Below are 54,630 nucleotides of genomic sequence, written 5' to 3'. Positions count from 1 at the left end.
GTGCTCTGGATACTTTCGTCTGTCGGCAGTGTAGGCATCGTGCCAACAATCACCGAACCGAGGATAGGGCTACCGGAGAGTAGGCCCGAAGAGTGAGCAATGCGACTCTCGGACCCGTCTTTTTAGAACCTGTTCTACCAGACTCTCCCGAGACCTTCTCCTGTGAATCTCCCGGGAGGGGACCGGGCGTTACGAACTTGCCACGACCACCGGCACCACGCCCGGTTCCGCGCCGATCACGATGGGTGCGCCGACGGCGTTCGCCCACTCGGTCCAGGAACCGTCGTAGTTGCGCACACCGTGCACACCCAGCAGATACGTCAGCACGAACCAGGTCAGCGCGGAACGCTCGCCCACCCGCGAGTAGACCAGCGGCGCGACGCCGGTGATCACCGCGCCATAGATGACATCGAGCTCGGCGCGCGGGCGGAAACGGGCGTCCGCGCCTACCGAGGAGGTCCACGGAATATTGACCGCGGTGGGAATGTGACCCGCGCGCAGCGCCTGCTCCTCGGGGCGATCGAGAACGACCAGCTCCCCGGTGTACTCGTCGAACGCGCGCGCGTCGATGAGCGGCCCGCCGAAGTGCGCGAGCACGTCCTGCCGGAACGCACGGGCCGACTTGTCGTCGCGATCGGCCACCGGATACTCGCCCAGCCCGGCCGCCGGCACCTCGAAGGTGGTGTCGCGGGCCTCGGAGATCCAGGCGTCGCGGCCACCGTCCAGCAGGCGCACGTCCTCGTGACCGAAAAGGGAGAACACCCACAGGGTGGCGGCCGCGGTGCCATTGGATTTGTCGCCGTAGATGACGACGGTGTCGTCGCGTTCGATGCCCTTGACCCGCATGAGGTTCGCGAAGGCCACCCCGTCGACGACATCGCGGGTGAGGGGATCGATCAGCTCGCTCCGCCAGTCGATCTTGATGGCCCCCGGGACATGCCCGATGTCGTATAGCAATATGTCTTCGTTGGACTCGATGATCTTGAGTCCCGGCGTGCCGATGTTTGCCGACAGCCACTCTGTGGTTACTAGTCGGTGAGGATGTGCGTAGGAGCCGAATGAGTGGTGCGGATCCGGAACGACGGGCACGTTGTGGTCCTTCACGCGTGGTGGGTTAGGCATTGGCGGTTCGAATCTCGACACCGATCGTAGGCATGTGGCGGTTACGTAACTCGTTTCAGATCACGAATCGGATGATTGAGCGAATTAAGCGCAGCTTCATCCGATAAAGTCTCTCGAGAGGAGGGGTGAGCTATGTCCGATTCTTGGCCGCGACGGCGACTGCTTGCGATCCTACGTGGCGCCAGCGAGCCTCTCGACGCCCAGGAACTGGCACGTGTCACCGGACAGCATGTGACTACGGTGCGTTTCCATTTGGACGTCCTCACCCGGGAATCGCTGGTTCGCCAATTTCAGCAACCCCCGCGCGGCCGCGGTCGCCCGCGCATCGGCTATACCGCCGTACAGCGATCTGTCGGTTATCAGGAATTGGCGCAGGTGCTGGCCGATCAGCTGGGCAGCGATCCGCGCCGCCGCTCCGATGCCGCCATCTCGGCCGGCCGCGCCTGGGGCGCGAAACTCGAATCCGTGGACCAGCCCGTCGAAACGCTCGACGACGCCAAGGACCTCACCGTCACCCTGATGTCGGAGCTCGGCTTCGCCCCCGAACGCGACCCGGCCGGCGACACCGAGGAATCGGCCCTGATCCACATGACCGCCTGTCCGCTGCGCGAACTGGCCCGCACCCACTCCGAGGTGGTGTGCGGCGTGCACCTGGGACTCATGCGAGAAGTCCTGGACCGCAACGGCGGTCGCGAGAGCGTGAACGTGCGCCTGCACCCGTTCGTGGAACCCGAACTGTGCGTGGCGCGTCTGGAACTGCTACAGGCCCGCGGCGAGGCCGGGTCCGAGCCGGATCGGGCCGAATCCGGCGAGCCGCGCCTGGCGCCGTCGACCAGCCGTGTCGCACCGCAATTGCGGACCACCACGGAACCTCAGCTGCGCACCACGAACGAGCAGCAGCTACGCGGGGCTACCGACCCACAGCTGCGCGATACCGACGCCTACTTCGGCCAGTAGCCGGCGCACGAGCGGCAGTCCGATACCGATCACACTCGACGGATCGCCGTCGATCTTGTCCACGAACCAGCCGCCCAGGCCGTCCAGGGTGAAAGATCCGGCCACCTGCAGCGGCTCACCGGTCGCGATATACGCGTCGAGCTCATCGGGTTCCGGCTTGGCGAAATGCACGGTGGTGGAGCTGCAGTCGGCGGCCTCGCCGGAGATCTCACCGGCGATCAGGCGCAGCACGCAGTGCCCGGTGAGCAGATCGGCGCTCCGCCCGGCCATCTCGGCCCAGCGCGCGCGAGCGAGCTCGGCAGTCAGTGGTTTGCCCTGCAGTACGCCGTCCACGAGCAGCATCGAATCGCAGCCCACCACAACAGAATCGGCGAAAGCGGGGTCGGCCGCCAGCTGACCGGCGATCTCACGCGCCTTGGCGCGGGCCAGTTCGATGACGACACGATCGGGTGCGGTATCCGCGGGCAGTGCCGCGGCCACCACATCCTCGTCCACGTGGGACACCCGGACGACCGGTTCGACGCCCGCGTTGCGCAGGACGCCGAGCCGAGCCGGAGATTGAGACGCTAGTACGAAGACGGTCACAGGCCGTCAGTCGCGCTGGTGCGACAGCGCCGGAAATGCGTAGGGCGAGAAGGGCGAGGAACCACGGTGCAGCAGGGTCGGAACACCCCACATGTCGGCGGGCCCATTGTCGGCCGGTGCGGCGGCGGCGCTCGCGGACGCGGCGGCGAACACGCTGAGCAGGGCGGCCAGCTCGAAGTCGGTCGGGTTCCCCTTCAGGACCCGGATGACCGGTTCGGTGTTCGAAGATGCGACGTCGGCGACGGCCGTATCGATCGCGTCCGCCAGTTCGTCGACGCCTGCTAGATCCAGTTCGGCGGCGCGCAGCACTTCTTCATCGGCCATGGTCGTCACAGCGCCAGTCCTCCTGTCCGTTCGCCGCAGGGTGTGCGGCGCGTTCGTGGCCGGTGAATGTCCGGGCCGCAAACGGTATTCGATACAACCCTCGACGGCGAGGGTCATTCCTGAACATCTTCACTCGGATGGGGCGATCGTGCGCGGTACGAGTCCTTTGTCCTATTCGACAGTGTGCGCCCCATACCGCGCATATCGCATCATCAGAGCGGAATGTTGCCGTGCTTCTTCGGCGGCAGGGACACCATCTTGCGCTCCAGCAGCCGCAGCGCCGAGACGATCTGGCCGCGGGTGTGCGAGGGCGGGATGACGGCGTCGACATAGCCGCGCTCGGCCGCCACATACGGGTTCACGAGGGTGTCCTCGTACTCGTTCTGCAGCTCGAGGCGCAGAGCGTCGACGTCGTTGCCCTCGGCGGCCGCGTTCTGCAGCTGCTTGCGGTAGACGAAACCGACCGCTCCGGAAGCACCCATGACCGCGATCTGAGCGGTCGGCCACGCCAGGTTCACGTCGGCGCCCATGTGCTTGGAACCCATGACGTCGTAGGCGCCGCCGTAGGCCTTGCGAGTGATGATTGTGATCTTGCCCACAGTGGCCTCACCGTAGGCGTAGAGCAGCTTGGCGCCGCGCCGGATGATGCCGTTGTACTCCTGGCCGGTGCCGGGCAGGAAGCCGGGCACGTCCACCAGGGTGATGATCGGGACGTTGAAGGCGTCGCAGGTGCGCACGAAGCGCGCGGCCTTCTCGGAGGCGTCGATGTCGAGGCAGCCGGCGAACTGCGAGGGCTGGTTGGCGACGAAACCGACGCTGCGACCGTCGATCCGGGCGAAGCCGACGATCACGTTCATCGCGCGCTCGGCCTGGACCTCGAGGAACTCCTCGTCGTCCACCAGACGCTTGATGACCTCGTGCATGTCGTAGGGCTGGTTCGGGGAGTCCGGGACGATGGTGTCCAGCTCGAGGTCGGCCTCGGTGAGGTTCTCCTCGATGGCGCCCGCGGCGGCGGTGGCCGGGAAGCGGGGGGCCTCGGCGCGGTTGTTGCTGGGCAGGTAGCCCAGCAGGTCGCGGACGTAGTCCAGGGCGTCCTGCTCGCCGGAGGCGACATAGTGCGCGACACCGGACTTCACCATGTGGGTGTGGGCGCCGCCCAACTCCTCCATGGTGACCTCTTCGCCGGTGACGGTCTTGATGACGTCCGGACCGGTGACGAACATCTGCGAGGTCTGGTCGACCATGACCACGAAGTCGGTCAGCGCGGGCGAGTAGACGTGACCACCGGCGGCCGGGCCCATGATCAGCGAGATCTGCGGGATGACGCCCGAGGCCTGGATGTTGCGGTGGAAGATCTCGCCGTAGAGGCCCAGGGAGACGACGCCCTCCTGGATCCGCGCGCCGGCGCCCTCGTTGATGCCGATCAGCGGGCGGCCGGTCTTGAGCGCCAGGTCCATGACCTTGACGATCTTCTCGCCGTAGACCTCGCCGAGGGAGCCACCGAAGACGGTGACGTCCTGGGAGAAGATGCAGACGTCGCGGCCGTCGATGGTGCCGTAGCCGGTGACCACGCCGTCGCCCAGCGGACGCTGGTTCTCCAGGCCGAAGTTCACGCTGCGGTGGCGGGCCAGGGCATCGAGTTCGACGAACGAGCCTTCGTCCAGCAGGGCGAGGATGCGCTCACGCGCGGTCATCTTGCCCTTGGCGTGGACCTTGTCGACCGCGGCCTCACCCATGGGGTGCTTGGCCTCTTCCAGCCGATTGCGCAGGTCAGCCAACTTGCCGGCGGTGGTGTGGATATCGGGGGCACCCGCCGGACCCGGCGAAGGCTGATGCTGGACACTCGTCATGACGGGGAGTGTAACCAGTACCAGACCCCCTTCGTAATCCAGACGGGGCTACTCGCGAGTACGGTTATTGACTACCCGCCAGTAGAAATCCGCAGGTAGAGCCCCCGATTCGGTCGCGGGACCAGGGCAACTCGAACGCTGTTCAATAGCGGATTCCCCCAGTCATCCCGGCCGGGTTTTGGCCGGGTCCACACACCGCGTTCGGGCGATTTTCGAGCCCTCGGAATCCTCGGAATGCGGAGGCGCTCAACGCATGACGCCGGTGTGGCCGGTCGAGTATCTGCCCGGTTGCGGCCAGATGGTGAGACCGTGCGCGCCGCGGCCGACGGGGATGCGGGCGAGCAGCTTCCACTCGACGATGTCGATGGCGTAGACCTCGCTGTGGTTGCGGCCGGACACCCAGAAGACACGCCCGTCGGCGGAGATATTTCCCATATCCGGACTGCCGCCGCCGGGGATCTCCCACTTGCTCGCCAGCTGCCCGGTCGCGAAGTCCAGCACCGAGATGCTGCCTTCGCCGCGGTTGGTGATGAGCATCCGCTGGGAGTCACGGGTGACGTAGAGACCGTGGGTGCCGGCGCCGGTCGCGAGGAAGCCGGTGTTGTCGAAGGTCTTCGCGTCGAAGACATGGATGCCGCCGGCCATCATGTCGGCCACGTAGAAGGTGCGGCCGTCGGGTGCGAGCTTGACGTCCTGCGGCATGCCGGAGCGGCCGCCGGGCAGGTCGATCATGCGCTCCAGGCGCAGGCCCGCGATGTCGACGACGGCCATCCGCCCGCTGAACTCGCAGCTGACCAGGGCGGTGCGGCCGTCGGCGGTGAAGTCCATGTGGTTGACGCCCGGGCAGCCGGGAACCGCGATGTCGTGCAGCTTCGTCCAGTTGTGCGGGTCGTAGAAGTCGAGGGAGCGGTCGGCCTCGGCGACCACGAGGGCGTACTTCCCATCCGGGGTGAAGTACATGTTGTACGGATCGCGGACCGGGATCGGGTCGCCGGCCTTGCCGGTGCGGGGGTCGATGGGGAGCAGGCTGCCGCTGCCGATCGGCAGGTCGTTGTTGGCGTAGAGGGTCTGCATGTCGTAGGCGGGGACGACGTGCTGGGGTTCGCGGCCGCCGGCCGGGAAGGTGTCGATGATCTGGAAGCTGTCCGGGTCGATGACGGTGATGGTGTCGGATTCGCTGTTGGGGACGTAGACGCGGGTGGGCTGGCCGGCCACGGCGGGACTGAGTTCGCGGGTGGCCGCGTAGACGTCAGCGGGCGAGAGCGGCGGCGGCATGCCGGGTAACAGGTACGGGGCCGGAGCCGCCGCGACGGCCGGGGCCGCCGGGGGTGTGGTGGAGTGCGGCACGGTGCCGGCTTCACCACTCGAGCAACCGGACAGCACCACGATGGAGAGCAGCAGACCCAGACGTGCACCGCGCGCGATCACAGGGCGCACCGTGCCATGCCGGCAGTGCGGTGAGCTGACATGTCGCCGAATAATAGGCGGCGACATGGTGGTTCGCGGCGGGATTGCCGAGTATCGCGTCACGCCACGCGCTTCGGACAAAGGCGACTATCGAGAAAACACGGACAACCCGGACCGTTGCCGGTCCGGGTTGCGGCTCAATCCAATACGCGTGCGAGCGCGTCCACGGCCTCGTCCAGCTCCGCCCTGGTTACCGTCAGCGGCGGCCGGAAGCGGATGCCGCGTTCACCGGTGCCGAGGATCAGGACGCGCTCCTCTTCCCGCAGCCGGTTCACCACGTCGTCACGGAGCTCCGGGGTCGCGAGGGTGATGGCGCACATCAGCCCGCGGCCGCGCGGATCGGTGACTTCCGCATGGGCGGTGGACAATTCGGTCAGCCGGGTGAGCAGGTACGGGCCCAGTTCGCGGGCGCGGCCCACCAGATCCTCGTGCTCGATCACCTCGAAGACGCGGCGGGCCCGGACCATGTCGGCCAGGTTGCCGCCCCAGGTGGAGTTCAGGCGCGAGCCGACGTGGAAGACGTTGTCGGGCACCTCGTCCACCCGGCCACCCGCCATGATGCCGCAGACCTGGGTCTTCTTACCGAAGGCGACCACGTCGGGCGCGAGACCGAGCTGCTGGTAGGCCCATGTGCTGCCGGTCATGCCGACGCCGGTCTGCACCTCGTCGAGGATGAACAGCGCGTCGTGTTCGTGGCAGAGGTCCTGGATCGCGCGCAGGAACTCCGGGCGCAGATGCCGGTCGCCGCCCTCGCCCTGGATGGGTTCGGCAATGAAACACGCTATGTCGTAGGGGTTTTCGGCGAAGGCGCGGCGGGCCTGGTCGAGGGCGTGCCGTTCGGCGGCCTCGATGTCGGGGTGATCGGGTCCGGTGTACGGGGTGTCGATGCGCGGCCAGTCGAACGTGGGGAAGCGCGCGGTCTTGACCGGGTCGGTGTTGGTGAGCGAGAGCGTGTAGCCGGTGCGGCCGTGGAAGGCGCCGGTCAGGTGGAGCACCTTGGTGCCGAGTTCGGCTGGGCGCCCGTGCATTTCGTTGTGGCGGGACTTCCAGTCGAAGGCGGCCTTGAGGGCGTTCTCGACGGCGAGGGCGCCGCCGTCGATGAAGAACAGGTGCGGTAGCCGCGGGTCGCCGAGCACGCGCACGAAAGTGTCTACGAAGCGCGCCATTTCGACGGTGTAGATGTCGGAGTTGCTGGGCTTGTTGAGCGCGGCGGTGGTGAGGCCGGCCAGAAAGTGCTTGTCGCCCAGCAGGGCCGGGTGGTTCATGCCCAGCGTGGAGGATGCGAAGAAGCCGAACATGTCCAGGTACGCGGTGCCGTCGCGGGCGTCCACGAGCCGGCGGCCACGGGATTCACTCAGGTCCAGTACCAGGTCGAAGCCATCGGCGAGAATGCTCGCCGACAGGATCTCATGCACCCGGGCGGGGGTGACAAGGGTGGTTTCGGCAGCCGCCCCGAGCCGATCGAGTTCGAGGGTCACACCACCCAGCGTAAATGAACTTTTACGGCAAGGCCCACAAGTTCCGGAATAATTACGTCCGTGACTGGGTCGACACGCGAATGTGTGCGGCCGTGGCGCGGCTACTTGTCATAGAATGTCTGCAGAATGATGGTGCTACGCGTCCTGACATTGGCCGTCGCGCGGATCTCCTGCAGCAACTGCTCCAGGTGCCTGGGCGAGGCCACCCGCACCATCAGCATGTAGCTCTCATCGCCGGCGACCGAATGACAGGCTTCGATACCCGGAATGTGCTGCAGCAGTGCGGGTGCGTCATCGGGTTGCGAGGGGTCGAGAGGAGTGATCGCGACGAAAGCCGACAGCATCTGGCCCAGCGCCTCGGGGTCGACATTCGCGGTGTAGCCGCGGATCACGCCCCGCGCCTCGAGCCGCCGCACCCGAGACTGCACCGCGGACACCGAAAGGTTGGCCTTCTCGGCCAGATTGGACAGGGTGGCGCGGCCATCGGCGATCAGCTCACGGATCAGCAGTCGATCGATGTCGTCGAGTACAAGTTTCGCCGGTGTATCCGCCATCAGCGAAGGCTAACGCAGCGAACCGAACTCGGTGACGGAACCCAACCTGGAGCATGTAATGAGTCACGCACTGACCGACGGGGCGACCCGTGAGCTTCGTGAGCGCACGGAGAAGCTGCTGCAACGGCTCGGGGTAGACACGCCCGAACCGGGTGAACTCTCGGCGCGCACCCCGATCACCGGCGGTGAGCTGATCACGCTGCGCGCGAGCGATTCCGCCGCGGTGGACGCCGCCATCGCGCGCGCCGAGACCGCCTTCCGAAGCTGGCGCACGGTGCCGGCGCCGCAGCGGGCCGCGGTGGTGCGGCGGCTGGCCGCGCTGCTCTCCGCGCACCAGGACGAGCTGGGCGAACTGGTCACCCTGGAGGCGGGCAAGATCGGCGCGGAGGCGCGCGGCGAGGTCCAGGAGATGATCGACATCTGCGAGTTCGCGATCGGGCTGTCGCGGCAGCTCTACGGGCGGACCATGCCGTCGGAGCGGCCCGGGCACCGGCTCATGGAGACCTGGCATCCGCTCGGGGTGGTCGGGGTGATCTCGGCGTTCAACTTCCCAGTGGCGGTGTGGGCGTGGAATACCGCGGTCGCCCTGGTGTGCGGGGACACTGTGGTCTGGAAGCCGTCGGAGGCGACGCCACTGACCGCGCTCGCGTGCCACGCGCTGCTGCGCCGGGCGGCGCGGGAGGTGGGCGCGGATCCCGAAGTGCACCAGCTGATTCAGGGTCCGGCGGCGATCGGCGAACAGCTGGTGGACGATGCGCGCGTGGCGCTGGTGAGCGCGACCGGTTCGGTGCGGATGGGACGGCAGGTCGCGCCACGGGTGGCGGCGCGGTTCGGGCGCTGCCTGCTGGAACTGGGCGGCAACAACGCGGCGATCGTGACCCCGTCGGCGGATCTCGAACTGGCCACGCGGGGAATCGTTTTCGCGGCCGCTGGGACCGCGGGTCAGCGCTGCACGACGCTGCGTCGGCTGATCGCGCACGTGGATGTGGCTGCGCCGCTGCTGGATCGGATCTCGACGGCTTACCGCCAACTGCGCGTGGGCAATCCGCTGGAGGAGGGCGTTCTCGTCGGGCCGCTCATCAACGAGCGGGCCTACGACGGTATGCGGGCGGCGCTGGAGCGGGCGCTGGCCGACGGCGGTGAACTGGTCTGCGGTGGCGAGCGAGTCGAGGGGCCGGGCGAGAACGCCTTCTATGTTCGGCCCGCCGTGGTGCGCATGCCCGCGCAGACCGCGGTGGTGCGGGAGGAGACCTTCGCGCCGATCCTCTACGTGCTCGGCTATCGCGATCTGGATACCGCCATCGAGCTGCACAACGCTGTGCCGCAGGGACTTTCGTCGTCGATCTTCACCCGGGACCAGCGAGAGGCGGAGCGTTTCCTGGCCGCGGACGGCTCGGACTGCGGCATCGCCAATGTCAATATCGGCACCTCGGGGGCCGAGATCGGCGGCGCGTTCGGCGGTGAGAAGCAGACGGGCGGCGGCCGGGAATCCGGGTCGGATTCCTGGAAGGCGTACATGCGCCGGGCCACCAACACCGTCAACTACTCCACCGAACTGCCACTGGCGCAGGGCATTCGGTTCGAGTGACCGGGCCGGCTACTCGTCGGCGCCGATGGCGCGCACCTGCTCCTCGTAGCGAGAGCGCAGCTGCTCGTCGGCCGGGTGCAGTGCCCGGTCGCCGTTGAAGAGCCTGCGCACCAGGCGAACCGCGGGCTCGGGCGCTGCGGCCAGGGCGACATCGATGGGGCCAAGGAAGTTCGGGACGGCGACCTCGGCGCGGCGGGTACGCACCGTGCCGAGCACTGCTACGGCCACGTCCTCCGGGTCGACGGTGGGCATGCCGCCGCCCAGGGCCAGGCCCGAGGACAGGCGGGTGCGCACGGCCGACGGCATGACGCAGCTGACGCTGACGCCACGCGGCGCGAACTCCAGACGCGTCGCGGCCGAGAGGCCCACGGCCGCGAACTTGCTGGCGTTGTAGACGGCCAGGCCCGGGATCGGGATCTTCCCGGCCAGCGAGGCCACGTTCACCACGTGCCCGCGGCCGCGCTCGATCATGCCGGGGACGACGGCGCGCATGCCGTGGATGAGACCCCAGACATTGACGTCCATGGTGGTGTGGCCCACCGTGTCCGGTTCGTCGAGGAAGGCGCCGGCGGGCATGACGCCCGCATTGTTGACCAGGATGTCGACAGGGCCGAAGTCGGCCACGACCTTGTCCCACCGGGTGCGGTCGCGCACGTCGAGCTCGAAAGCCCTGGCGTCCAGGGCAGCCGCGGCGGCCCGGGCGGCGGCGGTGTCCACGTCGGCGATGGCGACCCGGGCGCCCCTTCTCGCGAACAGCTCGGCGGTGCACTGCCCGATTCCGCGGCCCGCGCCGGTGATCAGGACCCGGGCGCCGCGCAATTCGATGGCGGGGTAGTCGTTTCCGAAGATGCTCATCTGAACTCTCCCTGCTCGACCTGGCGGCGGGTGCTGCCCAGGCTGTGTTCGAAGGTGTCGAGGCGGCGGCGGCCGTCCATGAAGTTCGGGCCCATGACCGCGAGATCCTCGGCTGTGGCGTCGACGCGCAGCACCCGCACGCCGCCGGCGCGCAGCAGGGCGATCTCGGCATCGAGCTTCTCGCTCATACGGTTTCGCAGCTGGCGCTCGAGGAAGTGGCCGGGGCCGGTGACGGGCAGGCGGCCGGTGGAGGCCATGGGGGCGAGCACCACGACCTCGTCGAGCCCGGCCGGGATGAGCAGGTCGGCCGAGGCGGTGGAGGCCGCGCCGCCGTCGATGAAGTGCCGGCCCGCGATCGGGACGGCCGGGAACCAGCCGGGAACCGCCCACGAAGCCCGCAGCGCCGCACCGAGATTCGCGTCCGGCGCCGACGGGGAGCCGAAGGCCACTCGCTCACCGCTGGCATTGTCCATGGCCACCAGCCAGGTCGCCGGGTGCTGGACCCAGTCCCGGCCAGGGTTCAGGCGTTCGGCCAGTCGCTGGAGCCAGGCCGGGTCGCCGGCCCCCTGGGGCAGCAACCCGCTGCCCGCGGTGAGCAGGGCATGACCATTTCCGGGACGGGCCAGCAGTTCCCGGACCGCACGACCGGGCGCGCCCAGGCCGGGACGCGGCAGCGGCGGGAATCGCCCCGGCTCCGAACGCATGTGGGCGGTGAGGATCGGATCGGCGGAGGTGCCGCGCTGCATGGCGACCAGCTCGTCCACGCCGATGCCGCTGCCCAGCATGGTCAGCGCCTCCGCGCCCGCCGAGGTGCCGATCATGACGTCGGCCGTGCGCGGATCCCAGTCGAGCACGTTCTGTACCGCGGCGAGGGCGGCGACGATCCAGGCCATACCGACGGTGCCGCCGCAGCCGATGGCGAGGCCACGTCGCGGTGATCCGTTCCCGTTACTCATGGTTTCGCACACTAGCAGTATTCACATACCGTCGGTATCCCAAATCCTGGAGTACATAGAATCGTCGCCATGGCACGACTGACCAGGACCGAGAGCCAGGCGCGCACCCGCGCCGACCTGCTCGCCACCGCGCGCGAGATGTTCCTGACGGACGGGTACGCCAAGACCAGCCTGGAACGGGTCGCCGAGGAGGCCGGGTACTCCAAGGGCGCGGTCTACTCGAACTTCCGGACCAAATCAGCGCTCTGCCTCGAGGTGCTGGCGCTCATTCACGAGACCAAGTTCGGGGAGGTCAGCGAGCTGCTCGCGGGCGAGGACACGCTCGAGGCCCGGCTCGACCGGTTCCAGGACTGGGCCGAGCGCACCCTCGGCGACGTCGGCTGGACCATGCTGGAATTCGAGTTCGCCATCGTGGCCCGTGACGATCCGGCGCTGCAGGCCGCGCTGGTGTCGAGCCTGAGCCTGGTGAGGGGCACGGTCGCCGCCCAGCTGCAATCGCTGGCCGATTCCATGGGCATGCGCCTGCCGATGCCGGCCGGCGACGCGGCCACCGCGGTGCTGGGTCTCGGTCTGGGACTTGGCATTCAGCGTGCCATCGACCCGAGCCTGCCGGCCCGGCTGATCACCGACGCCGTGCGCGCCATGCTCATCGCGAGTGGCAGCGCGAGCTGATCACGAACTGAAGTGCAGGGTCCATTCACCGCGATAGTGCAGCCGGGTGACGCTCACGGGCGGAACATCGATGCGCCAGAACGACTTCGCGGGCGCGTCGAGGGTGACCAGAAGGGCGGCGCGAACCACCGCCGGGTGGGTGACGGCGATGGTGGGTTCGCCGTCGAGGGCGATATCGGCGAGCCATTCCCCGGTGCGCTCGATGACGTCGACCACCGCCTCGCCGCCGTGACCGCGGAAGCCGGGGTCGGTGAGCCAGAGGTAGAGGTCTTCCTTCGGCACGGACATGAGTTCGCCGCCGCGCCAGGCCCCCGCGTCGAGATCGCGTAGTCGGTCGTCCTCGTCGCCCGTGAGTCCCATGAGGGTGGCGGTTTCGATGGTGCGGCGCTCGGGGGCGGTGACGACCCGGGCGGCGCTCAGGCGGCCGCAGGCGGAGACGGCGCGGCGGCCCGCTTCCGTCAGGGGTTCGTCGACCGGGAATCGTGCTTTGCGCATCGCCTCGGTCATACCGTGACTGACCAGGTCGAGTCGGAGCACCTTCTGCACGGTCCGAAGCCTACGCGCGGCGCTGGAGGGCGTATCACGATTGCCCGCCCTTCGCTCCCGCACCGGCCACGGGTGCCGCGACCTCGGCCGGAAGCGGCCCGGGCAGGCGGAGTCTTGTCGGTGTGCGGGTGCAGACTGGGGGTCATGGATCGGTTCTCACCCGCCACCCGAGAGTGGTTCGACGGTGCGTTCCCCGCGCCGACGGCCGCGCAACTCGGGGCGTGGGAGTCGATCGCGGCCGGGCAGCACACGCTGGTCATCGCGCCCACCGGGTCGGGCAAAACGCTGTCGGCGTTCCTGTGGGCCATCAACCGGCTGGCCACCCGGGAACCGGCCGAGGGGCCGCGCAAGACATCGGTGCTCTACATCTCGCCGCTCAAGGCGCTGGCCGTGGACGTGGAGCGGAACCTGCGGGCGCCGCTGGTGGGGATCACACAGACGGCCAAGCGGCTGGGCGTGGCCGCGCCGGAGATCCGGGTGGGGGTGCGCTCGGGTGACACCAGCGCCTCGGATCGGCGCAGCATGCAGCGCACGCCGCCGGACATTCTGATCACTACGCCGGAATCGCTGTTCCTCATGCTGACCTCGGCGGCACGGGAGACGTTGAGCGCGGTGCACACGGTGATCGTGGACGAGGTGCACGCCATCGCGGGCTCGAAACGCGGTGCGCACCTGGCGCTTTCATTGGCGCGACTGGACCGCCTGTGCTCCGCCTCCCCGCGCTTCGAACGGCCCGCCCAGCGGATCGGGCTGTCGGCGACGGTGCGGCCGCCGGAGGAGGTGGGGCGGTTCCTGGTCGGGAGCGCGCCCATCAGCATTGTCGCGCCACCCGCGCCCAAGACCTTCGATCTGTCGGTGCGGGTGCCGGTGGCCGACATGACCGAACCCGATGCGGGCGCGGAGGATTCGGATCAGCCGGGCTCGATCTGGCCGCACGTGGACGAGGCCATCGTGGATCTGGTGCTCGAGCATCGCTCGTCCATCGTGTTCGCGAATTCGCGGCGCCTGTCCGAGCGGCTCACGGCGCGGCTCAACGAGGCGTATGCCGCGCGCATCGGGGAGACGGTAGAGACCGAGCACGCCCCGCCCGCGCAGCTGGGCGCGTCCACGGAGGTGATCCACGGTGCCACCACACTGCTCGCGCGCGCCCACCACGGGTCGGTGAGCAAGGAGCAGCGCGCGCTCATCGAGGACGACCTGAAGAGCGGGCGGCTGCGCTGCGTGGTGGCGACCAGCAGCCTCGAGCTCGGCATCGACATGGGCGCGGTGGATCTGGTGGTGCAGGTGGAGGCGCCGCCGTCGGTGGCCTCCGGATTGCAGCGGGTGGGACGGGCCGGCCATCAGGTGGGCGAGATCTCGCGGGGCGTGATCTTTCCGAAGCACCGGACCGATGTCATCCACTGCGCGGTGGCATCGCAGCGCATGACGGCCGGGCAGATCGAGCGACTGCGGGTGCCCGCGCATCCGCTGGACATTCTCGCCCAGCAGACGGTGGCGGCCTGCGCGCTGGAACCCCTCGACGCCGACGACTGGTTCGAGACCGTGCGCGGCACGGGAAGCTATGCGGGGCTGCCGCGTTCGGCCTATGAGTCGGTCTTGGATCTGCTGGCGGGCCGCTACCCCTCCGACGAATTCGCCGAACTGCGGCCGCGCATCGTGTGGGATCGCGACGCGGGGACGCTGACCGGCCGGCCGGGCGCGCAACGGCTGGCGGTGACCTCGGGCGGCGCGATTCCCGATCGCGGCCTGTTCCCGGTGTTCATGGTGGGCGAGAAGGCCTCCCGGGTCGGGGAACTCGACGAGGAGATGGTCTACGAGTCCCGGGTCGGGGACGTCTTCGCCCTGGGCGCGACCAGCTGGCGGATCGAGGAGATCACCTTCGACCGGGTGCTGGTGACGCCGGCCTTCGGCCTGCCGGGCCGGCTTCCCTTCTGGCACGGCGATTCGCTCGGACGCCCGGCCGAATTGGGTGCGGCCCTGGGCGAATTCGTGCGGCACGCCGGGCAGGAGGTCGAGAAGACCGCGCGCTCGAAGAAGTCCGCACCGGACTCGGAGGTCGAAACCGTCGCCCTGCAGGGCGGATTGGACGAGAACGCGACGGCGAACCTGGTGGCGCTGCTCGCCGAGCAGCGGGAGGCCACCGGGCAGCTGCCGACCGACAAGACCCTGGTGGTGGAGCGGTTCCGGGACGAACTGGGCGACTGGCGGGTGGTGCTGCACTCGCCCTACGGGCTTCCGGTGCACGCGCCGTGGGCGCTGGCGGTCGCGGCCCGGCTGCGCGAGCGGTTCGGGGTGGACGCCGCGCCCACGCCGTCGGACGACGGGATCGTGGTGCGTCTGCCGGACACCACCGACGATCCGCCGGGGGCCGAGCTGTTCGTATTCGAGACCGATGAGATCGACGATCTGGTGACCGAACAGGTCGGCGGCTCCGCGCTTTTCGCGTCGCGGTTCCGGGAGTGCGCGGCGCGGGCGCTGCTGCTGCCGCGGCGGGATCCGGGCAAGCGCGCGCCGCTGTGGCAGCAGCGGCAGCGGGCGGCACAGCTGCTGGACGTGGCGCGCAAGTTCCCCGAGTTCCCGATCCTGCTGGAGACCGTGCGGGAGTGCCTGCAGGACGTCTACGACCTGCCGTCGCTGCGGGACCTGCTGGGCCGGGTGGCGCGCCGGCAGATCCGGCTGGTCGAGGTGGAGACGGCCGCGCCCTCGCCGTTCGCGAATTCGCTGCTCTTCGACTACATCGGGCAGTTCATGTACGAGGGCGACAGCCCGCTCGCCGAACGCCGGGCGGCCGCGCTGTCCCTGGATTCCAGCCTGCTGGCCGAACTGCTGGGCCGGGTCGAGCTGCGGGAGCTGCTCGATGCCGGGGTGCTGGAGCAGACCGAGCGGGAACTGCAGCGGCTCACACCCGAACGGCAGGCGCGGGATATGGAGGGGCTGGCCGATCTGCTGCGGCTGCTGGGTCCGCTGACGGCGGAGGAGGCCGCCGAGCGGTGCGTGGCCGAACCGCGGGAGTGGTTCGCCGAACTGGTGAAATCGCGCCGGGCACTGGAGGTTTCCTTCGCGGGGGCGCAGTGGTGGGTGGCCATCGAGGACGCGTCGCGGCTGCGGGACGCCCTCGGCGTGCCGCTGCCCATCGGGGTTCCGGCGGCCTTCATCGAACCGGTCGCCGATCCGCTGGGCGATCTGGTCGGCCGCTACGCGCGCACGCACGGGCCGTTCACCCTCACCCAGGCGGCGCATCGCTTCGGGCTCGGCCCGGCGGTGGCGGCCACCGCGCTGCACCGGCTCGCGCTCGAGAAGCGCGTGGTGGAGGGCGAATTCACGCCCGGGGCGGCGGGCGCGGAGTGGTGCGACAGTGAGGTGCTGCGCCGCCTGCGCCGACGCTCGCTGGCCGCCGCCCGCAAGGAGGTGGAACCGGTCGCGACCGCCGCGCTGGGCCGCTTCCTGCCGTCCTGGCAGCATGTGGGCAGCGGGGAGCTGCGCGGCGTGGACGGTGTCGCCGCTGTGGTGGAACAGCTTGCGGGCGTGCCGATCCCGGCTTCGGCCTGGGAGTCGCTGATCCTGCCGCTGCGGGTGCGCGACTACGCCCCCGCCATGCTGGACGAGCTCATGGCGACCGGCGAGGTGATCTGGTCCGGGCACGGGTCGATCACCGCCAAGGACGGCTGGATCGCCCTGCATCCCGCGGAGCAGGCCGGGCTGACGCTGCCGCCGCCCGACGACATCGATCTGACGGAGCGGCACATCGGAGTGCTGACGACGTTGGGGGCCACCGTGATCGGCGGCACCGTCGGCACGGGCCCGGGCTCCGGAGGAACCGCCGGCTCCACGAACACCGGAACCACCGTGGGCCTCGGCAACTTCGACGGCGGGGGCTCGGGGCCGCTCGGCATCGCGCTGCCGAAAGGCGAGTATCAGGTCGTGCCGGGCAATACCGGCGGCGCGTACTTCTTCCGGCAGCTGCTCGACAGCGCCGGCTCCGAGGACGAGGCCGCCGTGACCGCCGCGCTGTGGGATCTGGTGTGGGCCGGGCACATCGGCGGCGACACCTTCGCTCCCGTACGCGCCCTGCTGGCCGGCACCGCCCGCACCACCACCGCGCACCGGACGCCGCGCCGCACCCCGCGCGGGCGCATGTACCTGCCGCGCACCGGCATGCCCGCCCGCACCGCGTCACCACAGGTGTCGGGCCGCTGGTCGCTGCTGCCGGAACGGGTGGCCGACACCACGATTCGCGCCCACGCCACCGCCGACGTACTGCTGGAGCGGTACGGGGTGCTGACTCGCGGCTCGGTGCAGAGCGAGGGCGTGCCGGGCGGTTTCGCGCTCATGTACCGGGTGCTGACCGAGTTCGAGGATCGCGGCCGCTGCCGGCGCGGGTACTTCGTGGATTCCCTGGGCGGCGCGCAGTTCTCGACCACCGATGTGGTGGACCGCCTGCGTTCCTTCGACACCGATCGCACGCGCGCGGCGGGCGACGGCTTCTCGCACGAGCCGGTCGGCGCCGCGGTCGCGCTGGCGGCCTGTGATCCGGCGAACCCGTACGGCGCGGCGCTGCCCTGGCCCAAGGCGGCCGCCGAGGGTGCGGGACACCGCCCGGGTCGCAAGGCGGGTGCGCTGGTGGTCCTGGTCGGCGGTGAACTCACGCTGTATCTGGAGCGGGGCGGCAAGACCCTGCTCACCTTCACCGAGGACCCGGCGGTGCGGACCGCGGCGGCCACCGCCCTGGCCGGGCTGGTCCACGACCGCCGGGTGGACTCGCTGGTCATCGACCGGGTGAACGGGGAGTCGGTGCACGGCAACACCTTCGCGGGTTTCCTCACCGAGGCCGGGTTCGCGGCGACGCCGAAGGGCTTCCGGCTACGGAGCCGCCCGTGAGCCGCGGGGGTCGTCCGTGAACCCGCAGCAGCCGCCCGTGAGCCCGCATGCCTGAGGGCGATGCCGTCTTCCTCACCGCCAACCGCCTCCGAAAGGCGTTGGCGGGCAAGGTGCTGACCCGCAGCGACTTCCGGGTGCCGCGCTACGCGACGCTCGATCTGGCGGGCCGGGAGGTCGAGAGCGTCGGCACCTACGGCAAGCACCTGTTCGTCCGCACCGCGGACCTGAGCATCCACACGCACCTGAGGATGGAGGGCGAGTGGCGGGTCTACGCGCCCGGACAGCGCTGGACCAGGCCGGGTTTCACCGCCCGGCTGGTGCTGGCCACCGCCGACGCGGAGGCGGTCGGCTTCTCGCTGGGCCTGGTCGAGGTGCTCCGGCGGGCCGAGGAGCGCACCGCGACCGATCATCTCGGTCCCGACCTGCTCGGCCCGGACTGGGATCCCGCCGAGGCGGTCCGCCGCCTGTCCGCCGACCCCGACCGGCCGATCGGCCTGGCGCTGCTCGACCAGACCAACTTGGCCGGCATCGGCAATATCTACCGCAGTGAGATCTGCTTCCTGCGCCGGGTCCACCCCGCCGCCCCGGTCGGCGCGATCGAGGACCTGCCCGCCCTGGTCGACGAGGCGCACCGCGTGCTGGTCAAGGCCGCGCACGAGCCGCCCTGGCGCGCACTGGCTTACGGCCGCCAGCGCCGCCCCTGCCCCCGGTGCGGCACCAGCCTGGTCGTCCATCTGCTCGGTGACGACGCGCACGCCGGCCGGGCCGAACGCGGCATCTACTTCTGTCCCCGCTGTCAGCCGCCCCACCGCTGACGGCCCCCGTGGCCCGATTTTTCACGTGCGCGGCACGATTCGTCGCTGCCGAAATGCGTTCGCGTGCCCGGTTTCCGGGCCTAGGGTTGCGGGCATGAGAATCGCAATCCTGGGCACCGGGGCGGTCGGGCGGACATTGTCGGCGCGGTTGGTGGAACTGGGACATGACGTGGTGATCGGGACACGGGATGTCGAGGCCACGATGGGGCGGTCGGAGGAGCCGTTCCCGGCGCCGCTGGCCGCCGCGGCCGCGGCGGCCGCCGGGGCGGAGTTGATCATCAATGCGACGGCGGGGCAGGCCAGCGTGGCCGCGCTGTCCGGGGCGGGGGCGGTGCATCTGGCGGGCAAGGTGGTGGTGGACCTCTCGAATCCGCTGGACTTCTCCCAGGGCCTCCCGCCGTTCCTCACGATCTGCAATACGGATTCGGTCGGCGAGCAGGTGCAGCGGGCGTTCCCCGAGGCGCGGGTGGTGAAGACGCTCAATACGGTGACCGCCGAGCTGATGGCGCACCCGGACCGGGTGGCGGGCGGCGAGCACACCATCTTCGTCTCCGGTAACGACGCCGAGGCCAAGGAGACGGTGAGCGGCCTGCTGCGCGAGTTCGGCTGGCACGACATCATCGACCTCGGCGACATCAGCACCGCCCGCGGCACCGAGATGATGTTGCCGTTGTGGGTGCGGCTGATGGGCGCTCTGGGCACCACCGAGTTCAACTACAGGCTGGTGCGCTGACCCGGGTCCCGCACCTGCCGCCGGGCCTCCGGGGCCTCCAGGCGCAGGGCGTCGGCGGAGGCGTCGTCGGGCTGGGTCTGGGATTCGATCTCGGCCCGGACCCGGGCGGTGTAGACCTCCACCTCGCGCAGGATGTCGGCCTCGGACCAGCCCAGCACCGGGGCCACCAGCCGCGCCACCTCGTCGGCGGAATCGACGCCGCGGTGGGCGTATTCGATGGAGATGCGGGTGCGGCGGGCCAGGATGTCGTCCAGGTGCAGGGCGGCCTCGGCGGCGGCCGCGTAGACGGCCTCCACCCGAAGGTAGCCCGGTGAGTCCGTGATCGCCTGCAGCAGTTCGGGTTTGCCGTCGGCCAGGCCGAGCACCTCGTCGATGAGCGAGCCGTAGCGGTTGAGCAGATGCTGGATCCGGTACGGGTGGACGCCGTATTTCTCGGCCAGGTGCGGGGTCTGGTTCATCAGCGCGTGGTAGCCGTCCGCGCCGAGGAGGGGCACCTTCTCGGTGATGGTGGGCGGCACGCGCCGCGGAATATCCTGTGCCGCTTCGTCGACCGCGTCGTAGGCCATGACCCGGTAGGTGGTGTACTTGCCGCCGGCGATGGCGACCAGGCCGGGGGCGATGCGGGCCACCGCGTGTTCCCGGGAGAGCTTGGAGGTCTCGTCGCTCTCCCCCGCGAGCAGCGGCCGCAGGCCCGCGTAGACGCCGGTGATGTCGCCGGTGGTGAGCGGGGTGACCAGCACCTTGTTGACGTGTTCGAGCAAGTAGTCGATATCGCATTTGGTGGCGGCCGGGTGCGCGAGGTCGAGGTTCCAGTCGGTGTCGGTGGTGCCGATGATCCAGTGGTCGGTGCTCCAGGCAATGACGAAGAGCACGGACTTCTCGGTGCGCAGGATGAGCGAGGTGTCGCTGGCGATGCGGTCGCGCGGGACCACGATGTGCACACCCTTTGACGCGCGCACATGGAATCGGCCGCGTTGCTGTGCGAGCGACTGGATTTCGTCGGTCCACACGCCGGTGGCGTTGATGACGACACTGCCGCGTACCTCGCAGGTGCGGCCGTCCTCGGTGTCGCGCACCTTGATTCCGACCACCCGGTCCGCCTCCCTGAGGAAGCCGGTCACCCGGGTCGAAGTACGGATGACCGCGCCGTAGTGGGCGGCGGTGCGGGCCACGGTCATGGTGTGGCGGGCGTCGTCGACCACGGTGTCGTAGTAGTTCACGCCGCCGGTGAGAGCGTCCCGCTTGAGGCCGGGCGCCTGGCGCAGCGCTGCCGAGCGGGTCAGATGATGCTGTCCGGGAACCGATTTCGCGCCGCCCATGGTGTCGTAGAGCACCAGCCCGGCGGTCACATAGGGGCGTTCCCAGCCGAGGCGGGTGAGCGGGTAGAGGAATTTCAGCGGCTTCACCAGGTGCGGCGCCAGCGTGGACAGGGCCAGCTCGCGTTCCCGGAGAGCCTCACGGACCAGTCCGAATTCCATCATCTCCAGGTAGCGCAGGCCACCGTGGAACATCTTGGATGACCGGCTGGACGTGCCCGCGGCCAGATCCCGCGCCTCGACCAGGGCGACCTCCAGACCGCGGGTCGCGGCATCGAGGGCGATGCCCGCGCCGACCACGCCGCCACCGATCACGATGACGTCGAAGGTGTCCTTGCCGAGCCGTCCCCAGGCAGCCTCGCGCTGCTCGGGGCCGAGGAACTGCGATCGCGGTTGATTCGTCATGCGAGACTCCTCCGGGCTAATTTTCGGCTACCCAGCGCTACCGTAGCCCACAGCCATAGGTCCGGTCGGTTAGCCTCGATCAATGCGTCGCTATGTGGCCGCCATCGATCAGGGCACGACGTCGAGTCGCTGCATCATCTTCGATCATCAGGGCCGAATCGCCGGAGTCGCTCAGCGGGAACACGAACAGATCTTCCCGCGGCCCGGATGGGTGGAGCACGATCCCGAATCCATTTGGCGCAATACCGAATCGGTGATCGCCGACGCCTTGCGGAGCTGCGACATCGGCGCCGCGGAGGTGGCCGCCGCCGGTATCACCAATCAGCGGGAGACCACCGTGGTCTGGGAGCGCGCGACGGGCAAGCCCATTCACCACGCCCTCGTCTGGCAGGACACCCGCACCGCCGATCTGACCGTGCAGCTCGCCGGCGACCAGGGCCCGAACCGCTACGCCGCCCGCACCGGCCTGCCGCTGTCCACCTACTTCGCCGGGCCGAAGCTGCGCTGGATCCTCGATACCGTGCCCGGTGCGCGGCAGCGGGCCGAGGCCGGGGAACTGTGTTTCGGAACCATGGACAGCTGGATCCTGTGGAACCTGACCGGACTGCACATCACCGACGTCACCAATGCCTCGCGCACCATGCTGATGGATCTGCGCACGCTGCAATGGGATCCGGCGATCTGCGCCGAATTCGGCGTGCCCATGGCCATGCTGCCCGAAATCCGCAGCAGCTCGGAGGTTTACGCGCCCATCACCACGGGCGCGCTCGCGGGGGTACCCGTGGCGGGCATTCTCGGCGACCAGCAGGCCGCCACCTTCGGTCAGGCCTGCCTGTCCCCCGGAGACACCAAGAACACCTACGGCACCGGCAATTTCATGCTCATGAACACCGGCACCACCCCGGTCTTCAGTGCGCACGGGCTGCTCACCACCGTCTGCTACCGCCTCGGCGAGCAGCCGGCGGTCTACGCGCTGGAGGGTTCCATCGCGGTGACCGGCTCGCTGGTGCAGTGGCTGCGCGACAATCTGGGCATCATCTCCACCGCCGAGGAGATCGAACCGCTGGCCCGCACTGTCGCCGACAATGGCGGCGCGTACGTGGTCCCGGCGTTCTCCGGTCTGTTCGCCCCGCGCTGGCGGCCCGACGCGCGCGGTGTCGTGGCGGGCCTGACCCGCTTCGTCACCAAGGGCCATCTGGCCCGCGCCGTGCTGGAGGCCACCGCCTTTCAGACCCGCGAGGTCATCGACGCCATGCGCGCCGACGCCGACGCCCAGCGCCTGGACGTCGAGAAGGTGACCCTCAAGGTCGACGGCGGCATGGTGGTCAACGAACTGCTCATGCAGTTCCAGTCCGACATCCTCGACGCCACCGTGGTCCGGCCGGTCGTCACCGAGACCACGGCCCTGGGCGCGGCCTACGCGGCGGGTCTCGCGGTGGACTACTGGTCCTCCACCGAGGACATCCGCGCCAACTGGGCCGAGGACAAACGCTGGACCCCGGCCATGCCGGCCGCCGACCGCGACCGCCTGCTGAGCGAGTGGAACAAGGCGGTGGCGCGCACCTACGACTGGGCGTGAGCCTCGGCCAGCCGATCGACGGCTTCGGTCAGCGTCGCCTCGTCGGAGGTGGTGAAGCACAGCCGCATCGAGTGGGTGTAATCCGTGGAGACGGCGAAGGCGTTGCCCGGAACGTAGGCGACGCCCGCGTCGAGGGCACGCGGCAGCAGGGCGGAGGTGTCGGTGCCGTCGGTGAAGTCGACCCACACGAACATGCCGCCGGCGGCGTCGGTGCTGGACACCCGGTCGCCGAAGCGGGCGCGCATGGCGCCGACGAGAGCCTTGGCCCGGGTGCCGTAGACCTGACGGACCGAATCCACATGGGCGGCAAGCCACTCGGTGTCGGCGAGCAGGTCGGCGGTGATCTGCTGGGTGAGCGCCGAACCGCACAGGTCCGCGCCCTGCTTGAGCAGTTCCACCGCGCGGCAGACCTGCGTGGGCGCGATCATCCAGCCGGCGCGCAGGGTCGGCGCCAGGATCTTGGAGGCGCTGGAGAGGCGGATCGCGTTGGGCGAGTAGTTCGCCACCGGCGCGGGTGAGGGCTGGTCGAACCAGAGTTCGCCGTACGGGTCGTCCTCGATGATCCAGAAGCCGTACTGCTCGGCCAGCTTCGCGAGTTCACCGCGGCGCTCGGGACTCAGGGTGACCCCGCCCGGATTGTGGAAGTTGCTGACCGTGTGGACCACCGCGGGCCGCTCCCCCGCCGCCAGCAGCTCACGCAGGGCGTCCAGGCACATGCCCTCGGCGTCCAGGGGCACCGCCACGATGCGGGCACCGGCGGCCCGGAAGACCTGCAGCGCACCGACATACGCGGGATCTTCCACGACGACCAGCGCGCCCGGATCGAGCAGCACCTCCGACAGCAGCGACAGCGCCTGCTGCGAGCCGTGGGTCACGAAGATCTGCTCGACCGGGACCGCGCGGCCCAGCCGGCCGGACTCACGGGCGGCCAGCACCTCGCGCAGCGGACCCCAGCCCGGGGACTCGGTGTACTGGAGTCGGGAGCGGTCGGACAGCGCCGCGTCGGCGGCTACCGCGATGCGATCGCGGGGCATGAGTTCGGCGTCCGGCAAACCTCCGGCCAAGCTGATGATGTCCGCGCGCGAGGTGAGCTTGAGCAGGTCACGGATCGCCGAGCTCTGCAGGCCGTCGAGACGCCGTGCGAGGGGCGGGAAGGTCGCGGACATGAAACACCTCCGAAGGCGAGGCCGGGGTATGCGAAATTCCACCATGTCACACGGCTACCAGGATATGAAATCCCATTCCCAAATCATGGGACGAAATGTCCACTTCACCGCCGGTGGACCGGCCACCCGGACCCGAGAGGCCCAGGTCCGCTACTCGATCGACAGGATCAGGTGTTTACCGTCACGCACCGTGGTGGCGATGTGCTCGCCGTAGACGTCGGTGGTGCCGTCCGCGTGATGTTCGGTGATGTCCACGGTGTAGGACTCGGGCGCGATCTCCACGATCTTCAGGCAGTAGGTGGTGCCGGGCTTCAGCAGATCGATGCCCTTGTGCTGGATGACATCGGCGGGCTGCACCGTCGTCGCCTCGGGCACCACGAACGTGCGCGCCTTGGCGCCGTTGCGGTCCACGTAGAAGGCGTGCTCGAAGCCGAGAATCGCGTCCACGCCGCTGCCGTTGCCCCCCGCGCCGTTGCCGATGGTGAGCTTGCCGTCCTGCTTGGCCGGACAGCTCAGCGCGGCGTCGGTGGGCAGGGACGCGCCGACGGTGGTGGCGCCGGCGACCGAGGAATCGCTCTTGCCGCGGGTGATGGCGAAGACCGCACCGCCGGCCACCGCCAGCACGACGACCACCGCGCCCGCGATCAGCCCGATCCGGCGCCACGGCGGGCCCTCGGATTCCGGCTTGCTCTGCGGCACCGGGGTTTTCGGCGCCAGCGCCTTGGCGATCGGATCGTCGGCCCAGGACAGCGACTCCTCCTGGGCAGCAGCCGATTCCGACGGCGGCACGGGCGGGAAGCCGCTGGGCGCGGAGCGCCACCAGGAATCCGCGGGCCGGTCCGGCTCGGCGGTCTCGTCGTCGCCCGCCGAATTCCGTTCGACGGCCGCCGGATCGGCGCCGGCGGATCCGGCCGGCTCGGGGCCGCGCGGCGGGGTCGGCGCGTCCACGCCGGCCGCGTGCGACCCGCCAGGCGGGATTCTCACGGTCTGTTCGACATCCGCGGTACTCGCGGGCTCTCCGGTGGCGGCCACGGCCGGATACTGGCCCGTGGACATGCCGTTGACGGGCGGGTACTGACCGGTGACCGGCTGCCACGCGTCCGGCGCGCGGAACTGCGGCGGCGCGCCCGCGGGACGCCAGGCCAGATCGGGACTCTGCGGGCCGGGCGCGGGCATCCAGCCCGGGGCGTCGGCGGCGGGCGCGGGACCGAAGTCGTTCAGCGACGGGCCGAAATCATTGAGGGACGGCCCGAAATCGTTGAGCGAGGGCCCGAATCCGGAATCCGGCTGCCCGGTCGATTCCGGTCGCCCGCCCTCGGATACCTGACGGTCGGCGGATTCGTCCTTGCCCGAAACCATCACCCGTCCTTTCGCCACAGACACGTGGGGGCGGTCGCTCCCGACCGCCCCACGCGACAACGCTGCCCCTGCCGGGACCGCGTCGGTCCCCGAAGGACCTGTCAGTACTGAACCGAGCCGCCCACCTGAGCGGTCACCCCGGCGACGTCGACCGTCTGCGACGGCCGGTCACCCTCGGGGAGCTTACCAATCTGGGCCGCGGCCTCCAGGACAGTAGCGCCGCCCGGCATCAGCCGGATGAAGTTCTCGGCATCGGCCTTGGCCTTGTTGGCCGCGGCCGTGTCCAGCACGAACTCCATCTTCTGGTCGTTGTCCGGGCCGTTGCCGGCGAACGCGGTCACCTTGATCTGGTTGACCGTGGTGAAGTCCAGCGACATACCGGCCTCACCGATGCCGCTCGGGGTGGTGTAGCCGATGGTGCCGACGTACCCGTCCAGATTGCTGAAGTGGTGGGTGTTGGCGGCCCAGCCCGGCAGCACCGCGCCGCCGTCGAGGTTGACGCCGAGCTCGGTGTGCGGACCGGTCATCTCGACCACCGGCGCGGCCGGGGCGGCGTCCACCGCGGGCGACTGCCAGTGCGGCTGCTGCTGCGGGGTGACGGTCGGCTGGCCGGTCATGGTGTCCACGCCCGGGTCCTGGTTCGGGGTGGTGACGGCCGGCTGCGCGTTCTGGTCGTTCGGCTTCACCGGCTGGGTGCCCTGCTGACCCGAGGGGGTCTGGCCCGGCTGGGTCTGCTGCCCCGGCTGGTTCGGCTGCGGGGTGGTCACCGCGGGCTGGGCCTGGGTCGACTGACCCGGCACCGGCAGCGGCGCCACGCGCGGCACGGTCACACCCGGCTGCGAGGGCCGCACCGACTTGGGCTGCTGCGGGTCGGTGCCCGCCGGCTGCACGTTCTGATCGCTCTTGGGCGCGTTGGCATCCGGCTTGGGGGTGGTGCCGTCCTGAGTCGCGCCCTGCGGCTGACCCGTGTCCGGCTTGGCCGCCCCGTTGTCCGGCGCCGGGGTGTTCGGCGTGGTCGGGGTGGTGACGCCCGGCTGGCTCTGCTGCGGCTTGGTGGTGCCCGGCTGCACGTTCTCCGGCTTGGGCGCGGGCACGACCTGCGCCTTGGCGTCAGGGGCCGGCGTCTCGGTGGTCGGCTGGGTGCCGTCGGGCTGCTGCTGATCCGCCGGGACCGCGCCCGGGTCGGCGGGGGCGGCGTTGGCGGGCGCGGACAGCAGCGACACCACCGCGGCCGCACCGGCCAGCGTCAGGGAGGTGCTCGCCTTGATCCGACTCGGCTTGCGGTGCTTCACGTTTCGCTCAATTCCTTCGTCCCTCGGCGGCACGATCGCTCCGGGGCATCGAAGAGCCTCACATCGGAGGAGAATTGAGAACCCCCCGTTACGTAACGCTCGCGACCGCCCTGCCGATCGCTTCCGCCGCGAACTTAATCACAAGGGAGACAAGGCAGCAAGACGGGCCGGTGACAAAGGGGTCCGAAACACGTTGGGCTAGTCCAGATCGTCGTGCCGCATGAGCTGACGCGCGGCCTCGGTGACCGATCCGGTGAGCGACGGATACACCGAGAAGGTCTGCGCCAGATCGTTCACCGTGAGGTTGTTCTGCACCGCCAGCGCGATCGGCAGGATCAGCTCGGAGGCGATCGGGGCCACCACCACGCCGCCGATCACCACGCCGGTGGCGGGGCGGCAGAAGATCTTCACGAAACCGCGGCGCAGGCCCGACATCTTGGCCCGCGGGTTGGTGTTCAGCGGCAGCATGACGGTGCGGGCCGGGACCTCGCCATTGTCGATGGCGGTCTGCGAGACGCCGACGGTCGCGATCTCCGGGCGCGTGAACACCGCGGACGCAACGGTCTTCAGGCGAATCGGCTGCACGCCCTCACCCAGCGCGTGGTACATCGCGATGCGGCCCTGCATGGCGGCCACCGAGGCCAGCGGCAGCAGGCCGGTGCAGTCGCCGGCCGCGTAGACGCCCGGCGCGGTGGTGCGCGAAACCCGGTCCACCCGCAGGTATCCACCCTTGTCCAGCTCGATCCCGAGCCGTTCCAGGCCCAGCCCGTTGGTATTCGGGATGGAACCGACGGTCATGAGCGCGTGGGTGCCGGTGATGTTACGGCCGTCGGACAGCTTCACCACGATGCCCTCGGCGGTGCGCTCCACCGCGTCGGCGCGGGCGTGCTTGACCAGCTCCACACCGCGCTCGGCGAGCGCCTCCTCCAGCACCAGGGCGGCGTCGGCGTCCTCGCCGGGGAGCACGCGGTCGCGGCTGGACACGAGTTTCACCTGCACGCCCATCTCGGTGTAGGCGGAGACGAATTCGGCGCCGGTCACACCCGAGCCGACCACCACCAGGGTCTCGGGCAGCTCCTTGAGGTCGTAGAGCTGGCGCCAGTTCAGGATTCGCTCTCCGTCGGGTTCCGCGCCGGCCAGCACGCGCGGGCTGGCGCCGGTGGCGATGAGCACCACCTCGGCCTCGATGACCCGCTCCTGACCGTCGGCGAGGGTGGCCTTCACCAGGTGGGTGGCCAGGCCGGGGGCCTGGTCGATGAGTTCGCCGTAGCCGGACAGCACGGTTACCCCGGCGGTCTGCAGCTTGGCGCGAATGTCCGAGGACTGCGCCTGCGCGAGCGCCTTCACACGGGAGTTCACCTCGGCCAGGCGGACCTGCGCCTGCGAGGGATGCACGGTGATGCCCAGGTCGCGGGCGCGGCGCAGATCGGTGCGCACGCCGGTGGAGGCGATGAAGGTCTTGGACGGCACGCAATCCCACAGCACGCACGCGCCGCCGATGCCGTCACTGTCGATCAGCGTGACCGGCGCGCCGTGCTGTGCCGCCACCAGCGCCGCTTCATAGCCGGCGGGGCCGCCACCGATGATCGCAATGCGGGTCATTGTTCCTCCGCTTTCAGGGTCGGCGCCCGGGATCTCCGGTGCCGGATTACCACGTTATCCCCGCAGCTACTCTCGGCTTTAACCGAGTCTCCGGACAATTTTCGCACTGTGGCGCATCCCATTCGGGGAGGCGGCGTGTCATGACGGGTTGCGCGCGAACTCCCCGTCACCGCAGGAAGAACGGGCATCGAGCGGGGCGGAAGAGCTTTCCGGCGATCCGGCGGCTACCGATCCGGCCCACACGAACCGCCTTGTGATCGGGATCGGGGATGGTCTTCCGGGTTTGTTCGATAGGCTTTCCTGGTGCCGATTTACGCCGCCTATGGATCCAACATGGATCCCGAGCAGATGCTCAAGCGCTGTCCGCACTCCCCTGTGTACGGAACCGGCTGGCTGGAAGGGTGGCGACTCACCTTCGCCGGGGACGACATCGGCTGGGAGGGACCGCTGGCGACGGTGGTCGAAGAGGCCGGACAACGGGTCTTCGTGGTGCTCTACGACGTTCCGGGTGAGGACGAACTGAGCCTCGACCGCTGGGAGGGGTCTGACTTCGGTATCCACAAGAAGATCCGCCTGCGCGTCACCCCGAACGCGGGCACCGGCAGCGAGCCGGTGCTGGCGTGGCTCTACGTCCTGGACGCCTACGAGGGCGGACTACCCTCCGCGCGCTACCTGGGCGTCATCGCCGACGCCGCCGAGAAGGCAGGCGCGCCAAGCGATTACACGCACGCGCTACGCACCCGCAACAGCAAGAACGTCGGCCCGGGCACCTTCGGGCCGTAGGGAAGCGCCGCCGCACCGCTCCGGAGCGGTGCGGCACGGCCGGAAGATTCGGTGCGGCACCGCTGTTGCGGGACAGGAACGATCTGTCGAACCGTCCGAGAGGAACACGATGCCCACCACGCCCGTGCCCGCGCCCATCGCCGAGTTTCTGGCCCGCCCCAACCCCGCGGTCTTCGCCTCGAACCGCCCCGATGGCCAGCCGGTTTCGGTCGCCACCTGGTACCTGTACGAGAACGGCCGAATCCTGGTGAACCTGGCCGACTTCCGCAAGCGCCTGGACTACCTGCGCAAGGATCCGCGCGTCAGCCTGACCATCACCGACGGCGACAACTGGTACAGCCACGTCAGCGTGCAGGGCCGCGTCGTGTCCCTCGAGAACGACCCGGACTCCGCGGTCATCGACCGCATCGCCGAGCACTACACGGGCGGGCCCTACGGCGTCCGCGACCAGAAGCGCGTCTCGGCCTGGATCGAGATCGACCGCTGGCACGCCTGGGGCGACATCGCCAAGAAGGCGAAGTAGTTACCCGAAACATGAAGCCGGGCCGCACTTTCCAGCGCGGCCCGGCTGCTCTGCTGTGCGGGGTCAGCCGTTCAACACGATGTTGGTGAAGACCCGGACACCGGCGGCGAGGGCGCGCTCGTCGATGTCGAAGGTGGGCTGGTGCAGATCGAGCTGCTCGCCCTGACCGGACCAGACGCCCAGGCGGGCCATGGCCCCGGGGACCTCCTCCAGGTACCAGGAGAAGTCCTCGCCGCCGCCGGACTGCGGGGTGTCGGCGAGGGCGTCGGGGCCGAGACCGCGGATGGCGTCCTCGAACATGCGCACGGCCTGCTCGTCGTTGACGACCGGCGGCACGCCGCGCTTGTAGTTGAGCTGGTAGCGCACGCCGGTCGGCGCCAGCAGGCCCTCGACGATCTCGCGGACCATGGGCTCGAGCAGCGACCAGGTGGCGTGATCGCCGGTGCGGACGGTGCCGGTGAGCATGCCGGTCTGCGGAATCGCGTTGGGCGCCTTGCCCGCCGACACCGCGCCCCACACCATGACTGTGCTGGTGCGCGGGTCGATGCGGCGCGAGAGCAGGCCGGGCAGGCCGGTGATGACCGTGCCGATGGCGTAGACCAGGTCGCTGGTCAGGTGCGGGCGGGAGGTGTGGCCGCCGGGCGAGTCCAGCACCAGCTCCACGGTGTCGGCGGCCGAGGTGATCGGGCCGACCCGGATGCCGACCCGGCCCACCTCCAGCCGCGGGTCGCAGTGCAGTGCGAACATGCGCGAGACGTCTTCCATGGCGCCCGCGGCGACCATGTCGACAGCGCCGCCGGGCATGACCTCCTCGGCGTGCTGGAACACCAGCCGCACGCCGACCGGAAGCTCGTCCATCTCGGCCAGCGCCAGCGCGGTGCCGAGCAGAATCGTGGTGTGCGCGTCGTGCCCGCAGGCGTGCGAGACGCCCGGCACGGTGGAGGCGAACGGCAGCCCGGTGTACTCCTGGAGCGGCAGCGCGTCCATGTCGGCGCGCAGGCCGATGCGCGGGCCCTCGGGGCCGAGATCGACGATCAGGCCGGTGCCGCTGGGTAGCTTGCGCGGCTCGAGCCCGGCCTTGATCAGCCACGACTCCACGAATTCGGTGGTGCCGAACTCGGTTCGGGAAAGCTCCGGGTTGGCGTGGATGTGCCGGCGCCACGCCATGAGGTCGTCCGTGTGCTCCGCGAGCCAGGACTCCACCGCCTCGTGCCCGGTCGCCGGTTCCATCGCGGCGCCGGCCGGCGTCTGCGTGCTCACGCACGACGCCGCCAGTGGTCCGTTGACGCGCGCCGCGGACCGGCCGGTTGTGCTCACCGAATGTCCTCCTGTCGCTGAAACTGCCGTTGAATGACTCGTTCCGACAACCTGTCCCTGTGCAATTTGTCGCCTGCGATCTGTATCGCTGTGCGAGCCAATGCCGTTGCCCCGTCCAGGACGGCGCGATCGGCGGACGCGTTCACGGCGGCGGCCGCGAACGCGGGCTGGTGGGTCACCGCGCCCCCGGCATCGATGCCGATGACCGGATGAATACCGGCGATGACGTTGGTGATATTGCCCATATCGGTGCTGCCCAGCGGCCGTGCCGCCTCGAATTCCGGGGCGATGGGCTCGCGTCCGAGTGCGACTATCTGCTCGCGATAGGCACACAGTAATCCGCTATCGGGAGTGAGCTCGGTATATGTCGGCGCGAGCTTCCGGATTTCGTGTGTGCATCCGGTCGCCAGGGCACCAGCCTCGAAACAAGCCGACGCTCGTTGCATCAGATCATCGAGGGTCGCGGAGTCGACCGCACGTAGGTAATACAGCAGTTCCGCGTGACCGGGCACGATATTAGGGGCTACGCCGCCCGATCCGACTATACCGTGCAGCTGCTGTCCGGGCAGCAGATGTTGACGTAGCAAACCCAAAGCAACTTGCGCGACGGTCACCGCGTCGAGGGCATTCCGCCCGTATTGCGGGGCGGCGCTGGCATGCGATTCACGGCCGTGGAAAAGCACCGACACATCGGCGAGGGCCAGGGAATGCGCACCGGCGATATCTTCCGGGCCCGGATGCACCATCATGGCCATGGCGACATCGTCGAAGACGCCGCGGTCGAGCATGAGCACCTTGCCGCCGCCGGACTCCTCGGCGGGCGTGCCGAGCACCTTCACCGTGATGCCGCAGGCGTCGGCGACCGCGGCCAGGCCGAGGGCCGCGCCGACACCGGCGGCGGCGATGATGTTGTGGCCGCAGGCGTGGCCGATTTCGGGGAGCGCGTCGTATTCCGCGCAAATACCGACTACCAGGTCTCCGCTGCCGTATTCGGCGGTGAATGCGGTCGGCAGCTCGGCCACGCCGGATTCGATCCGGAATCCACGTTCCCGCAGCGGCTCGATTGTCTTTGCGACGCTGCGGAATTCCTCGAAGGCCAGTTCGGGTTCGGCGTGAATGTCATGGGAGAGGGCGATCAATTGGTCGCGGTATCCGGCGATGGCCGCGTCGGCCGCGGCGAGCAGGGCCGGATCCGGCGAGGCCACGGCAGCGCTCGACGACGACACGGACGAGTCGTGCCGACCGATCGGTACGCAGGATCTCCGGTCATCGCCGTTGCGCGATGGTGACATCCCAACAGTCTCGCACTGCCGCGCAACTCTGTCGCAGCAGGTCCGCGAACCGGAAGGAACCGACCCTACGGGTTGAAGGCCAGGTTTTCCGGGGTGGTCTCCACGGCCAGCCCGGCCAGGGCCTGCTGGTGCAGGGCGCGCTTGATGACCGGCAGGTTCGGCTTGCGGTTGCCCTTGAGCAGGTCGGCGCGCGCGATCGCGGTGGCGAGCAACACGTCAGCATCCGCCTTGGCATCCACGATGCCGGCGACGATGGCGTCATCGGCGGCGTAGCGGCGGCCGGTGGTCATGGCCTCCACCGCGACCTGATTGACCAGCCGGTTGGTCAGCAGCGCGTTCATGGCGACGGTGAACGGCATACCCAGGTGCACCTCGGGCAGGCACCAGAAACCGCGGTCGGCGCGCATGACCCGGAAGTCACAGGAGGTGGCGAGCATGGCGCCGGCGCCGAAAGCGTGCCCGTTCACCGCGGCGACCGTGGGCAGACCGAAAGCCAGCAGGCGGCTGTAGAGCGAGTGCACGCGGTCCAGATACCAGCAGTTCTGGTCGAAATTGCCGAACAGCCAGTCGGTGTCGAGGCCGTTGGAGAAGAACTTGCCGTCAGCGGTGACCACCAGAGCTGCCGGGCCCTCGGACGCCTCGACCTCGTCGAGCAGCGCGTGGACCTCGGTGATCCAGTCGGGATGGAAGCGGTTCTCGCTGTCGATGGTCTGGCCCTCGGTCCCGAGGAACAGCACGAACACGTCCCCGTCACGCTTCAAATACGGCATGGGCAGAGGGTAGCGCTCTCAACAGGTGTTTCTACTCGCGGGTAGCAAGCCGGCGAACCCGCCGTAGCGAAGCAGAGGCAATCAAACACGGCTAGGGTGGGCGACATGCTAGCCGAGAAGGCCATGGGCGGGGTTTCCGAACTAGCCGCCGAAGCCATTGCGCAACGAACGGGAGTGCAGCAGCACCGGATTGCCGTGGTGCTGGGGTCCGGCTGGCAGGAGGCTGCCGCCGAGATCGGTGAGCCGGCGACGTCGATTCCCATGGCCGAGGTGCCGGGATTCGGGTCGCCCACCGCACAGGGGCATCAGGGCACCATTCACTCCGTCACGGTCGGTGACGCGCCGGTGCTGCTGCTCATGGGCCGTCAGCATCTCTACGAGGGCCATGCGCCGAGCCAGGTCGTCCACAACGTGCGTACCGCGCTGGCCGCGGGCGCGCAGACCGTGCTGCTGACCAATGCCGCGGGCGGCATTCGCGACGGACTGTCGGTCGGCGAGGCGGTGCTCATCAACGACCACATCAATCTGACCGGTCGTACTCCCATCGAGGGCGCGCACTTCGTCGACCTCGTCGACGCCTGGGATCCCGAATTGCGGGCGCTGGCAAAGGAACTCGACCCCAGCCTGACCGAGGGCGTGTACGCGGGCCTGACCGGGCCGCAGTACGAGACCCCCGCCGAGATCCGCATGCTGCGCACCATGGGCGCGGACCTGGTCGGCATGTCCACCGTGCTCGAGGCCATCGCCTGCCGCGAGGGCGGAGCCAAGGTGCTCGGCATCTCGCTGGTCACCAACCTGGCCGCCGGGGTCACCGGCGCGCACCTGTCGCACGCCGAAGTGCTGGCCGAAGGCCACGCCGCCGCACCGCGATTGGGCAAACTGCTGCGCAGCGTGCTGGAACGCCTCTAGGCGCGCCGGGATGCTGCGCTTCGGAACCGCCGGGCTGCGCGGTCCGCTCCAGGACGGCCCGGACGGCATGAACGTGGACACCGTGTCGCGGGCGTCCGCCGGTATCGCCGCCTGGCTGCGCGACCGCTGCCTGGGTGGCGGACTGGTGATCGTGGGCCGTGACGCCCGCCATGGCTCCGCCGAATTCGCCGCCGCGACGGCGGAAGTCTTCGCGGCGGCCGGGTTCTCGGTGCTCACGCTCCCCCGCCCCCTGCCCACGCCGGTGGTGGCCTTCGCGGTCCGTGAGCTGAAAGCTGTTGCGGGAGTGCAGATCACCGCCTCCCACAATCCCGCGAGCGACAACGGCTACAAGGTCTATCTCGACGGCGGCTCCCAGCTCGTCCCGCCCGCGGACGCCGAGATCGAGCGGTGTATCGACGCTGTCACCGGGCGGATTCCCCGCACCGACCCCGGCCCGACCGCCCCGGATCCGAGCATGCTGGGACTGCCCGCGGGCACGCCCGAGGAGGAGCTGGGCGAGGAGATCGTCCGCCGCTATCTGGCCCGGGTCGCTTTGCTGCCCAGCCTGATCGGCGGCGCGGCTCGGCAACGCAGTGACATCCGGATCGCGCTGACCGCCATGCACGGTGTCGGCGGGGAACTGGCGGTGGCCGCGCTCCGGGCCGCCGGCTTCAGTGAAGTGCTGGTGGTCACCGAGCAATTCGCGCCGGATCCCGATTTTCCGACGGTGGCGTTCCCGAATCCCGAGGAGCCGGGGGCGTCGGATCTGCTGCTCGCCCTGGCCGACCGCCTGGACGCGGATATCGCCATCGCGCTCGATCCGGACGCCGATCGCTGCGCCCTCGGAGTACGGGGGCCCGCCGGGTGGCGGATGCTGCGCGGCGACGAAACCGGGGTGCTGCTGGGCGATTTCGTGTTGCGGACGGCCGCACCCGATTCGCTGGTGGCCACGACCATCGTGTCGTCACGGCTGTTGAGCAAGCTGGCTCCCGCCCGTGGGGCGCGGTACGCGGAGACGCTGACCGGATTCAAGTGGCTGGCCCGGGCGGGTGCGGGGCTGGTGTACGCGTACGAGGAGGCGATCGGGCACTGCGTGGACCCGGCCGCGGTGCGCGACAAGGACGGGATCTCCGCCGCGGTCGTCGCGGCCGATCTGATGGCGCAGACGAAGGCGGAGGGCCGGACGCTGCTCGATGCCCTCGACGACTACGCGGTCGAATTCGGTGTGCACGCCGGTGATCAGGTGTCGCTGCGGCTGCCGGATGCCGGTGCAGCAGCGGCCGCGGTGGCGCGGCTGCGGGAGCTGCCGCCGGCGGAGATCGCCGGGGAGGCGGTGAGCTGCACCGATATGGGTCAGCTGCGCGGGCAGATGCGTACCGACGCACTGGTTTTCGAGGGTCCGACGCTGCGGTTGGTGATCCGGCCGTCCGGGACCGAGCCGAAGCTCAAGTGTTATCTGGAAACCTTCGTGCCGGTGACGGATCGCTCGACGCTCTCGACCGCGAAGATCGCTGCGGCGCAACGACTCTCCGAGATGCGGCAGTTCTGCGAGAAGCTCTGAACGGACCGCATCGGTGGCCTGCCCCCAGTTTTGGGGGCCGCTACCGCCGCTAACGATCTCTGGGGATCATCCGACGAATGAACCATGAGTTCGATTCCGGACCCCCAGGCAGGAGATCGATACACCATGACGCGAATTCGCAAGTCTCCCATGATGAAAGGCGTCTTCGCGGGCGCGGCGGCACTCGGTGTCGCCGTGAGCGTGACCGCCCTGGCCGCACCGGCCTCGGCGACCGTCACCAGCATCGCGATCGCGCCCGCGACCACCCTCGGCGCCCACCGGTACGGAACGACCTGCTCGTACACCGTGACCGTGACGGTGGACGACGACAGCCAGACGGTCTACTTCTTCGAGGAAGGCCAGGGGCCCAGCGGATTCGCCGAGGCGAAGCCCTCCGGCGGCGTCGCGAAGGCCACCTGGACGCCATCCTCGACGAAGCCCACCTACATCTACGCCGTCCAGCCGAACGCGACCGCTCAGATCCGGCAGCCCGTCGACATCGGCACCGGCATCAACCTCGGATCGGCCTGCGTCGCCCTCTGATTCGCTTCGGCCCCCGGTGATTTCGCTTCGGCCTCGCGTCGAGTGATTCAGCGGGGGCCGAATTGGCGATCACCCGCGTCACCGAGACCGGGGACGATGTAGGCGTCGGAGTTGAGGCCGAGGTCCACCGAGGCGGTGACCAGAAGCCTGGCGTGGCCCGACTTCTCCAGAGCGGCAATGCCTTCCGGCGCGGCGACCACGCACAGCACCGTGACGTCGCGGGCATTGCGGGCGGCCAGCAGGTCCAGGGTGTAGACCATGGAACCGCCGGTGGCGAGCATGGGGTCGAGCACCATGACCGGGGTGTCGGACAGGTCGTCGGGTAGCGACTCCATGTAGGGCGTCGGCTGATGCGTCTCCTCGTCACGGGCCAGCCCCACGAATCCGATCCGCACATCGGGAATCAGGTTCTCGGCGGTCTCCACCATGCCGAGTCCCGCGCGCAGCACCGGCACCAGCAGGGGCGGCGCATTCAGCCGGGTCCCCTCCGCGGCGGCCACCGGCGTGGCGATCGGGAAGCGCTCCACCGGGGCATCCCGCATGGCCTCGTACACCAGGATCCCGGTCAGGTCCCGGAGCGCGGCCCGGAATGTCGGATTGGTCGTCCGGGCATCTCGCATCGTGGTCAGCAATGCGGCAGCGAGCGGGTGGTCCACGACGAGTGTGCGCATACGAAAACCATAGGTCAGCACGGCCATCCACGATCCCCGCCCGGCTGATTTCCTCCACCCCGGGAACCACCCGCCCCCGCCCCGCGTCCAAGCCCGTGGACCACATCCGATCCACGACCGGCATGAAGGGGGCATTCATGCACCGCCTCTCGATCCATCCCGACGGTCTCACCGCCTACGCGACGACCACCACCGTCCTCGCGGCGGAGCTCACCGCCGCCACCACACACGCCGCCACCGCCGCCCCCGGCCTACTCGCCCCCGCCTTCGGCCTCATCGGCGCCGACTTCCTCACCGCCTACGCCGAGGCCCACGCCACCCACGTCACCGACCTCGGCGAGGTCGCGGCCGCCCTGGTCGCCATGAGCGCCGCGACCGGCACCGCGACGACCGCCTACACCGCCCACGACGGCGCGTACGCCGCCACGCTCGCGGCCCCGGAGTTGAGCGCATGACAGCCGCAGCGGACATCCCCTGGGCGGCAGAACAACTCGCCGGCGGGCGTCCACCGCCGGCCATCGACCGCCCGGCGCCAGGCTCGGCGGGCTCGGGGCGCGCGCCGGGGCGGTGCGGCGGGGTGGATCGAAAGAGGCGGGAGCGCAGGGGGACTCGGACGGGGGCGGGCGGATGAGCGGGGAGCCGGATGTGGGGGCGTTGGCGGAGCCGATCGTCGATCTGCTGCGGAGTTTCGGGGCCGGGGGCGGGTCGGGGGCGGCCGGGGTGTTGCGGGCGGTATCCGCCGCCGTGGATCAGGTGCAGGCCGAGAACCGGGCGGGGATCGATCGGATGTACGACGCGTGGCGGGGGCGGGCCGGGGATGCGGCCTTGGATGAGGCGCTGCGGGTGCGGACTTCGGGCGCAACGGTTTCGGAGCGGGGGCGGGGCATGGCGGCGATCGTGGAGCGGGCGGACGCGGAGGCGGCGGCCGGGCGGCGGGAGGTGGAGGAGATTCTGCGGTCGTTCACGGCCGAGGCGGAGGCGCTCGGGGCGAACGCGGTGACCGCGGGCGGCGTCGCGGCCCTCGTGGAGTCGGCGATCGATCACGTTGGGCGGGCCATGCGGGTGGTCGAGCGGGTACGGGCCGAACTGGATTCGGAGGCGGCGGCGCTGCGGGAGCTGGCCCGGCCGGTCCCGGCGTCCGGTCGGGTGACGCCCGCCGCCGACGGGTCGGGCGAGGCGGTGGTCGTGCCGGCGGCGAGCCTGCCGATGGATGGCGCGCCGTGGGCTGAGCCGAGCATCGCGGCGGCCGGGGGCACGGTCGCCGCCGCCGGGGACACGATCGCGGCGGCCGGGGACGCGCTGCTCGGGTCCGGTTCCTCGCCGGGCGGACCGCACACCGATCCGGCGTCGGTGACGACGCCGAAGACCTCTGATCGCAGCCATGATTCGACGATCACGCGGGCGCAAGGGGGCGGGGTACAGGTGACGCTGCCGGACGGGAGCACCGTCGAGGCGCCGAATCAGCGCGCGGCGGATGCGGTTCGGAATGCGTTGAGCGCGGTGGGGACCCCGTACGCGTGGGGCGGGGAGACGCCCGGGGTGGGGATGGACTGCAGTGGCCTGACCCAGTGGGCCTACGCGCAGGCGGGCGTTTCACTGCCGCGGCTGGCGCAGGAGCAGGGGTACGGACACGCGCGAATCGGTCCAGGGGACTTGATGCCCGGAGATCTGGCGGTGTGGGACGGCCATGTCGCCATGGTGATCGGGAACGGGCAACTGATCGAGGCAGGTGATCCGGTTCAGGTCGGGCCGATCCGGACCGAGAACATCGGGATGCGATTCCTCGGCTTCTACCGGCCCACGGCCTAGGTTCGATCGGCCCCACGGCCCGGACATTCTTTCACGAGCAGGCGTTTCGAAGGGAGACGGGATGACGTCACCACAGGTTCCGGCGGTGACCGTCGCCGCGGCCGCCAATCGATCCGGCACGGTGACGGTGCGCGCCACCGATCGGGGCCTGCCGGTGGAGATCCGGTTCGAGCGTGGTGAATACCGCTACGGCGCATCAGCTCTCGCGGCCGAGATCCTGCGGCTGACCCAGCGCTCGGCCCTCGCGGCCCGCGCGCGCCGGCGTGAGCAGCTGGCCGAGGCGGGTGTCCCGGAGGCGTTGCTGGACCGGCTGGGCCTGCCCACCCGGCAGGCCGCGGCGGACGAGCTGGATCGGCTCGACGACGCCGATACCGGACCGTCCGGTTGGTGGCGGAACCGGTGAGCGCCGAGCTGGACGCCCTGGTCGGAGGCATCAACGACAAGCTGGAAACGCTCGAGGCCACGCTGCACGCCCTGTCCCGGATTCGCGGCCGCTGCAGCTCCGAGGACGGTTCGGTCACCGCGGAAGTCGACGGTGACGGCGCGCTCACCGGGCTGTGGCTGGCCGATTCGGTGACCTCCCACGCCCCCGCCGAGGTGTCGCGGCTGATCCTGTGGGCGTGTCGGCGGGCGGCCGCGGAGGCGACCGCGCAGCGCTCCCGAATCGTTGCCCGATTGAACGACTCGCTGGCTCCCGCGGAGACAATTCGAGAGGTTGGGGGGCGGCCCGGATAGTGCCTGACGCGACGACTGGATAGGCTTCCCGTCATGGCTTCTGGAGACATCGTCCCGATCGCGCTCGGCCTGACCAAAGGCGATCTTGTCACCCTCTGGGCACCCCGCTGGCGAGACGGTGACGATGAGTGGCAGGCGTTCCTCGGTCACGAGGAAGACCTGTACGGTTTCGACTCCGTCGCGGAGCTGGCCGCGTTCATCCGCACCAACTCCGACAACGATCTGGTGGATCATCCGGCCTGGAAGATCATCGCCGGATTGTCGGCGGCCGAACTGGAGCCGGAGGAGCAGTACGTCTTCGATCTGGTCGGCGTGCCCGAGCTGGCCGCCGACGACCCGGACCCGGAGGTGGTCTCCGAGCTCGAGGAGACCCTCGAGATGGTCCGCAATATCGGCGACGTGTGTGAACTCGACACCGTCACCAAGTTCTTCGGCTCGCACCCGGTGCTGGGCGCGCTGCCCAGCGGCGTGAGCGCCTTCCTGGGCCGCGAGGGCGAGGAGCTGTGGGACCAGATCGGCGCGGCCATCGCCAAGGATTGGGAAGCGGTCATCGACGCCATCGACTCGGTGGTGACGGTTCCGGAGGTGGACGCCGACGCGGTCGCGGTCGCCGAGGCGGAACTGCTTGCCGCGCAGGAGAACATCGTGGACGCCGAGGACGCGGCCGAGAGCGATGACGACGAGATCGAGACCGTCGACCTGGACGAGGACGACGAAGACGAGGAGCTCTCGTTCTGGCACGAGGTCGGCATCGACCCGGTCAAGATCGTCACCTCCGACGGCACCTTCTTCACCCTGCGCTGCTACGTCGACGACGAGCCCATCTTCCTGGGCAAGAACGGCAGCATCACGGTCTTCGGTTCCGAGCGCGCCCTGGCCCGCTACCTGGCCGACGATCACGACCACGATCTGTCCCGGGTGAGCACCTACGGCGAGGTCCAGACCGCCGCCGTGGACGGCTCCCTCGATGTCGAGGTCGACGAGGAGAACGTCTACGTCCTGCCCGGCCTGTCCGAGGACCTGGCCACCGGCCCCAAGGCCGTGGACACCGACCAGCTCGATCTGGCGGTCGAATTGTTCACCGACGCAGCCGATTACGCCGAGGACGACTCGGTCGAATCGGCGCTGGCCGTGTCCACGCCGCTGGGCTGGTACGTCTCCTACCTGCTCAACCCGGACCCGACCCGGATGGCCCCCAACCCGCCGTTCGCGGCGGAGTCGGATGCCTGGAAGGTCCTGGAGTCGGCGTTCGAAGGCCGTCTGCAGAAGGCCTGATCTACCACACGATTCGGGCCGCACCTCCGGGTGTGGCCCGAATTTCGTTCCGGGGCAAGCTATCCCAGCAACACCGCATAGCCGGGCTTGATCACCTCGTCGATCAGGCGCAGGCGGTCCGGGAACGGGATGAACGCCGACTTCATGGCATTGATGGTGAAGCGTTCCAGGTCGGTCCAGCCGTAGCCGAAGGTCTCCGACAGCTTGAGCATCTCCTTGCTCATGGTGGTGTCGCTCATCAACCGGTTGTCGGTGTTCACCGTGACCCGGAAGCGCAGGCGGGCCAGCAGGTCGAAGGGGTGCTTGTCGAGCGAGGGCACCGCGCCGGTCTGCACGTTCGAGGACGGGCACAGTTCGAGCGGGATTCGCATGTCCCGCACATAGTTCGCGACCACGCCGAGCCGCGGCCCGTCGGCGGAATCGGTGATGTCGTCGGTGATGCGCACGCCGTGACCCAGGCGATCACAGCCGCAGAACGCGACGGCCTCTTGAATGGACGGCAGCCCGAAGGCCTCGCCCGCGTGAATCGTGAAGTGCGCCAGGTTGGCCCGCATGTAGTCGAAGGCGTCGAGGTGGCGGCTGGGCGGGAAGCCGGCCTCCGCGCCCGCGATGTCGAAACCGCCGACCCCGCGGTCGCGCCAGCGCACGGTGAGTTCGGCGATCTCCCGGGAGCGGGCCGCGTGCCGCATGGCGGTGAGCAGGCAGACCATCCGGATCGGGGTGCCGGCGGCGGCCGCCAGGGCCTCGCCCTCCCGGAATCCGGCGATGGTGTGCTCGACCACCTCGTCGAGGGTGAGCCCGTTCTCGAGGTGCTGTTCGGGCGCGAACCGCACCTCGGCGTACACGACACCGTCGGCGGCGAGGTCCTCGGCGCATTCGCGGGCGACCCGGCGCAGGCCCTCGGGGGTCTGCATGACGGCGACGGTGTGCGCGAAGGTCTCGAGGTAGCGCTCGAGCGAGCCGCTGTCGGCCGCGTCCCGGAACCAGTCCGCCAAAGAGTCGGCATCGCCTGCCGGTAGCTGGTCGTATCCGCATTCGCGGGCGAGCTCCAGCACGGTCGCGGGGCGCAGCCCGCCGTCCAGATGATCGTGCAGGACCGCCTTCGGAGCCTGGCGGATCGAAGCGAGAGTGAGGGGCGTCGGTCCAGTCATGTAGCAACGTTAGCCGCATTCTCGTTCGGTAGCAGGGCGGTTGACCGGACTCACCCCACAGTTCGGCATGTCGTTGCCCCCACGTTGCTGACCAGTACGGATCCTTCACCTGGTGGGCACCCGCGATCGGCTAGCGGGAGCAGGCGACGCCGGTCCCCTCCGGGTCGAGCAGCACCGAGTACCCGGGCTGGCCCACGTAGATCGGGCCCCCGCCGTGCGCCCACACCTGTTCACAATTGGTGTAGACGGGTGCGGGCTTGGCCTTCTCCGTCGACGGCGGGGTGGCGTCGCCGCGCGAGAGCGAGTTCGGCTGGCGGTCCCCAGAGGGATCGGACGGAATGTTCTCCACGGGCGAAGCCTGCGCGCTAGGCGCCGGCGACCACGCGGCGGGCAGCACCGCACCCAGCGGCACGACGATGCCTAACACGCCCAACGCGGCCGCCACCGCGGCCCGGCCCCGGAAATCGGTTCTGTGCTTCACAATCCCAGGCTAGGCCGGTGCGGAGGCCCCGGTCAGGCGGTGATGCGGCCCAGGATCAGCGGCTGGGGCTCCATCGGCCCGGTCTCGGCGATGGTGAAAGCACCCTCCAGAATCTCCAGCGCGACCGGGAACGCCTCGGGGGTATCGGTGTGCAGGGTCAGCAGCGGCTGCCCTGAATCGATGGAATCGCCTGGCTTGGCATGCATTTCGATACCGGCCCCGGCCTGCACCGGATCGCCCTGCCGGGCCCGGCCCGCACCCAGCCGCCACGCGGCCAGCCCGACATCGAGGGCATCGAGCCGGGTGAGCGTGCCCGCGGCGGGGGCACGCAGGGTTTCGGTGTGGCGCGCCTGCGGCAGCGGCGCGTCCGGGTCACCGCCCTGGGCGCGCACGATGGCCCGCCACTGATCCATGGCACGGCCGTCGGCGAGGACGTCGGCCGGGTCGATATCGGTGATCCCGGCCTGCGCCAGCATCTCCCGCGCCAGCGCGAGGGTGAGGTCGACGACGTCGGCGGGGCCGCCGCCCGCCAGCACGTCCAAGGATTCGCAGACCTCCAGGGCGTTGCCGGCGGTGTGGCCGAGCGGGGTGTCCATGGCGGTGAGCAGCGCCACCGTCCGCACGCCCGCGTCGGTGCCGAGTTCGACCATGGCGGTGGCCAGTTCGCGCGCCTGGTCGAGCTCCTTCAGGAAGGCGCCGCGCCCGACCTTCACGTCCAGCACCAGCGCCCCGGTGCCCTCGGCGATCTTCTTGCTCATGATGGAGCTGGCGATCAGGGGGATGGATTCCACGGTCCCGGTCACGTCACGCAGCGCGTACAGCCGCCGGTCGGCGGGCGCGAGGTCGGCGCCGGCGGCGCACACCACGGCCCCGACTGCGGGGTCCGACAGCAGTTTCCGCATGCGGTCGATCGGAATGTCGGCCTGCCAGCCGGGAATGGCCTCCAGCTTGTCGAGAGTGCCGCCGGTGTGCCCCAACCCGCGCCCGGACAGCTGGGGCACGGCGGCCCCGCAGGCCGCGACCAGCGGCGCCAGCGGCAGCGTGATCTTGTCCCCTACCCCGCCGGTGGAATGCTTGTCGACGGTCGGGCGGCCCAGGTCGGTGAAGTCCAAACGCTTCCCGGAGTCGATCATGGCCCTGGTCCAGCGCGCGGTCTCGCGCCGGGTCATGCCGCGCCACACGATGGCCATGGCCAGCGCCGACATCTGCTCGTCGGCCACCTCGCCGCGGGTGAACGCGTCCACCACCCAATCGATCTGCGCGTCGCTGAGTTCTCCGCCGTCACGCTTGGCCCGAATCACGTCCACCGCCGAGTGCACACTCACACCCTCCACCCTGGCATGCGTCCGGCCCACTACGCACGAATTCCCGCGCGCGCCACGGCGATCAGCTGTTATAGCCATCGGGCACCGATGGATGTGATTGCCCAACCGCGAGATCAAGGATTGCAGCTCGACTCAGAGCTGCCCGGCGGCGAGGTCGCCGGGCCCGAACGAGTCCGGCAGCAGGGTGTTCAGCGTGACGGGGCCGCCGTGGTGATCGACGAGCAACTCACCGCCGCCGTGTTCGAGCAGGATCTGCCGGCAGCGCCCACAGGGCATGAGCACGGCACCCCGCGAGTCGCAGACGGAGACCGCCCGGAGACGCCCGCCTCCGGTCGAAATCAAGTTACCCACCAGTACACATTCGGCACAGAGGCCCAAACCGTATGAGATATTTTCCACATTGCAGCCGCTCACCACGCGATCGTCGGAGGTGAGAGCCGCGGCCCCGACAGGGAATCGGGAGTAAGGGGCATAAGCCTCTTGCATGACTTCAAAAGCCTTGCCACGCAGGGATTTCCAATCAATATCCGACATTTCGGACCATCCTCCCATGGACGTGACGATGCCCATGCGCCAGGCGTTCTGCCTGGTCGCTAAAATCAGGAAAGGCAAACCTAACTCACAACAATTTGGGCCAACGAGCGGCACGCCGAATTAGTTCCCCTTCACAGCGGGGTTTAGAGTTCACAACAGATCGGTTCAGGTACCCGACAGCGGGCCTGCAGCACTGCCACCGGACGTTTGATTCCGCTCGTGAGCAGGTGGTTTCGACAGTCCGAAGGCTCCGCGCCGGATTCTGACCGGGTCCATCAACGACGTTGGAGGCACCGCACTCTATGACCACGCTAGAAGCTCCGGCCAAGCCGAAGCGGACCCTGTACCGAGGCGACCCCGGCATGTGGTCCTGGGCTCTGCACCGCATCACCGGCGTGACGATCTTCTTCTTCCTGTTCGTCCACGTCCTCGATACCGCGTTGGTGCGAGTCAGCCCGGACACCTACGACCGCGCGATCGAGACCTACAAGAACCCCGTCGTCGCCCTGATGGAGATGGGCCTGGTTGTCTGCGTGCTGTTCCACGCGTTCAACGGCATCCGCATCATCCTGATCGACTTCTGGTCGCAGGGCCCGCGCTACCAGCGGCAGATGCTCTGGATCGTCCTCGCGATCTGGATCCTCGTCGCCGGCGCCGGTGTCGGCCGCCAGTTCTTCTACCTGCTGACGAATTGAGAGCCGACATGACCGCACCCGTTCTCGGCAAGTCCTACGACCGCCCCGCCTCCCTCGACGCCCCGCGCGCCCCGCGCCGCACCGGCGGCAACAACTTCGAGAAGTACGCCTGGCTGTTCATGCGCGCCTCCGGCCTGCTGCTGGTCGTGCTGGTCATCGGCCACATGACGATCATGCTGATGCTCGACGGTGGTGTGCACCGCCTGAACTTCGCGTTCGTCGCCGGCCGCTGGGCCTCGCCGTTCTGGCAGATCTGGGACCTCACCATGCTGTGGCTGGCCCAGCTGCACGGCGGCAACGGCCTGCGCACCGTCATCGACGACTACGCGCGCAAGGACTCCACCCGCTTCTGGCTGAAGACGCTGCTGGTCGTGTCCATGATCCTGGTCATGGTCACCGGCACCTACGTGATCTTCACCTTCGACCCCAACATCAGTTAGGAACAGGCCACCTCGATGAGTGAATCCCGACCGATTCAGGAGCACCGCTACGACGTCGTGATCGTCGGTGCCGGTGGCGCTGGAATGCGTGCGGCGATCGAGGCCGGTCCTCGGGTCCGCACCGCCGTGCTGACCAAGCTCTACCCGACCCGCTCGCACACCGGTGCGGCGCAGGGCGGTATGTGCGCAGCGCTCGCGAATGTCGAAGAGGACAACTGGGAGTGGCACACCTTCGACACCGTCAAGGGTGGTGACTACCTGGTCGACCAGGACGCCGCGGAGATCATGGCCAAGGAGGCCATCGACGCCGTGCTCGACCTGGAGAAGATGGGCCTGCCGTTCAACCGCACGCCCGAGGGCAAGATCGACCAGCGTCGCTTCGGCGGTCACACCCGTGACCACGGCAAGGCGCCGGTGCGTCGCGCGTGCTACGCCGCCGACCGCACGGGCCACATGATCCTGCAGACGCTGTACCAGAACTGCGTCAAGCACGACGTGCAGTTCTTCAACGAGTTCTACGTGCTGGACCTGATCCTCACCGACACCGACCGTGGCCCCGTCGCCACCGGTGTGGTCGCCTACGAGCTGGCCACCGGTGATCTGCACGTGTTCCACGCCAAGGCGATCATCTTCGCCACCGGTGGTTCGGGTCGCATGTACAAGACCACCTCCAATGCCCACACCCTCACCGGTGACGGCATGGCGATCGTGTTCCGCAAGGGACTTCCGCTGGAGGACATGGAGTTCCACCAGTTCCACCCGACAGGCCTCGCGGGCCTGGGCATCCTGATCTCGGAGGCCGTGCGTGGTGAGGGCGGCATCCTCCGCAATGCCTCCGGTGAGCGCTTCATGGAGCGCTACGCGCCGACCATCAAGGACCTGGCGCCGCGTGACATCGTCGCGCGTTCCATGGTGCTCGAGGTCCGTGAGGGCCGCGGCGCGGGCCCGAACAAGGACTACGTGCTCATCGACGTGACCCACCTCGGTGAGGACGTGCTCGAGGAGAAGCTCCCCGACATCACCGAGTTCGCCCGCACCTACCTGGGTGTGGACCCGGTCAAGGAGCCGGTGCCGGTCATGCCGACCTGCCACTACGTGATGGGTGGCATCCCGACCCGGATCCGCGGTGAGGTGCTGCGCAACAACACCGACATCGTTCCCGGCCTGTACGCCGCCGGTGAGTGCGCCTGTGTCTCCGTGCACGGCGCCAACCGGCTGGGCACCAACTCGCTGCTGGACATCAACGTGTTCGGCCGCCGCGCCGGCATCGCCGCCGCCGAGTACGCCCAGCGCGCCGAGTTCGTCGAGATGCCGGAGAACCCGGCGCAGATGGTGCAGGACTGGCTGGCCGGTCTGCTCGGCGATCACGGCAACGAGCGGGTCGCCGACATCCGCACCGAGCTGCAGAACTCCATGGACGACAAGGCCGGTGTGTACCGCACCGAGGAGTCGCTGAAGTCCATGCTCGAGGAGATCCAGGTCTTCAAGGAGCGCTACTCGCGGATCACCGTGCAGGACAAGGGCCGTCGCTACAACAGCGACCTGCTCGAGGCCGTCGAGCTGGGCTTCCTGCTGGAGCTGGCCGAGGTGACCGTGGCGGGTGCGGTGAACCGCAAGGAGTCTCGCGGCGGCCACGCGCGCGAGGACTACCCGGACCGCGACGACGTCAACTTCATGCGGCACACCATGGCCTACAAGACCAGCCCGGAGCTCATCTCCGATATCCGCCTGGACTACAAGCCGGTGGTGCAGACCCGCTACGAGCCGATGGAGCGTAAGTACTGATGACTGCTGTCGCTGAAACGCCGCAGAAGCCGGCTCCGGTGCCGGCCGGGTCGACCATGATCACGGTCAAGATCGCCCGCTTCAATCCGGAGGACGGGAAGGGCCAGCACTGGGACGATTTCAAGGTCCCGGTGCTGCCGACCGACCGGTTCCTGAACGTGCTCATCTACATCAAGTCCTACCTGGACGGCACGCTCACCTTCCGCCGCTCCTGCGCACACGGCGTGTGTGGCTCCGATGCCATGCGCATCAACGGCGTGAACCGCCTGGCGTGCAAGATCCTCATGAAGGACATGCTGCCCAAGGGCGGCAAGGAGCTGACGGTCACCGTCGAGCCGATCCGCGGCCTGCCCGTGGAGAAGGACCTCGTGGTGAACATGGAGCCGTTCTTCGACGCCTTCAAGGCCGTCAAGCCGTACCTGATCACCCGTGGCAACGAGCCGACGTTCGAGCGCATCCAGTCCCAGCACGACCGCGCCCGCTTCGACGACACCACCAAGTGCATCCTGTGCGCCTGCTGCACCACCTCCTGCCCCGTGTACTGGAGCGACGGCAGCTATTTCGGCCCGGCCGCGATCGTGAACGCGCACCGCTTCATCTTCGACAGCCGTGACGAGGGCGCCCGCGAGCGTCTCGACATCCTCAACGACGTCGAGGGTGTCTGGCGCTGCCGCACCACCTTCAACTGCACCGACGCGTGCCCCCGTGGCATCGAGGTCACGAAGGCGATCCAGGAAGTCAAGCGCGCCCTGCTGTTCGCGCGCTAGCAACCTGAGTCGAAACTCGAAGGCCGCCCGCATCTTTCGGATGCGGGCGGCCTTTGTCGTTCCCCGGGATCGGCCGGTCAAGCGGTGGTCTGGTCCCGGAAGCGCGCCAGCGATTCCCACGACCAGGTGAGGCTGCCGTCGACGAGGTCGGCGAGAACGCCTTCCAGCCAGTGCAATTCGGCCGCTGTGACGGCGCGCTGGTATTCGTCCTCCAGCATGGTGATGCGCGGGAGCCCGAACTGGCCGGCCTGCGCCATGCCCGAGTCGATGGCCTCGAGTTCGGTGCGCAGCGCGGCGGCGCGCTTCTCGAGTTCCGTGCACGCGTCCGCGGGGGCCAGCAGCATCAGAAACGACAGGGCCGCAGGGAATTCCGGGAATTCGTTGCGCGGGGTGCTGACCATCTCGTTGATCCAGGTGAGGCAGGCCGTCCGGCCCGCGTCGGTGATCTCGTAGACGGTGCGTTCCGGGTACTGCTGGTCACGGCCGGTCTCGCGCACCGCCACCAGTCCGGCGTCCTGCAGTCGCGCGATCGTCTTGTAGAGCTGAGCGCGCTGGCCCACGTTGACGACCTTGTCCTTGCCCCACTCCTTGATACGCCGCTGGATGGCGTAGGGATGCATCGGCTCCAGGTGCAGGATGCCGAGCACCGCCATGGCCAGCGGCGAGCGCTTGAACGGTGTGGCCTGCGTCGATGCTGTCATGCCCCTCATCTTACTAGGTGCCTCAAAACTAGTTTCGAAGCACTAGTTGCGATGCTACTAGTCTGTGTGACACTATTGAGGAGCAGGCGAACCCGACCAGCACCACCACTTCCGAGAAGGACGAAGGCCATGAACGACACCGTCAAGATCCACACCGACCACGCCACCGCCAAGCACCTGGGCGACTGGACCCACTCCTCCTCGTTCGAGGTGAAGGCCCGCTACGGCAGCGTCGTCATCGACCTGCGCTCGCCCTGGATCGAGGGCGAGCAGGAGATCGTGGTGCACGCCGATCTCGACCACGCCATGGTCAAGCTGCTGGTCCCCGAGGACGCGGTCATCGACCAGACCGAACTGGCCTGGACCGGCCGCGGCCGAGTCAAGGACATGGCCCGCCCGCAGCACGCCGCCGGCCGCGTCATCCGGCTCACCGGTTCGAGCACCAAGAGCGAGTTCCGGATTCACCGCGGCGGCATCGCCGTGCTGTCGGCGCTGTTCAGCCGGGAGTTCTTCGAGGACGCCAAGCAGGCGCACCGCGAGGGCCGCACCCCGACCCTGCTCGACCCGGCCAACGCGCCCCGCTGACTGAGCCCCGCCTCGCATCGACCCGGCTGCAAACGGGTCCGGTGCGGGACCGGCAGGTCACTACGGATACGAATGCCTAGCTGACGGCGGCTCACCGCTCGTCGAATACCGACACCGAGGCCGCCCAGCTGGTCAATCTGACCAGCTGGGCGGCCTTTTGTTGTCTAGATCACATACCGGTGATTGCATCGAAGTATGTTCACCGAGGCTCAGCTGTACTCGCCGGTCACGAAGGGGGCCGACGGCGACGTGACAGTGCACTTGAGCGACGAGCATCCGGGAGTGCACGACCCCGTCTACCGGACGCGCCGCAATGCGATCGCCGCCATGGCCCTGGAATACCGTCCCGGGGCTCGGGTGCCGCGCATCGACTACACCCCGGAGGAGCAGGAGGTGTGGCGGATCGTCTCCGCCGAACTGGCGCGCAAGCGGGCGCGCTACGCGTGCGCGGAGGTGATCGCGGCGGCCGAGCGGCTCGCGCTGCCCTCCGACCATATTCCGCAGCTCGACGAGGTGACCTCGAAGCTGGTGCCGCTCACCGGTTTCCGGTACGCGCCCGCGGCCGGGCTGGTGCCGCTGCGCGAGTTCTTCGGCTCGTTCGCCGACCGGACCTTCCACTCCACCCAGTACATTCGCCATCACTCCGCGCCGCTCTACACGCCGGAGCCGGACGCCGTCCACGAAATCCTCGGGCACGCCAATCAATTGGCCAGTCCGCGTTTCGCGGCCGTGTACGAGACGGTCGGCGCGGCGGTGGCGCGGCTGGAGACCGAGCGGGCGCTGAAGTTCCTGGCCGACGTGTTCTGGTTCTCGATGGAGTTCGGCGTGCTGCGCGAGTACGGCGAAGTGCGTTGCTACGGTGCGGGTTTGCTGTCCTCGTTCGGGGAGATCGAGGAGTTCCGGCGGGCCGAGCTGCGGCCGCTGGACATTCACGCCATGGGGACCATCGCCTACGACATCACCCACTATCAGCCGATCCTGTACTGCGCCGAATCGGTGGGCGAGATCGAGGACGTGATCGGCGGGTTCTTCGAGACCATGACCGATGACACGGTGGCGCGGCTGGTCAGCGTGCGGCAGGCCTAGAGTTCGGACAGGCCCGCTTCCAGGAATTCGATGACCCGGATGATCTGCTCGGAGGAGAACGGATCGCGGTCGATGAACGCCATCATGGCGCCGGTGAGCGCGCCGGCGAAGGCAAGTACCTCGAAATCGTCTGTGGCGCGGCCGGTCCAGCGTGCCGCGATCTCGGCGATCATGCCCACATTGCGCTGAATCTCCTGGGCGACGGCGCCGCGCAGCTCCGGCACCGAGTAGAGCAACTCCACGCGTTCCTTCTCGAACGCGAACTCCTCCGGGCTGAGCGCGGCGAAGGCGTCCAGCGTCGCCTGCTTGAACGCGGCGAGCAGGGACAGTTCCTTCGGCTGGGCCTCGATGGCCGCGACCATCAGCGGGTCCAGATCGTCGGCCAGCGCCACCTGCTCCTTGGAGGGGAAGTAGCGGAAGAACGTGCTCGGCGAGATATCGGCGGCGGCGGCGATCTGCTCGACCGTGGTCTCGGTGTAGCCCTGCTCCCGGAACAGCCGGAAGGCCTCCGTGCGGATGGTGCGACGGGTGCGTTCCTTCTTCCGTTCGCGCAGACCGCCTCCGGCCGCGGTTTTCACCGGGGCCGGAGGCGTCGCGGAGGCAGTCTCAGCCGACATGGACCGATTCTCCCGCATCGAGCTCTGCGGGTACGACGGGATCCTTGCCACGGATGACGAAGGCGGCCAGGATCGCCGCGACCGCGCAGATGGCGGCGCACACCCAGAGCATGGCGCTCATGCCGTCGACGAAGGCGCTCTGCACGTGGGCCAGCAGGGCCGGGTCGCCGAGCTTTCGGGCCATGCCGACACCGGCGTTGACTCCGTCGGAGATGGGGGCGCGGTCGAAGTCGCCGAGACCGGACCGGTACCGGGTGGAGAGCACGGTGCCGAGGATGGCGACGCCGATGGTGCCGCCCGCCTGACGCAGTGCCTGCAGCAGCGCGGAGCCGGAGCCGGCCCGCTCGGGGGTGAGATCGTCGGTGGCCGCGCCCATGGCTGCGGGCATCACGAAGCCCATGCCGACGCCGAGCAGCACCAGCGCGACGGCCGCGAATCCGTAGCCGCTGTCGACGGTGATGAGCGCGCCCATGCCGAGACCCGCTGCGAGCAAGACGAATCCGGCGATCAGCACGGTGCGGACGCCGGTCTTCGGCAACAGCCGGTCCACCGCCCGGGAGCCGATCGCGAGACCCGCGATGAGTGGCAGCAGTCGCAGGCCGCTGCCGAGAGTGTCGGCGCCGAGCACGGCCTGGAAGTACTGCGGCATGGTGAAGAACAGGCCGAACATCGCGAAGTTGACCAGCACCATGAACACTGTGCCCCAGCGGAATCCGGCCTCGCCGAAGAGTCCGAGATCAACCAGCGGGTGTGCGGTGCGGCGCTGCCACAGCACGAACGCCGCGCCCAGCACAACGCCCGCGCCAATGGCGGTCCAGGCCGCGGCGTCGCCCCAGCCCTCCTGGCCGCATCGAATGAAACCGTAAGTGATGCCGAGCATTCCGGCCGCGGACAGCAGGGCGCCGGGCAGATCGATGCGGAAGGTGTTCTCGCTGCGGGATTCCGGGACCAGCAGGGCCACGGCGGTCGCGCCGATGATCACCAGCGGCACATTGAGCAGGAAGGCCGAGCCCCACCAGTAGTGCTGCAGCAGCCAGCCGCCGACGATCGGGCCCAGCGGCAGGCCGATGGCGGTCGAGGTGATCCAGATGGTGATGGCGCGCTGCCGCTCGCGCTGTTCCGGGAAGAGGTGGGGCAGCACCGCCATGGACAGGGGCACCATGACCGCGGCGGCCAGGCCGAGCACCACGCGGCCCGCGATGAGCTGGCCCGAGGAGGTGGCGAACGCACAGGCCACGGATGCCACGCCGAACAGGACGAGTGCTCCGAGCAGGAATTTCTTGCGGCCGTACCGGTCGCCCAGGGCTCCCGCGGGGAGCATGCAGGCGGCCAGGGCCAGGGTGTAGGCGCTGCTGAACCACTGCAGTGCGGAGGTATCGGCGTGCAGGTCGACCGCGAGGGTGGGCAGGGCGACGGTGAGCACGGTGACGTCGAGGCCGATGGTCAGCATGGCTACCGCCAGGGCTCCCAGCGCCAGCCAGCGGCGCACTCCCTGAGCTTTCATGACAGTTCCAATCATTTGGAATCTTCTCGATAATGAGAGCGTCTCTCATTTGGTAGAGACTGTCAATTCTTGTCGTGTCATGGATTGGACAGGGCCACGATGGGGCGTGTCACCATTCCGCCATCTGGAAATGAAGTCCCAAATGCTTGTCGCGACATGAAGACTTCGTACTGCTACCGTCATGCGGTCCGTTTCTGAGATCGCCGACCCCCCAAGGGGTCTGGACACGTGAGGCACGAAATGACCGACCAAGCAACCGAATCCGTCGAGACCCCGCTGCACCTGCAGGGCCGCGACGCCGTCATCGCCGCCGCCGGCGCCGAGGAGTGGCGCGAGGGCGTACCCGATTACCACCTGAGCAAGGTGGTAATCCCGGCCGAGCGCACCACCCAGCACGCGCCGGATTCGCTGGAGCACATCGTCGAAGAGCTGGTGAAGGTCTTCGAGATGGAGGTCTCGCACAAGAAGGATCCGGCCACCTGGGTCTCGCTGGTGGCCGAGCACTACCGCGGCCGCGTCAACGGCGGAAACTGGCAGGACGCAGAGGAATTCGCGCGCATCGGGTCCTACAACATCCTGATCGGCGAGAACCCCTACTACGACGTCGAGAGCGAGACCTTCGAGACCTCGCACAAGATCTTCCACACCGCGTTCCCGGGCGGCTTCTTCTGGGAGGTGCTCGAGGTGCTGTCGGGCCCGCCGACCGTCACCTTCAAGTGGCGCCACTGGGGCCGGTACGAGGGCGAGTACAAGGGCCACCAGCCCACCGGCGAAATGATCGAGATGACCGGCGTCACCATCGCCAAGGTCTCCGAGGACCTGCGCATCCTCGAGCTCGAGCACTTCTACGACAACAACAAGCTGCTCGGCCCCCTGGCCCACGGCTGCCCGGTCGCCCACGCCGGGAACTAGCCGCTCCCACGCCGACACGGTCGCGACCGCACCGCGGGACATCGCACGCCGGGGGCGACCGGTCGGCTATAGAGTCGGGCGCGATGAGTATCCGCAGGTATCCGCGTCGCACCGCGCGCCCGGCCGCCGCCGGCCGCCGGCGTGCCGCCCTTGTCATCGCCGTAACCCTGGCGGCCGGTCTCAGCGTGTTCGCGGGGGTCGCCTCCGGGCCGCTACCGGGCGCCGCCCAGGCCCAACCCGCCACCACGACAACGCCGTTCACCACGCCCAATACCGACAGCTGCCCGAACAAGACCGCGCCGCCGCCGCCCATCGACACCTCCGAGGTGCCGGAGCCGGGTCAGACGGCGCCGGCGGCGCTGCCGATCGCCGATCCGGCGGTCGGGGGCAAGCAGCTGAGCGGGTGCGGGGTGATCCTGCCGTCCGGGGCCGGGCCACTGCCGGAGGGCATTTCGGCCACCGCGTGGGAGGTGGCCGATCTGGATACCGGGAAGGTCATCGCGGCCAAGGATCCGCACGGGCGCTACCGGCCCGCCTCCACCATCAAGGTGCTGCTGGCGTCGGTGGCGATCCCGGCGCTGGATCTGGACAAGACGGTGATCGGCACGCAGGACGACGCCAATGCCGACGGCACCCGGGTCGGCATCGGGCCGGGCGGGCACTACACCAACAAGCAGCTGTTCCAGGCGCTGATCATGGCGTCGGGAAATGATGCGGCGCATGCCATCTCGACCCAGCTGGGCGGGGAGGACGCCACCGTCGCCAAGATGAACGCGCTGGCGAAACAGCTGCAGGCCTTGGACACTCGGGCCGCCACGCCGTCGGGGCTGGATGGGCCGGGCATGAGCACCTCGGCCTACGACCTGGCGCTGCTGTTCCGGCACGCCATGACGCTGCCGCTGTTCGCGGATCTGATCCACACCGAGCAGGTGGACTTCCCCGGCTTCCCGGCCGACCCGAAAAACCCTGACGACAAGGATCATCCGGGCTTCCCCATCGCCAACGACAACCATCTGCTCTACGAGTACGACGGCGCGATCGGCGGCAAGACCGGCTACACCGACGACGCCCGGCAGACCTTCGTCGCGGCCGCGCAGCGCAATGGCCACCGCTATGTGGTGACGCTGCTCAAGGCGGATGTGCGGCCCTTCCGGCCGTGGGAGCAGGCGGCCAAGCTGCTCGACTACGCCTTCGCGCTGCCCGCCGGGGCGACCGTGGGCAGCATGCCCGACGGTGGTGCCGGCGCCGCGAATTCCTCGGTGGCGCTGGCGAGTCCGCCCGCGCGCTCCGAGGTCGAGCCCGCCCTGGCCGCGGATTCCGGTTCGGTTTCCGGGCACGCCGGGCTGCGGACCGCCCTGATGGCCGGCGGCGTGATCCTGATGCTGGCACTGCTGTTGAGCGCACGCAGGCTGAGCCGCCGCCGCTGAGTGGGTCAGCGGCGGCGCAGTGTCGAAAGCAGTGCCGCCGCAAGGGCTCCAGCGCCGAACCAGGCCGCACCCGCCCCGGCGGAGAATCCGGCCACGCCCACCCGGGGCCGGATGATCGCCGGCGCGGGCGGCGGAATCTCCGCGGGCACTTCGTTGTCCGCGGCCGTGGCGGCCCAGGCGGTGGCGAACAGGATGATGCGGGCGGTGAAGTAGCTGAAGACCATCAGGCCGATGATCGGGCCGAAGACCACCCCGGCCGGGCCGTTGACCACCGAGCGCAGAATGATCGAGGCCAGCTGCTTGAACGCCTCGAAGACGACCGCGGCGATCATG

Annotated in this window: 52 protein-coding genes (1 of these 52 cut by a window edge); 25 read left to right on the top strand and 27 right to left on the bottom strand. The window is 69.2% G+C overall.

Annotated features, from left to right (window positions below):
- Window positions 1–189: 189 nt before the first annotated feature.
- Entirely contained in the window at window positions 190–1,089 is a 900-nt protein-coding gene (locus ON33_RS05370; protein WP_040855867.1) for a sulfurtransferase, read from the bottom strand.
- 273 nt (window positions 1,090–1,362) lie between these two features.
- Between ON33_RS05370 and ON33_RS05365 the strand changes: the two genes are divergently transcribed.
- The gene (locus ON33_RS05365) at window positions 1,363–2,079 is read left to right on the top strand and encodes a helix-turn-helix transcriptional regulator (RefSeq protein WP_245550308.1); all 717 of its coding nucleotides are present in this window, start codon (window positions 1,363–1,365) and stop codon (window positions 2,077–2,079) included.
- Here the strand turns inward: ON33_RS05365 and ON33_RS05360 are convergent.
- The 6 genes from ON33_RS05360 to ON33_RS05335 form a co-directional block, all read right to left on the bottom strand.
- Window positions 2,023–2,664, bottom strand: a complete 642-nt coding sequence (locus ON33_RS05360; protein ID WP_040855784.1) for a Maf family protein — start codon at window positions 2,662–2,664, stop codon at window positions 2,023–2,025. The two genes, ON33_RS05365 and ON33_RS05360, sit on opposite strands and share 57 nt — an antisense overlap.
- 6 nt (window positions 2,665–2,670) lie before the next feature.
- Complete coding sequence (locus ON33_RS05355; RefSeq protein WP_245550307.1) at window positions 2,671–3,105, bottom strand: acyl-CoA carboxylase subunit epsilon; 435 nt, start codon at window positions 3,103–3,105, stop codon at window positions 2,671–2,673.
- Window positions 3,106–3,200: 95 nt separating this feature from the next.
- Entirely contained in the window at window positions 3,201–4,838 is a 1,638-nt protein-coding gene (locus ON33_RS05350) for an acyl-CoA carboxylase subunit beta (RefSeq protein WP_040855783.1), read from the bottom strand.
- 246 nt (window positions 4,839–5,084) lie between these two features.
- Window positions 5,085–6,266, bottom strand: a complete 1,182-nt coding sequence (locus tag ON33_RS43905) for a YVTN family beta-propeller repeat protein (RefSeq protein ID WP_169336777.1) — start codon at window positions 6,264–6,266, stop codon at window positions 5,085–5,087.
- A 176-nt stretch (window positions 6,267–6,442) separates the two neighbouring features.
- On the bottom strand, window positions 6,443–7,783 hold the full coding sequence (lat, locus tag ON33_RS05340; protein ID WP_083868611.1) for an L-lysine 6-transaminase: 1,341 nt from the start codon (window positions 7,781–7,783) through the stop codon (window positions 6,443–6,445).
- Window positions 7,784–7,884: 101 nt separating this feature from the next.
- The gene (locus tag ON33_RS05335) at window positions 7,885–8,337 is read right to left on the bottom strand and encodes an Lrp/AsnC family transcriptional regulator (protein ID WP_040855781.1); all 453 of its coding nucleotides are present in this window, start codon (window positions 8,335–8,337) and stop codon (window positions 7,885–7,887) included.
- Between the two features lie 58 nt (window positions 8,338–8,395).
- On the opposite strand from ON33_RS05335, the gene amaB reads away from it, so the two are divergent.
- Window positions 8,396–9,925, top strand: a complete 1,530-nt coding sequence (gene amaB / locus ON33_RS05330; protein WP_040855779.1) for an L-piperidine-6-carboxylate dehydrogenase — start codon at window positions 8,396–8,398, stop codon at window positions 9,923–9,925.
- 9 nt (window positions 9,926–9,934) lie between these two features.
- Here amaB and ON33_RS05325 read toward each other — a convergent pair whose 3' ends face one another.
- The gene (locus tag ON33_RS05325) at window positions 9,935–10,780 is read right to left on the bottom strand and encodes an SDR family oxidoreductase (RefSeq protein WP_040855777.1); all 846 of its coding nucleotides are present in this window, start codon (window positions 10,778–10,780) and stop codon (window positions 9,935–9,937) included.
- Window positions 10,777–11,736, bottom strand: coding sequence for a patatin-like phospholipase family protein (locus ON33_RS05320; RefSeq protein ID WP_040855853.1), 960 nt, complete (start codon window positions 11,734–11,736; stop codon window positions 10,777–10,779). Before ON33_RS05320 ends, ON33_RS05325 begins: the two co-directional genes overlap by 4 nt.
- A gap of 69 nt (window positions 11,737–11,805) precedes the next feature.
- On the opposite strand from ON33_RS05320, the gene ON33_RS05315 reads away from it, so the two are divergent.
- Complete coding sequence (locus ON33_RS05315; RefSeq protein WP_040855775.1) at window positions 11,806–12,408, top strand: TetR/AcrR family transcriptional regulator; 603 nt, start codon at window positions 11,806–11,808, stop codon at window positions 12,406–12,408.
- On the opposite strand, the gene ON33_RS05310 is transcribed toward ON33_RS05315, so the two are convergent.
- Window positions 12,409–12,954, bottom strand: a complete 546-nt coding sequence (locus ON33_RS05310) for a histidine phosphatase family protein (protein ID WP_040855773.1) — start codon at window positions 12,952–12,954, stop codon at window positions 12,409–12,411.
- Between the two features lie 144 nt (window positions 12,955–13,098).
- Between ON33_RS05310 and ON33_RS05305 the strand changes: the two genes are divergently transcribed.
- The 3 genes from ON33_RS05305 (at window position 13,099) to ON33_RS05295 (ending at window position 19,380) form a co-directional block, all read left to right on the top strand.
- A complete protein-coding gene (locus ON33_RS05305) occupies window positions 13,099–17,832 on the top strand; it encodes an ATP-dependent helicase (protein ID WP_040855772.1) in 4,734 nt (1,577 codons plus the stop codon).
- Window positions 17,833–17,879: 47 nt separating this feature from the next.
- Window positions 17,880–18,647 carry a DNA-formamidopyrimidine glycosylase family protein gene (locus ON33_RS05300; protein ID WP_040855770.1) on the top strand — a complete coding sequence of 256 codons (768 nt, stop codon included), beginning with the start codon at window positions 17,880–17,882 and terminating at the stop codon, window positions 18,645–18,647.
- A 94-nt stretch (window positions 18,648–18,741) separates the two neighbouring features.
- Window positions 18,742–19,380, top strand: a complete 639-nt coding sequence (locus tag ON33_RS05295; RefSeq protein WP_040855768.1) for an NADPH-dependent F420 reductase — start codon at window positions 18,742–18,744, stop codon at window positions 19,378–19,380.
- Here the strand turns inward: ON33_RS05295 and glpD are convergent.
- Window positions 19,362–21,101 (bottom strand): glycerol-3-phosphate dehydrogenase, encoded by a 1,740-nt coding sequence (glpD, locus tag ON33_RS05290; protein ID WP_040855766.1) that lies wholly within the window; start codon window positions 21,099–21,101, stop codon window positions 19,362–19,364. The genes ON33_RS05295 and glpD overlap by 19 nt on opposite strands.
- Window positions 21,102–21,183: 82 nt before the next feature.
- Here glpD and glpK point away from each other — a divergent pair, with 82 nt between their 5' ends.
- A complete protein-coding gene (gene glpK / locus ON33_RS05285) occupies window positions 21,184–22,680 on the top strand; it encodes a glycerol kinase GlpK (protein WP_040855765.1) in 1,497 nt (498 codons plus the stop codon).
- Here glpK and ON33_RS05280 read toward each other — a convergent pair.
- The 4 genes from ON33_RS05280 to ON33_RS05265 form a co-directional block, all read right to left on the bottom strand.
- Window positions 22,665–23,846, bottom strand: coding sequence for an aminotransferase-like domain-containing protein (locus tag ON33_RS05280; RefSeq protein ID WP_040855763.1), 1,182 nt, complete (start codon window positions 23,844–23,846; stop codon window positions 22,665–22,667). The genes glpK and ON33_RS05280 overlap by 16 nt on opposite strands.
- Window positions 23,847–23,996: 150 nt before the next feature.
- The gene (locus ON33_RS37955) at window positions 23,997–25,205 is read right to left on the bottom strand and encodes a DUF8176 domain-containing protein (protein ID WP_051151665.1); all 1,209 of its coding nucleotides are present in this window, start codon (window positions 25,203–25,205) and stop codon (window positions 23,997–23,999) included.
- 101 nt (window positions 25,206–25,306) lie between these two features.
- Entirely contained in the window at window positions 25,307–26,497 is a 1,191-nt protein-coding gene (locus tag ON33_RS05270) for a hypothetical protein (protein ID WP_051151664.1), read from the bottom strand.
- 198 nt (window positions 26,498–26,695) lie between these two features.
- On the bottom strand, window positions 26,696–28,099 hold the full coding sequence (locus ON33_RS05265; RefSeq protein WP_040855761.1) for an NAD(P)H-quinone dehydrogenase: 1,404 nt from the start codon (window positions 28,097–28,099) through the stop codon (window positions 26,696–26,698).
- A gap of 303 nt (window positions 28,100–28,402) precedes the next feature.
- Between ON33_RS05265 and ON33_RS05260 the strand changes: the two genes are divergently transcribed.
- On the top strand, window positions 28,403–28,882 hold the full coding sequence (locus ON33_RS05260) for a gamma-glutamylcyclotransferase family protein (RefSeq protein WP_040855759.1): 480 nt from the start codon (window positions 28,403–28,405) through the stop codon (window positions 28,880–28,882).
- A gap of 109 nt (window positions 28,883–28,991) precedes the next feature.
- Window positions 28,992–29,405 (top strand): PPOX class F420-dependent oxidoreductase, encoded by a 414-nt coding sequence (locus tag ON33_RS05255; protein WP_040855757.1) that lies wholly within the window; start codon window positions 28,992–28,994, stop codon window positions 29,403–29,405.
- Window positions 29,406–29,468: 63 nt separating this feature from the next.
- Here ON33_RS05255 and ON33_RS05250 read toward each other — a convergent pair whose 3' ends face one another.
- The 3 genes from ON33_RS05250 to ON33_RS05240 form a co-directional block, all read right to left on the bottom strand.
- The gene (locus ON33_RS05250; protein WP_040855849.1) at window positions 29,469–30,635 is read right to left on the bottom strand and encodes a M20 family metallopeptidase; all 1,167 of its coding nucleotides are present in this window, start codon (window positions 30,633–30,635) and stop codon (window positions 29,469–29,471) included.
- Window positions 30,636–30,718: 83 nt separating this feature from the next.
- Window positions 30,719–31,906 carry a M20 family metallopeptidase gene (locus ON33_RS05245; protein ID WP_040855846.1) on the bottom strand — a complete coding sequence of 396 codons (1,188 nt, stop codon included), beginning with the start codon at window positions 31,904–31,906 and terminating at the stop codon, window positions 30,719–30,721.
- Between the two features lie 173 nt (window positions 31,907–32,079).
- Window positions 32,080–32,784: an enoyl-CoA hydratase/isomerase family protein gene (locus ON33_RS05240; protein ID WP_040855754.1), complete on the bottom strand. Its 705-nt coding sequence runs from the start codon at window positions 32,782–32,784 to the stop codon at window positions 32,080–32,082.
- A gap of 105 nt (window positions 32,785–32,889) precedes the next feature.
- Here ON33_RS05240 and ON33_RS05235 point away from each other — a divergent pair, with 105 nt between their 5' ends.
- The 3 genes from ON33_RS05235 to ON33_RS05225 all read left to right on the top strand — a co-directional run bounded on the left by ON33_RS05235 (window position 32,890) and on the right by ON33_RS05225 (window position 35,797).
- Entirely contained in the window at window positions 32,890–33,693 is an 804-nt protein-coding gene (locus tag ON33_RS05235) for a purine-nucleoside phosphorylase (protein WP_051151672.1), read from the top strand.
- A 10-nt stretch (window positions 33,694–33,703) separates the two neighbouring features.
- Window positions 33,704–35,254: a phospho-sugar mutase gene (locus ON33_RS05230; RefSeq protein WP_040855752.1), complete on the top strand. Its 1,551-nt coding sequence runs from the start codon at window positions 33,704–33,706 to the stop codon at window positions 35,252–35,254.
- 126 nt (window positions 35,255–35,380) lie between these two features.
- Window positions 35,381–35,797, top strand: a complete 417-nt coding sequence (locus ON33_RS05225) for a hypothetical protein (protein ID WP_157184417.1) — start codon at window positions 35,381–35,383, stop codon at window positions 35,795–35,797.
- 47 nt (window positions 35,798–35,844) lie between these two features.
- On the opposite strand, the gene upp is transcribed toward ON33_RS05225, so the two are convergent.
- Entirely contained in the window at window positions 35,845–36,468 is a 624-nt protein-coding gene (gene upp / locus ON33_RS05220; RefSeq protein ID WP_040855842.1) for a uracil phosphoribosyltransferase, read from the bottom strand.
- Window positions 36,469–36,605: 137 nt separating this feature from the next.
- On the opposite strand from upp, the gene ON33_RS40945 reads away from it, so the two are divergent.
- The 5 genes from ON33_RS40945 (at window position 36,606) to ON33_RS05195 (ending at window position 40,287) form a co-directional block, all read left to right on the top strand.
- A complete protein-coding gene (locus tag ON33_RS40945; protein WP_040855840.1) occupies window positions 36,606–36,923 on the top strand; it encodes a type VII secretion target in 318 nt (105 codons plus the stop codon).
- Window positions 36,924–37,095: 172 nt separating this feature from the next.
- Window positions 37,096–38,277 carry a C40 family peptidase gene (locus ON33_RS05210; RefSeq protein ID WP_040855750.1) on the top strand — a complete coding sequence of 394 codons (1,182 nt, stop codon included), beginning with the start codon at window positions 37,096–37,098 and terminating at the stop codon, window positions 38,275–38,277.
- 61 nt (window positions 38,278–38,338) lie between these two features.
- Window positions 38,339–38,680: a hypothetical protein gene (locus ON33_RS05205; RefSeq protein WP_040855748.1), complete on the top strand. Its 342-nt coding sequence runs from the start codon at window positions 38,339–38,341 to the stop codon at window positions 38,678–38,680.
- Window positions 38,665–39,012, top strand: coding sequence for a YbaB/EbfC family nucleoid-associated protein (locus ON33_RS05200; RefSeq protein WP_245550305.1), 348 nt, complete (start codon window positions 38,665–38,667; stop codon window positions 39,010–39,012). The genes ON33_RS05205 and ON33_RS05200 overlap by 16 nt, the downstream gene beginning before the upstream one ends.
- Window positions 39,013–39,045: 33 nt before the next feature.
- A complete protein-coding gene (locus ON33_RS05195; protein ID WP_040855746.1) occupies window positions 39,046–40,287 on the top strand; it encodes a SatS C-terminal domain-containing protein in 1,242 nt (413 codons plus the stop codon).
- A 59-nt stretch (window positions 40,288–40,346) separates the two neighbouring features.
- Here ON33_RS05195 and ON33_RS05190 read toward each other — a convergent pair whose 3' ends face one another.
- The 4 genes from ON33_RS05190 to ON33_RS05175 form a co-directional block, all read right to left on the bottom strand.
- The gene (locus tag ON33_RS05190) at window positions 40,347–41,438 is read right to left on the bottom strand and encodes an adenosine deaminase (RefSeq protein WP_040855744.1); all 1,092 of its coding nucleotides are present in this window, start codon (window positions 41,436–41,438) and stop codon (window positions 40,347–40,349) included.
- Between the two features lie 130 nt (window positions 41,439–41,568).
- The gene (locus tag ON33_RS05185; RefSeq protein WP_051151662.1) at window positions 41,569–41,919 is read right to left on the bottom strand and encodes an excalibur calcium-binding domain-containing protein; all 351 of its coding nucleotides are present in this window, start codon (window positions 41,917–41,919) and stop codon (window positions 41,569–41,571) included.
- Between the two features lie 32 nt (window positions 41,920–41,951).
- Complete coding sequence (locus ON33_RS05180; RefSeq protein ID WP_040855832.1) at window positions 41,952–43,238, bottom strand: thymidine phosphorylase; 1,287 nt, start codon at window positions 43,236–43,238, stop codon at window positions 41,952–41,954.
- Window positions 43,239–43,376: 138 nt separating this feature from the next.
- Window positions 43,377–43,778, bottom strand: a complete 402-nt coding sequence (locus ON33_RS05175; RefSeq protein ID WP_040855743.1) for a cytidine deaminase — start codon at window positions 43,776–43,778, stop codon at window positions 43,377–43,379.
- Window positions 43,779–44,080: 302 nt separating this feature from the next.
- On the opposite strand from ON33_RS05175, the gene sdhC reads away from it, so the two are divergent.
- The 4 genes from sdhC to ON33_RS05155 are packed head-to-tail and all read left to right on the top strand — an operon-like array spanning window position 44,081 to window position 47,465.
- On the top strand, window positions 44,081–44,473 hold the full coding sequence (gene sdhC, locus ON33_RS05170; protein ID WP_083868607.1) for a succinate dehydrogenase, cytochrome b556 subunit: 393 nt from the start codon (window positions 44,081–44,083) through the stop codon (window positions 44,471–44,473).
- Between the two features lie 8 nt (window positions 44,474–44,481).
- The gene (locus ON33_RS05165; protein ID WP_040855739.1) at window positions 44,482–44,913 is read left to right on the top strand and encodes a succinate dehydrogenase hydrophobic membrane anchor subunit; all 432 of its coding nucleotides are present in this window, start codon (window positions 44,482–44,484) and stop codon (window positions 44,911–44,913) included.
- A 15-nt stretch (window positions 44,914–44,928) separates the two neighbouring features.
- Entirely contained in the window at window positions 44,929–46,698 is a 1,770-nt protein-coding gene (gene sdhA, locus ON33_RS05160) for a succinate dehydrogenase flavoprotein subunit (protein ID WP_063710943.1), read from the top strand.
- The gene (locus tag ON33_RS05155; protein WP_040855737.1) at window positions 46,698–47,465 is read left to right on the top strand and encodes a succinate dehydrogenase iron-sulfur subunit; all 768 of its coding nucleotides are present in this window, start codon (window positions 46,698–46,700) and stop codon (window positions 47,463–47,465) included. The genes sdhA and ON33_RS05155 overlap by 1 nt, the downstream gene beginning before the upstream one ends.
- Before the next feature lie 77 nt (window positions 47,466–47,542).
- Here ON33_RS05155 and ON33_RS05150 read toward each other — a convergent pair whose 3' ends face one another.
- Window positions 47,543–48,166 carry a PadR family transcriptional regulator gene (locus tag ON33_RS05150; protein WP_040855736.1) on the bottom strand — a complete coding sequence of 208 codons (624 nt, stop codon included), beginning with the start codon at window positions 48,164–48,166 and terminating at the stop codon, window positions 47,543–47,545.
- 129 nt (window positions 48,167–48,295) lie between these two features.
- On the opposite strand from ON33_RS05150, the gene ON33_RS05145 reads away from it, so the two are divergent.
- Both ON33_RS05145 and ON33_RS05140 read left to right on the top strand, forming a co-directional pair.
- The gene (locus ON33_RS05145; RefSeq protein ID WP_040855734.1) at window positions 48,296–48,751 is read left to right on the top strand and encodes a hypothetical protein; all 456 of its coding nucleotides are present in this window, start codon (window positions 48,296–48,298) and stop codon (window positions 48,749–48,751) included.
- A 195-nt stretch (window positions 48,752–48,946) separates the two neighbouring features.
- Complete coding sequence (locus tag ON33_RS05140; RefSeq protein WP_040855732.1) at window positions 48,947–49,837, top strand: phenylalanine 4-monooxygenase; 891 nt, start codon at window positions 48,947–48,949, stop codon at window positions 49,835–49,837.
- Here ON33_RS05140 and ON33_RS05135 read toward each other — a convergent pair.
- Together ON33_RS05135 and ON33_RS05130 are read right to left on the bottom strand one after the other, a co-directional pair.
- Window positions 49,834–50,454, bottom strand: a complete 621-nt coding sequence (locus ON33_RS05135; protein ID WP_051151661.1) for an acyl-CoA-like ligand-binding transcription factor — start codon at window positions 50,452–50,454, stop codon at window positions 49,834–49,836. The two genes, ON33_RS05140 and ON33_RS05135, sit on opposite strands and share 4 nt — an antisense overlap.
- Window positions 50,444–51,958, bottom strand: a complete 1,515-nt coding sequence (locus ON33_RS05130; protein WP_051151660.1) for an MFS transporter — start codon at window positions 51,956–51,958, stop codon at window positions 50,444–50,446. Before ON33_RS05130 ends, ON33_RS05135 begins: the two co-directional genes overlap by 11 nt.
- 240 nt (window positions 51,959–52,198) lie before the next feature.
- Between ON33_RS05130 and ON33_RS05125 the strand changes: the two genes are divergently transcribed.
- Window positions 52,199–52,870: a nuclear transport factor 2 family protein gene (locus tag ON33_RS05125; protein ID WP_040855728.1), complete on the top strand. Its 672-nt coding sequence runs from the start codon at window positions 52,199–52,201 to the stop codon at window positions 52,868–52,870.
- Window positions 52,871–52,953: 83 nt separating this feature from the next.
- Window positions 52,954–54,297 (top strand): D-alanyl-D-alanine carboxypeptidase family protein, encoded by a 1,344-nt coding sequence (locus tag ON33_RS05120; protein WP_083868605.1) that lies wholly within the window; start codon window positions 52,954–52,956, stop codon window positions 54,295–54,297.
- A gap of 5 nt (window positions 54,298–54,302) precedes the next feature.
- On the opposite strand, the gene yhjD is transcribed toward ON33_RS05120, so the two are convergent.
- Window positions 54,303–54,630 carry the 3' end of an inner membrane protein YhjD gene (yhjD, locus tag ON33_RS05115; protein ID WP_040855726.1) on the bottom strand. 698 nt of this gene lie beyond the right edge of the window, so 328 of the gene's 1,026 nt are visible here — the last part of the coding sequence; the start codon falls outside the window, past its right edge — the gene reads right to left on this strand; its stop codon occupies window positions 54,303–54,305.

The organism is Nocardia niigatensis NBRC 100131, from assembly GCF_000308655.1.
GTDB lineage: Bacteria > Actinomycetota > Actinomycetes > Mycobacteriales > Mycobacteriaceae > Nocardia > Nocardia niigatensis.
The sequence above is the reverse complement of the archived record's forward strand: the minus strand, read 5'-3'. Positions and strand labels throughout refer to the sequence as shown.

Coding starts and splice junctions, on each gene's coding strand:
- ON33_RS05325 (WP_040855777.1), bottom strand. CDS start 10,780: ATGAGCATCTTCGGAAACGACTACCCCGCCATCGAATTGCGCGGCGCC.
- ON33_RS05255 (WP_040855757.1), top strand. CDS start 28,992: ATGCCCACCACGCCCGTGCCCGCGCCCATCGCCGAGTTTCTGGCCCGC.
- sdhC (WP_083868607.1), top strand. CDS start 44,081: ATGACCACGCTAGAAGCTCCGGCCAAGCCGAAGCGGACCCTGTACCGA.
- ON33_RS05355 (WP_245550307.1), bottom strand. CDS start 3,105: ATGACCCTCGCCGTCGAGGGTTGTATCGAATACCGTTTGCGGCCCGGA.
- amaB (WP_040855779.1), top strand. CDS start 8,396: ATGAGTCACGCACTGACCGACGGGGCGACCCGTGAGCTTCGTGAGCGC.
- ON33_RS05175 (WP_040855743.1), bottom strand. CDS start 43,778: ATGTCGGATATTGATTGGAAATCCCTGCGTGGCAAGGCTTTTGAAGTC.
- ON33_RS05130 (WP_051151660.1), bottom strand. CDS start 51,958: ATGAAAGCTCAGGGAGTGCGCCGCTGGCTGGCGCTGGGAGCCCTGGCG.
- ON33_RS05265 (WP_040855761.1), bottom strand. CDS start 28,099: ATGACCCGCATTGCGATCATCGGTGGCGGCCCCGCCGGCTATGAAGCG.
- upp (WP_040855842.1), bottom strand. CDS start 36,468: ATGCGCACACTCGTCGTGGACCACCCGCTCGCTGCCGCATTGCTGACC.
- ON33_RS05240 (WP_040855754.1), bottom strand. CDS start 32,784: ATGCCGTATTTGAAGCGTGACGGGGACGTGTTCGTGCTGTTCCTCGGG.
- ON33_RS05335 (WP_040855781.1), bottom strand. CDS start 8,337: ATGGCGGATACACCGGCGAAACTTGTACTCGACGACATCGATCGACTG.
- ON33_RS05315 (WP_040855775.1), top strand. CDS start 11,806: ATGGCACGACTGACCAGGACCGAGAGCCAGGCGCGCACCCGCGCCGAC.
- ON33_RS05165 (WP_040855739.1), top strand. CDS start 44,482: ATGACCGCACCCGTTCTCGGCAAGTCCTACGACCGCCCCGCCTCCCTC.
- ON33_RS37955 (WP_051151665.1), bottom strand. CDS start 25,205: ATGGTTTCGGGCAAGGACGAATCCGCCGACCGTCAGGTATCCGAGGGC.
- ON33_RS05135 (WP_051151661.1), bottom strand. CDS start 50,454: ATGTCGGCTGAGACTGCCTCCGCGACGCCTCCGGCCCCGGTGAAAACC.
- ON33_RS05190 (WP_040855744.1), bottom strand. CDS start 41,438: ATGACTGGACCGACGCCCCTCACTCTCGCTTCGATCCGCCAGGCTCCG.
- ON33_RS05140 (WP_040855732.1), top strand. CDS start 48,947: ATGTTCACCGAGGCTCAGCTGTACTCGCCGGTCACGAAGGGGGCCGAC.
- ON33_RS05205 (WP_040855748.1), top strand. CDS start 38,339: ATGACGTCACCACAGGTTCCGGCGGTGACCGTCGCCGCGGCCGCCAAT.
- ON33_RS05195 (WP_040855746.1), top strand. CDS start 39,046: ATGGCTTCTGGAGACATCGTCCCGATCGCGCTCGGCCTGACCAAAGGC.
- ON33_RS05155 (WP_040855737.1), top strand. CDS start 46,698: ATGACTGCTGTCGCTGAAACGCCGCAGAAGCCGGCTCCGGTGCCGGCC.
- glpK (WP_040855765.1), top strand. CDS start 21,184: ATGCGTCGCTATGTGGCCGCCATCGATCAGGGCACGACGTCGAGTCGC.
- ON33_RS05250 (WP_040855849.1), bottom strand. CDS start 30,635: ATGGAACCGGCGACCGGGCACGAGGCGGTGGAGTCCTGGCTCGCGGAG.
- ON33_RS05320 (WP_040855853.1), bottom strand. CDS start 11,736: ATGAGTAACGGGAACGGATCACCGCGACGTGGCCTCGCCATCGGCTGC.
- ON33_RS05300 (WP_040855770.1), top strand. CDS start 17,880: ATGCCTGAGGGCGATGCCGTCTTCCTCACCGCCAACCGCCTCCGAAAG.
- ON33_RS05295 (WP_040855768.1), top strand. CDS start 18,742: ATGAGAATCGCAATCCTGGGCACCGGGGCGGTCGGGCGGACATTGTCG.
- ON33_RS05225 (WP_157184417.1), top strand. CDS start 35,381: ATGACGCGAATTCGCAAGTCTCCCATGATGAAAGGCGTCTTCGCGGGC.
- ON33_RS05230 (WP_040855752.1), top strand. CDS start 33,704: ATGCTGCGCTTCGGAACCGCCGGGCTGCGCGGTCCGCTCCAGGACGGC.
- ON33_RS40945 (WP_040855840.1), top strand. CDS start 36,606: ATGCACCGCCTCTCGATCCATCCCGACGGTCTCACCGCCTACGCGACG.
- ON33_RS05280 (WP_040855763.1), bottom strand. CDS start 23,846: ATGTCCGCGACCTTCCCGCCCCTCGCACGGCGTCTCGACGGCCTGCAG.
- ON33_RS05150 (WP_040855736.1), bottom strand. CDS start 48,166: ATGACAGCATCGACGCAGGCCACACCGTTCAAGCGCTCGCCGCTGGCC.
- ON33_RS05305 (WP_040855772.1), top strand. CDS start 13,099: ATGGATCGGTTCTCACCCGCCACCCGAGAGTGGTTCGACGGTGCGTTC.
- ON33_RS05210 (WP_040855750.1), top strand. CDS start 37,096: ATGAGCGGGGAGCCGGATGTGGGGGCGTTGGCGGAGCCGATCGTCGAT.
- sdhA (WP_063710943.1), top strand. CDS start 44,929: ATGAGTGAATCCCGACCGATTCAGGAGCACCGCTACGACGTCGTGATC.
- ON33_RS05145 (WP_040855734.1), top strand. CDS start 48,296: ATGAACGACACCGTCAAGATCCACACCGACCACGCCACCGCCAAGCAC.
- ON33_RS05350 (WP_040855783.1), bottom strand. CDS start 4,838: ATGACGAGTGTCCAGCATCAGCCTTCGCCGGGTCCGGCGGGTGCCCCC.
- ON33_RS05120 (WP_083868605.1), top strand. CDS start 52,954: ATGAGTATCCGCAGGTATCCGCGTCGCACCGCGCGCCCGGCCGCCGCC.
- glpD (WP_040855766.1), bottom strand. CDS start 21,101: ATGACGAATCAACCGCGATCGCAGTTCCTCGGCCCCGAGCAGCGCGAG.
- ON33_RS05235 (WP_051151672.1), top strand. CDS start 32,890: ATGCTAGCCGAGAAGGCCATGGGCGGGGTTTCCGAACTAGCCGCCGAA.
- ON33_RS05125 (WP_040855728.1), top strand. CDS start 52,199: ATGACCGACCAAGCAACCGAATCCGTCGAGACCCCGCTGCACCTGCAG.